The sequence below is a fragment of the Burkholderia sp. Bp9090 genome (assembly GCF_003857985.1).
GTDB lineage: Bacteria > Pseudomonadota > Gammaproteobacteria > Burkholderiales > Burkholderiaceae > Burkholderia.
Genome location: NZ_QTPV01000036.1, coordinates 1 through 57,671 on the forward strand (window position 1 = coordinate 1; position 57,671 = coordinate 57,671).

General features: G+C 68.1%; 49 protein-coding genes (1 of these 49 running past the window's edge). 10 read left to right on the top strand and 39 right to left on the bottom strand.

What is annotated here, in order from left to right; translation table 11 throughout:
• A partial coding sequence (locus tag DIE16_RS26510) for a TonB-dependent siderophore receptor (protein ID WP_185735517.1) occupies positions 1 to 809 on the bottom strand: 809 nt, incomplete at its 3' end.
• Positions 810 to 1,093: 284 nt separating this feature from the next.
• Here DIE16_RS26510 and DIE16_RS26515 point away from each other — a divergent pair.
• On the top strand, positions 1,094 to 1,966 hold the full coding sequence (locus DIE16_RS26515) for a LysR family transcriptional regulator (protein WP_124489452.1): 873 nt from the start codon (positions 1,094 to 1,096) through the stop codon (positions 1,964 to 1,966).
• A gap of 296 nt (positions 1,967 to 2,262) precedes the next feature.
• Here DIE16_RS26515 and DIE16_RS26520 read toward each other — a convergent pair whose 3' ends face one another.
• The 20 genes from DIE16_RS26520 to DIE16_RS26615 all read right to left on the bottom strand — a co-directional run bounded on the left by DIE16_RS26520 (position 2,263) and on the right by DIE16_RS26615 (position 25,823).
• Positions 2,263 to 3,606 carry an LLM class flavin-dependent oxidoreductase gene (locus DIE16_RS26520; protein WP_124489453.1) on the bottom strand — a complete coding sequence of 448 codons (1,344 nt, stop codon included), beginning with the start codon at positions 3,604 to 3,606 and terminating at the stop codon, positions 2,263 to 2,265.
• Positions 3,607 to 3,776: 170 nt separating this feature from the next.
• Complete coding sequence (locus DIE16_RS26525; RefSeq protein WP_044848623.1) at positions 3,777 to 4,208, bottom strand: biopolymer transporter ExbD; 432 nt, start codon at positions 4,206 to 4,208, stop codon at positions 3,777 to 3,779.
• Between the two features lie 12 nt (positions 4,209 to 4,220).
• Positions 4,221 to 4,643, bottom strand: a complete 423-nt coding sequence (locus tag DIE16_RS26530) for a biopolymer transporter ExbD (RefSeq protein WP_124489454.1) — start codon at positions 4,641 to 4,643, stop codon at positions 4,221 to 4,223.
• Between the two features lie 12 nt (positions 4,644 to 4,655).
• A complete protein-coding gene (locus tag DIE16_RS26535) occupies positions 4,656 to 5,594 on the bottom strand; it encodes a MotA/TolQ/ExbB proton channel family protein (protein WP_124489455.1) in 939 nt (312 codons plus the stop codon).
• Positions 5,595 to 5,664: 70 nt separating this feature from the next.
• Entirely contained in the window at positions 5,665 to 6,363 is a 699-nt protein-coding gene (locus DIE16_RS26540; RefSeq protein ID WP_124489477.1) for an energy transducer TonB, read from the bottom strand.
• A gap of 203 nt (positions 6,364 to 6,566) precedes the next feature.
• Entirely contained in the window at positions 6,567 to 7,625 is a 1,059-nt protein-coding gene (locus DIE16_RS26545) for an LLM class flavin-dependent oxidoreductase (RefSeq protein ID WP_185641371.1), read from the bottom strand.
• Between the two features lie 57 nt (positions 7,626 to 7,682).
• Positions 7,683 to 9,491: an amino acid ABC transporter permease/ATP-binding protein gene (locus DIE16_RS37455; protein WP_124893730.1), complete on the bottom strand. Its 1,809-nt coding sequence runs from the start codon at positions 9,489 to 9,491 to the stop codon at positions 7,683 to 7,685.
• A 32-nt stretch (positions 9,492 to 9,523) separates the two neighbouring features.
• Positions 9,524 to 10,846, bottom strand: a complete 1,323-nt coding sequence (locus DIE16_RS26555) for an LLM class flavin-dependent oxidoreductase (RefSeq protein ID WP_124523377.1) — start codon at positions 10,844 to 10,846, stop codon at positions 9,524 to 9,526.
• Positions 10,847 to 10,890: 44 nt separating this feature from the next.
• Positions 10,891 to 11,892, bottom strand: coding sequence for an LLM class flavin-dependent oxidoreductase (locus tag DIE16_RS26560; protein ID WP_124523379.1), 1,002 nt, complete (start codon positions 11,890 to 11,892; stop codon positions 10,891 to 10,893).
• A gap of 151 nt (positions 11,893 to 12,043) precedes the next feature.
• Positions 12,044 to 14,521: a TonB-dependent siderophore receptor gene (locus DIE16_RS26565; protein WP_124523382.1), complete on the bottom strand. Its 2,478-nt coding sequence runs from the start codon at positions 14,519 to 14,521 to the stop codon at positions 12,044 to 12,046.
• A 117-nt stretch (positions 14,522 to 14,638) separates the two neighbouring features.
• Positions 14,639 to 15,580: an ABC transporter substrate-binding protein gene (locus DIE16_RS26570; RefSeq protein ID WP_124523463.1), complete on the bottom strand. Its 942-nt coding sequence runs from the start codon at positions 15,578 to 15,580 to the stop codon at positions 14,639 to 14,641.
• A 30-nt stretch (positions 15,581 to 15,610) separates the two neighbouring features.
• Positions 15,611 to 16,168, bottom strand: coding sequence for a GNAT family N-acetyltransferase (locus DIE16_RS26575; RefSeq protein WP_185641372.1), 558 nt, complete (start codon positions 16,166 to 16,168; stop codon positions 15,611 to 15,613).
• 224 nt (positions 16,169 to 16,392) lie between these two features.
• Positions 16,393 to 17,931, bottom strand: coding sequence for an MFS transporter (locus DIE16_RS26580; RefSeq protein ID WP_124893712.1), 1,539 nt, complete (start codon positions 17,929 to 17,931; stop codon positions 16,393 to 16,395).
• A 4-nt stretch (positions 17,932 to 17,935) separates the two neighbouring features.
• Positions 17,936 to 18,475, bottom strand: a complete 540-nt coding sequence (locus DIE16_RS26585; protein WP_044848942.1) for a GNAT family N-acetyltransferase — start codon at positions 18,473 to 18,475, stop codon at positions 17,936 to 17,938.
• Positions 18,476 to 18,545: 70 nt separating this feature from the next.
• Positions 18,546 to 19,430, bottom strand: a complete 885-nt coding sequence (locus DIE16_RS26590; RefSeq protein WP_044848943.1) for an alpha/beta fold hydrolase — start codon at positions 19,428 to 19,430, stop codon at positions 18,546 to 18,548.
• Positions 19,427 to 21,124, bottom strand: a complete 1,698-nt coding sequence (locus DIE16_RS26595; RefSeq protein ID WP_124523384.1) for an ABC transporter ATP-binding protein — start codon at positions 21,122 to 21,124, stop codon at positions 19,427 to 19,429. Before DIE16_RS26595 ends, DIE16_RS26590 begins: the two co-directional genes overlap by 4 nt.
• Entirely contained in the window at positions 21,121 to 21,951 is an 831-nt protein-coding gene (locus tag DIE16_RS26600; protein ID WP_124523385.1) for an ABC transporter permease, read from the bottom strand. Before DIE16_RS26600 ends, DIE16_RS26595 begins: the two co-directional genes overlap by 4 nt.
• Positions 21,948 to 22,949, bottom strand: a complete 1,002-nt coding sequence (locus tag DIE16_RS26605; protein ID WP_124523387.1) for an ABC transporter permease — start codon at positions 22,947 to 22,949, stop codon at positions 21,948 to 21,950. The genes DIE16_RS26600 and DIE16_RS26605 overlap by 4 nt, the downstream gene beginning before the upstream one ends.
• 4 nt (positions 22,950 to 22,953) lie before the next feature.
• The gene (locus DIE16_RS26610) at positions 22,954 to 24,582 is read right to left on the bottom strand and encodes an ABC transporter substrate-binding protein (protein ID WP_260427921.1); all 1,629 of its coding nucleotides are present in this window, start codon (positions 24,580 to 24,582) and stop codon (positions 22,954 to 22,956) included.
• Entirely contained in the window at positions 24,582 to 25,823 is a 1,242-nt protein-coding gene (locus tag DIE16_RS26615; protein WP_124893713.1) for an SfnB family sulfur acquisition oxidoreductase, read from the bottom strand. Before DIE16_RS26615 ends, DIE16_RS26610 begins: the two co-directional genes overlap by 1 nt.
• Between DIE16_RS26615 and DIE16_RS36745 the strand changes: the two genes are divergently transcribed.
• The 7 genes from DIE16_RS36745 to DIE16_RS26650 are packed head-to-tail and all read left to right on the top strand — an operon-like array spanning position 25,822 to position 33,836.
• Positions 25,822 to 26,202, top strand: a complete 381-nt coding sequence (locus DIE16_RS36745) for a hypothetical protein (RefSeq protein ID WP_185735518.1) — start codon at positions 25,822 to 25,824, stop codon at positions 26,200 to 26,202. The two genes, DIE16_RS26615 and DIE16_RS36745, sit on opposite strands and share 2 nt — an antisense overlap.
• 8 nt (positions 26,203 to 26,210) lie before the next feature.
• Positions 26,211 to 28,544: a TonB-dependent receptor gene (locus DIE16_RS26625; protein ID WP_185735519.1), complete on the top strand. Its 2,334-nt coding sequence runs from the start codon at positions 26,211 to 26,213 to the stop codon at positions 28,542 to 28,544.
• A gap of 13 nt (positions 28,545 to 28,557) precedes the next feature.
• Positions 28,558 to 29,931 carry an LLM class flavin-dependent oxidoreductase gene (locus DIE16_RS26630; protein ID WP_124523390.1) on the top strand — a complete coding sequence of 458 codons (1,374 nt, stop codon included), beginning with the start codon at positions 28,558 to 28,560 and terminating at the stop codon, positions 29,929 to 29,931.
• Positions 29,928 to 30,950 (top strand): LLM class flavin-dependent oxidoreductase, encoded by a 1,023-nt coding sequence (locus tag DIE16_RS26635; protein ID WP_124523391.1) that lies wholly within the window; start codon positions 29,928 to 29,930, stop codon positions 30,948 to 30,950. The genes DIE16_RS26630 and DIE16_RS26635 overlap by 4 nt, the downstream gene beginning before the upstream one ends.
• Positions 30,947 to 32,005 (top strand): LLM class flavin-dependent oxidoreductase, encoded by a 1,059-nt coding sequence (locus DIE16_RS26640; protein ID WP_124523392.1) that lies wholly within the window; start codon positions 30,947 to 30,949, stop codon positions 32,003 to 32,005. The genes DIE16_RS26635 and DIE16_RS26640 overlap by 4 nt, the downstream gene beginning before the upstream one ends.
• A complete protein-coding gene (locus tag DIE16_RS26645; protein WP_124523393.1) occupies positions 32,002 to 32,730 on the top strand; it encodes an LLM class flavin-dependent oxidoreductase in 729 nt (242 codons plus the stop codon). The genes DIE16_RS26640 and DIE16_RS26645 overlap by 4 nt, the downstream gene beginning before the upstream one ends.
• Positions 32,727 to 33,836 (top strand): LLM class flavin-dependent oxidoreductase, encoded by a 1,110-nt coding sequence (locus DIE16_RS26650; RefSeq protein WP_124489471.1) that lies wholly within the window; start codon positions 32,727 to 32,729, stop codon positions 33,834 to 33,836. Before DIE16_RS26645 ends, DIE16_RS26650 begins: the two co-directional genes overlap by 4 nt.
• Positions 33,837 to 33,882: 46 nt before the next feature.
• Here DIE16_RS26650 and DIE16_RS26655 read toward each other — a convergent pair whose 3' ends face one another.
• The 4 genes from DIE16_RS26655 to DIE16_RS26670 form a co-directional block, all read right to left on the bottom strand.
• A complete protein-coding gene (locus tag DIE16_RS26655; RefSeq protein ID WP_124489472.1) occupies positions 33,883 to 34,971 on the bottom strand; it encodes a sigma-54-dependent Fis family transcriptional regulator in 1,089 nt (362 codons plus the stop codon).
• Between the two features lie 451 nt (positions 34,972 to 35,422).
• Positions 35,423 to 36,340, bottom strand: a complete 918-nt coding sequence (locus tag DIE16_RS26660; protein WP_124667816.1) for an AEC family transporter — start codon at positions 36,338 to 36,340, stop codon at positions 35,423 to 35,425.
• 14 nt (positions 36,341 to 36,354) lie between these two features.
• Positions 36,355 to 36,558 carry a hypothetical protein gene (locus DIE16_RS26665; RefSeq protein ID WP_124893716.1) on the bottom strand — a complete coding sequence of 68 codons (204 nt, stop codon included), beginning with the start codon at positions 36,556 to 36,558 and terminating at the stop codon, positions 36,355 to 36,357.
• Between the two features lie 178 nt (positions 36,559 to 36,736).
• The gene (locus tag DIE16_RS26670) at positions 36,737 to 37,477 is read right to left on the bottom strand and encodes a GntR family transcriptional regulator (RefSeq protein ID WP_124893717.1); all 741 of its coding nucleotides are present in this window, start codon (positions 37,475 to 37,477) and stop codon (positions 36,737 to 36,739) included.
• Between the two features lie 158 nt (positions 37,478 to 37,635).
• Between DIE16_RS26670 and DIE16_RS26675 the strand changes: the two genes are divergently transcribed.
• The gene (locus DIE16_RS26675) at positions 37,636 to 39,198 is read left to right on the top strand and encodes an anion permease (RefSeq protein ID WP_260427362.1); all 1,563 of its coding nucleotides are present in this window, start codon (positions 37,636 to 37,638) and stop codon (positions 39,196 to 39,198) included.
• Between the two features lie 38 nt (positions 39,199 to 39,236).
• A complete protein-coding gene (locus DIE16_RS26680; RefSeq protein ID WP_124893718.1) occupies positions 39,237 to 41,645 on the top strand; it encodes a hypothetical protein in 2,409 nt (802 codons plus the stop codon).
• A 160-nt stretch (positions 41,646 to 41,805) separates the two neighbouring features.
• Here the strand turns inward: DIE16_RS26680 and DIE16_RS26685 are convergent, their stop codons facing one another.
• The 14 genes from DIE16_RS26685 to DIE16_RS26750 all read right to left on the bottom strand — a co-directional run.
• Positions 41,806 to 42,804, bottom strand: a complete 999-nt coding sequence (locus DIE16_RS26685; RefSeq protein WP_124893719.1) for a transketolase family protein — start codon at positions 42,802 to 42,804, stop codon at positions 41,806 to 41,808.
• On the bottom strand, positions 42,801 to 43,646 hold the full coding sequence (locus tag DIE16_RS26690) for a transketolase (protein WP_124646504.1): 846 nt from the start codon (positions 43,644 to 43,646) through the stop codon (positions 42,801 to 42,803). Before DIE16_RS26690 ends, DIE16_RS26685 begins: the two co-directional genes overlap by 4 nt.
• A 50-nt stretch (positions 43,647 to 43,696) precedes the next feature.
• Positions 43,697 to 45,022 (bottom strand): MFS transporter, encoded by a 1,326-nt coding sequence (locus tag DIE16_RS26695; RefSeq protein WP_124522759.1) that lies wholly within the window; start codon positions 45,020 to 45,022, stop codon positions 43,697 to 43,699.
• A gap of 74 nt (positions 45,023 to 45,096) precedes the next feature.
• Positions 45,097 to 45,846 carry an SDR family NAD(P)-dependent oxidoreductase gene (locus DIE16_RS26700; protein WP_124488566.1) on the bottom strand — a complete coding sequence of 250 codons (750 nt, stop codon included), beginning with the start codon at positions 45,844 to 45,846 and terminating at the stop codon, positions 45,097 to 45,099.
• A 162-nt stretch (positions 45,847 to 46,008) separates the two neighbouring features.
• Entirely contained in the window at positions 46,009 to 46,908 is a 900-nt protein-coding gene (locus tag DIE16_RS26705) for a LysR substrate-binding domain-containing protein (RefSeq protein WP_044845498.1), read from the bottom strand.
• 265 nt (positions 46,909 to 47,173) lie between these two features.
• Positions 47,174 to 47,794, bottom strand: coding sequence for a hypothetical protein (locus tag DIE16_RS26710; protein ID WP_124646511.1), 621 nt, complete (start codon positions 47,792 to 47,794; stop codon positions 47,174 to 47,176).
• A 63-nt stretch (positions 47,795 to 47,857) separates the two neighbouring features.
• Entirely contained in the window at positions 47,858 to 48,907 is a 1,050-nt protein-coding gene (locus DIE16_RS26715; RefSeq protein ID WP_124893720.1) for a patatin-like phospholipase family protein, read from the bottom strand.
• 93 nt (positions 48,908 to 49,000) lie between these two features.
• Positions 49,001 to 52,504 carry an adenylate/guanylate cyclase domain-containing protein gene (locus tag DIE16_RS26720; protein WP_124523415.1) on the bottom strand — a complete coding sequence of 1,168 codons (3,504 nt, stop codon included), beginning with the start codon at positions 52,502 to 52,504 and terminating at the stop codon, positions 49,001 to 49,003.
• Positions 52,505 to 52,734: 230 nt separating this feature from the next.
• Positions 52,735 to 53,490, bottom strand: coding sequence for a histidine utilization repressor (gene hutC, locus DIE16_RS26725; protein ID WP_124489578.1), 756 nt, complete (start codon positions 53,488 to 53,490; stop codon positions 52,735 to 52,737).
• A 49-nt stretch (positions 53,491 to 53,539) separates the two neighbouring features.
• Entirely contained in the window at positions 53,540 to 55,033 is a 1,494-nt protein-coding gene (gene hutH / locus DIE16_RS26730; RefSeq protein ID WP_124522749.1) for a histidine ammonia-lyase, read from the bottom strand.
• A 7-nt stretch (positions 55,034 to 55,040) separates the two neighbouring features.
• Positions 55,041 to 55,832, bottom strand: a complete 792-nt coding sequence (locus DIE16_RS26735) for an ABC transporter ATP-binding protein (RefSeq protein WP_124489576.1) — start codon at positions 55,830 to 55,832, stop codon at positions 55,041 to 55,043.
• 28 nt (positions 55,833 to 55,860) lie between these two features.
• On the bottom strand, positions 55,861 to 56,607 hold the full coding sequence (locus tag DIE16_RS26740; RefSeq protein ID WP_124523418.1) for an ABC transporter permease: 747 nt from the start codon (positions 56,605 to 56,607) through the stop codon (positions 55,861 to 55,863).
• Positions 56,608 to 56,619: 12 nt separating this feature from the next.
• A complete protein-coding gene (locus tag DIE16_RS26745; protein WP_044845491.1) occupies positions 56,620 to 57,342 on the bottom strand; it encodes an ABC transporter permease in 723 nt (240 codons plus the stop codon).
• A gap of 85 nt (positions 57,343 to 57,427) precedes the next feature.
• Positions 57,428 to 57,671: the 3' end of a transporter substrate-binding domain-containing protein gene (locus DIE16_RS26750; protein WP_044845555.1), read on the bottom strand. The gene runs 617 nt beyond the window's last position; 244 of the gene's 861 nt are visible here — the last part of the coding sequence; its start codon lies beyond the right edge, outside the window; it ends in the stop codon at positions 57,428 to 57,430.

The following is a 57,671-nucleotide window of genomic DNA, read 5'->3' on the forward strand; positions in this document are numbered from 1 at the left end:
AGCAGCTGGTAGCCGGGCGCGGAACGCTGGATCCACTGCTGGAATTCCGCGTTGAACTGCAGGCTCGCGCGCGGGCTAATGTCCCAGTCGGCGGCGATCGAGCCGAACGTGCGCCGTCCGTTGGTGCCGTCGATATAGGAGTGCATGTTCTCCTTCGCGGCGTTGATCCGGAAACCGAACTGATTGTCGGGGCCGAACCGGCGACCGAGATCGACGGCCGCCGACGTCGAGCCGCGGCTGTCGACGCCGCCCGTCACGCTCGCGACGTTCGCCGAACGCTTCGTCACGAAGTTGATCACGCCGCCCGGCGCGACCACGCCGCTGTCGATGCCCGCCAGCCCCTTCAGGATCTCGACGCGCTCCTTGTTCTCGAGCGGCACGTTCTGCTCGCCGGACACCGTCAGCCCGTCGATCCGGATCGCGCTCGCGAGATCGACCGGAAAGCCGCGGATCGCGAAGCCTTCGAAATAACCGACCGGCGCGTAGTCGTTGACGACCGACGCATCGTTGCGCACGACGTCGCTCAGCCGCTTCGCCTGCTGATCGTCGATCAGCGCCCGCGTGACGACGTTGACCGAGGCCGGCGTGTCGCGCAGCGGCGCATCGTCGAGCCCCGCGACCGACGCCGTGCGTGCGCGCAGCGTGTTGCCGCGCTCGCCGCTCACCGTGATCGCCGGCAGCGTCGCGCTGCCGGTCGCACCGGTGTCCGGCGCCGGCGCGTCGCCCTGCGCCACGGCGGCCTGCGCCGCGAAAAGCGTGATGCCGAGACCGACGCCGAACCGTGCCGGCCGAACCAATCTGCGAGCCATGACGTGCGGCACGACTGCCGCGCGTGATCTCCCCGAATATCGTTTCATTTCTCTCCTGCAGGTTGATCTGCCCTTGAACAAAAAAACACGGAACGCTTGCATCGATACGCGTTCAACCATTTCCGCTTTCGCGCTTCCGGAATAACGAAAGCACCATTTTCAATATATGGATCGCATCGCACGCCGACGTAAAACGGCCGGCTATACTGCGCGAACCAGGATTCGAACATAGCCGCACAACGCGGTCCAATGACATGTTTTCCTGGCGGTGATAACTCGCGGATATGAACTTCCATCTACTCAAATCGTTCGTTACACTCGCGAACTCGCTGCACTTCGGCTCTGCCTCGCAAGCGCTCAACCTGTCGCAGCCTGCCCTCACGAAACAGATCAAGCGACTCGAAGACGACCTGGGCGCGCCGCTTTTTCGGCGTGACCGGCATGGCACGGAGTTGACGGAACTGGGACGCTATTTCCTCGCCGAAGCCCAACCGCTGGTGGATCAGGCCGAACGCGTCCTCTCGCTGGGAAAGCGAGCCGCGCGCGGCGAAGTCGGACGACTCGCCATTGGCTATAGCTTCTCGACGGTGGAGACGGTGTCGCGTGTGTTGCCGCGCTTTCGCGAGCGTTTTCCCGATGTCGAGGTCACGCTGCATGATCTGTCGTCGGCCGAGCAGATGGAGCGGCTGCTCGAAGGCAGCCTCCAGGCGGGCTTCGTCCGCCTGCCCGTTCGGACCGGTCTCGCGCATCGGCGTCTTCTCTCCGATCGACTCGCGCTCGTCGTACCGCGCACGCTCGCGGACACGATCACGGGTTTCGATTCGCCATTGCTGCGCACGCTGCCGTTTCTATTGCTGCAGCGCGCACGCGCACCGGGCCTGCATGATCACATCGCACGATTTTGCGAGTCGCGCAGCTTCGAGCCACGCTTCGTGCAGCGCGCGAACGAGTCGCTGACGATCATCTCTCTGGTCGGCGCGGGGCTTGGGGTGTCGATCATGCACGAATCGGCGCTGCACTCGCCGGGCGACAAGGTCGTGTGCCTGCCTATCCCCGATGCCGATGCGCGCTGGGATGTCGGACTGACGTGGCGGGACGCAGTGCCCGATTCCATCGTGGAGAACTTCGTCGCTTTGTTGCCGGAAGTCGATGCATAGAGCAGTCTTCCGATCGAACGTGACTCGTCCGTCACGTCACGGACAATCATTCATTTTTGTCATTCGTCGCTTTAAAGCCCGGGGCATTTTTGATGCAGCCCGATTGAGCAATCCATCCATATTCGCGCCAACAGGGCCGCCGATACGCTCGCGGCCACACTACCGCTCGCATTTGCCGGACAGGTGTCGAGACGAGCACCAGAGCGGCGCCGCCTTACCATGCCTGCCCGCGCAGCGAGTGCCGGTACGAACCGCCAGCTCGCCACCGCGCGACCGTCGGCGCGTTCCAGATGAATTTATGCCGCCGTGTAGCGATTGCGCGGATAACCCACGCCGAGATGGTCGCGCAAGGTCTCTCCCTGATACTCGGCACGGAACAGCCCGCGCTGTCGGAGAATCGGCACCACCTGTTCGACGAAATCGGTGAATGCCGAAGGCGTCCCGCCACCGACGATGAAACCGTCAGCCGCGCCGGCCTCGAACCATTCCTGCAAACCATCCGCGATCTGCTCCGGGGTCCCGATGAAACGCGGGCGCGGCGCAGCCGATTCGAGCGCGACCTCGCGCAGCGTCAGGCCGCGCTCGCGCGCATTGCGCTTGATCTCGTCCGTCCCGCTGCGGAAACTGTTGCTGCCGAGGTCGCCGATTTCCGGAAACGGCGCGTCGAGCGGATACTGGCCGAAATCGTGATGCTCGAAAAACCGGCCGAGATGGTCGAGCGCGCTTTCGATCGTGATCAGTGTCAGGCTCTCCTGGTATTGCCGTTCCGCGTCCTCGGCAGAAGCGCCCACGATCACGCCGATGCCCTGGAAGATCTTCAGGTCGTCGGGATGCCTGCCGTGCCCGCTCACCTGGCGCTTGAGATCGGCATAGAAATCGCGCGCCTGAGCCAGCGTGTCGTGATGCGTGAAGACCGCATCCGCATGCTTCGCCGCGAGCTGCTTGCCCGCATCCGACGCGCCGGCCTGGAACAGGACGGGACGCGCCTGCGGCGTACGCCCGACGTTCAGCGGCCCCTCGACGGAGAAATACTTGCCCTTGTGATCGAGCGTATGGAGCTTGGCCGGATCGAAGAACACGCCGCTCGCGCGGTCGCGCACGAACGCGTCGTCCTCCCAGGAATCCCAGAGCCCCTTCGTGACCTCGAGATATTCGTCGGCGATCCGGTAACGTTCGTCATGTTCGGGATGCGCGGTGCGCGAAAAATTCCGCGCGGAACCTTCGAGCGGCGACGTCACGACGTTCCAGCCCGCTCGCCCCCGGCTCAGGTGATCCAGGCTCGCGAACTGCCGGGCAACCGTGAACGGTTCGCTGTAGGACGTCGACAGGGTTCCCACCAGCCCCACCCGTTCCGTGACGGCCGACAGCGCCGACAACAGCGTGAGCGGCTCGAACCGGTTGAGGAAGTGCGGAATCGACTTCGCGTTGATATGCAGGCCGTCCGCCACGAATACGAAATCGAACTTGCCCGCCTCGGCCTGGCGGGCCACGTTCTTCGCGAAGTCCGGGTTGATGCTTGCGTCGATCACCGCGTCGGGGTGCCGCCATCCCGCGTAATGTCCACCGGGTCCGTGGATCGTCGCGCCAAGATGAATCCGCCTGGAACGCCCGTTCGCCCGCTCTGCCTGCGCTTCGCTCATGATGTCAATTTCATTGGTTTTACTGATGTTGTAGGAAACTACGCTTCCTCTCCCGCCTCATCCGCTTCGTCTTCATCGGCACGGCGGTGCGTGAAACGTCGCTTGCCTGAAGATCGGCACCCGGCCGCCCCGCTCCGGCACCCGAGCGCTCGACGAACCTTCCACGCGACTCATTGCATGTACTGTTCGTTGCCGATCAACCCGATCTTCGTCGCCCCTTCGCGCTGGGCCGACGCCAGCACTTCGGCCACCGCCCGGTAAGGCGCCGCCTTGTCCGGGCGCAACCGGATCTCGTCCTGGTCCGCCTCGGCCGCCACCTCGCGAAACTTCGCGTCCAGCGCCGCGCCGCCCCGCACGGCCGCGCCGTTCCAGTTGACCGAGCCGTCCGCGCCGATGTCGATCTGCACCACCTGAGGCGGATGCGGCGGGACGGGCGGATTCCCGACCGGCAAGTTCATCTTCACCGAATGCATCTGGATCGGGATCGTGATGATCAACATGATCAGCAGCACCAGCATCACGTCGATCAGCGGCGTGGTGTTGATGTCCACCATCACGTCCGGCTCGTCCCTGCCCGCGCCGGAACCTGCGTTCATACCCATCGTTCGAACTCCCTAGCCGCCCCGTGCGGGGGGCTGAGTAATGAAGGAAAGCTTGCCGATCCCGGCCCGCTCGCACGCCGTCACGACCTTGCCGATGTACCGATACGGCGTGGCCTGATCGCCGCGGACGTGCACGTCCGGCTGCGGCGTCTGCGCGGATACGTCCTTCAGCCGCGCCACCAGCGTCTGCAGGTCCACATGCTCGGTGCCCCAGAAGATGTCGCCCTGCCGGTTCACCGCGAGCTCGATGCTTTTCGGCTGCGTCTGCAGCGGCTGGACCCGCTCCTTCGGCAACTGCACCTGGATCGTATGGGTCACCACCGGGATCGTGATCAGGAAGATGATCAGCAGCACCAGCATCACGTCCACGAGCGGCGTCGTGTTGATCGCCGAGATGACCTCGTCGTTGTCGTCACCGCCGACACTGATCGCCATGACAGCCTCCGCTCACGACTGAACCGCCAGCGCCTGCGGCGCCGGTGCCGCGGGCGTCGCGCTGCTGCCGGCCGCGCGCCGGCCGCCCGCGAGCAATACCGTATGCAACTGCGCGCCGAAGTCGCGCACGCGCTCCATCACGGACTTGTTCCGGCGCACGAGGAAGTTGTAGCCGAGCACGGCCGGTACGGCCACGGCGAGGCCGATCGCGGTCATGATCAGCGCCTCGCCCACCGGGCCGGCGACCTTGTCGATCGATGCCTGGCCGGCGATGCCGATGGCCGTCAGCGCGTGATAGATGCCCCACACCGTGCCGAACAGCCCGACGAACGGCGCCGTGGATCCCACGGTGCCCAGAAACGCGAGGCCGTCCTGCAGCCGGTTCGACACGTTGGTGATCGAACGCTCGATGTTCAGGTCGATCCAGGTATTGCGATCGACCGAATCGAGCAGCGCCGTGTCGTGATGCTCCCCGGCCTCGATCGCGTTCTCGGCGATGAAACGGAACGGCGACGCATCATCGAGCTGGGCCGCGCCTTCGGCCAGCGTCGGCGCATTCCAGACCTGCTCGTCGGCCGATTTCGCGCGGCTGTTTGCCCGCACCTGCTCGAGGAACTTGGTGATCATGATGTACCAGCTCCCGAGCGACATGACCACGAGCAGCCCAAGGACGAAGCGGGCCACGAAGTCGCCGTTCGCCCACAGGGCACCGAGGCCATACGGGTTCTCGACGGTTGCCGACGTCGCGGGCGCGGGCGGCGGCGCCGAAAGATCGGCCGCACTGGCGGCAGCCGGTGCCGCCGCGGTCGGTGCCGCGCCGGATGCCGCCCGGCCGGGCGCCGATGCCGCTGCTTCCTGGGCGAGCACGGTGTGCGGTGCGACCAGGGTGCCGCCAATGCCGGCGGTGATCATCAGACTTGCCGCAAGTGCGGCGCGAAAGCGCTTTTTCATAAGGACTCCATCCGTATACGTCGTGTGTCGATTCGTGAAGCCGGCCAGCTCGAACGGCGTGTGGCCGGCATCAATTCAGATTGAAGGAAAACGGTACCCGCACCCGCACGGGCTGCCCCTGCGCAATGCAGCGAAAGCGCTTGACCGCACTGAGCGCCGCCCGATTGAGCACCGGGTCCGCCGGCTGCGCGAGCCTCAGGTTCGTGACGCGACCGTCCGGGTCCACCGTAAACTCGACCGTCACATCGCCCGTGATGTTGTTGTCCTGCGCCTCGGGCGGATAGACGATCGACGAGCGGACTTCGTCCGAGTTCGGGCAGACGACGCCGACCTCCTGGTTCACCGGCCTCGCGACCGGCGCCGGCGCAGGCACCGGCGCGGGCGGCGCCTCGTGCACGGGTGCGCTCGGGGCCGGCGCGGCCTGGTGCGTGATGGTCGGCTGCGGCGGCGCCTGCACGTGTACCTCGGGCGGCGGCACGAACGGCGGAGGCGGCGGCGCCACCCGCGGCTTCGACACGACCTTCTCGACCGGCTTCGGCGGCGGGGGCGGCGGCGGTTTCACCGGCACGATGATGCGAGTCTCGATCGGTTGCTGGACGATCTCGACGACCCGGGTCGCCAGGCCGTTCACCAGCGCCCAGATCAGGACGAGATGCAGGCCGATGGCGATCGCGATGCCGCCGAAGCGACGGACCGGATGGGTCCGCTTGTTGCCGAACTGGCGCGGACGGCCGATTGCCGCGAGTCGGGTTTGAGAGGCGCTAGTCATGTTCAGTCCAATTGCAATAAGGTCGGGCGTTCGGCGCCGCCTGACATCGGCGGGCCGGCGCACGGACGGCGGCGCAAGCGATTCGCCGGCGCGTGACCGCCCCGCGTGCGTGGCGGCGAGACGGTCCCGGCCCGCGCGGCCGTATCCGCCCCGTCGCCGATTCCGGTCACGCACGCCGCCCGACGCATGTCGTGTCGCTCCCGTCAGGCCGCGACCGGCTCTCGCCGGTCGGCCGGACGCCAGCCGAGTGCCGGGGCGATACGCGTGACGAAATCGTCGAGAATCTGCCGGTAACTTTCGAACGGCAGGTCGTAAGGCAATTCCAGGCGCAGTTCCCGCACTTGTCCGACCACGGGGTCGGCAAGCAGCCGCTCCACGATCTCGTCCGAGGTGCCGACGAGATCCGGTGCGAAGAGCGTGCGCCGTTCGCCCTGCGGCGCCAGCGTGCGGGCATGGCGCGCGTCGGCAAACGCCCGATAGCGTTCACGCTCCCGCGCATCTGCACTGTCGGTCGGGACGATCACCCGGCCCAGCGCGATACGGGGTGCGGCGGCTTCGCTCCAGTGACGGCGGTACAGCTCGAGCTGCCGAAGCTGGGCGTCGACATAACTGTCGGTCCCCTCGCCCGTGGTCAGATTGCCGATCAGCAAGTTGAAGCCGTTTCTGGCGGCCCACTCGATCGAGCGCCTGGAACCGCCCCCATACCAGAGCCGGTCCGTCAGACCGGGCGCATACGGGCTCACCCGCGGCCGCACCCGGCCGGCGGCCGATTCCACGAACGTGTCGTCGTCACCGAGCCAGTCGCCGGCGAGATTGCGACGCAGGCGTGCCACCCGTGCGTGCGAGAAGTCGACCAGGTCGGGATCGGTGTCGAACAGCCGCTCGCCCAGCAGCGCACCGTGATTCGGCGCGCCTGCGCTGAGCCCCACATTGAGCCGGCCGTTCGACAGCACGTCCACGGTCGCGAGATCCTCGGCGAGCCGGAACGGATTCTCGTAGCCCATCTGGATCACCGCCGTGCCGAGCCCGATCCGGCTCGTCCGCTGGCTCGCCGCCGCGAGAAACGTGGCGGCCGAGGACACGGCGCGCTCGAGATGACGCTGCCGCACCCAGGCGCTGTCGTAACCGAGCGCCTCGCCGACGCGAAACAGTTCGAGCGTCCGCTCGAATCCGGCGGCGGCGTCCTCGTCGGGATAATTTCCCGGTGTGAGGAATGCAATGTGATCGATTCGTCCGTTGCTCACTTTTTCATCCTTCGTCATTTGCCACGGTGTCGATGCGTTGTCGTGCCGGCCGCAAGCCGGGAGGCCCGCACATGACTACGACAGCACCCTGGACAGGAACTCGCGCGTACGCGGATGCGATGGCGCCGCCAGCACCGCCGACGGCGGCCCCGACTCCACGATGCGTCCGCAATCCATGAAAACGATCGTGTCGGCCACTTCGCGCGCAAAACCGATCTCGTGCGTGACGATGATCAGCGTCGTCCCGGAACGGGCAAGCTGACGAATCACGTCGAGCACTTCGTTGACGAGCTCCGGGTCGAGCGCGGAAGTCGGCTCGTCGAACAGCAACACCTTGGGCTTCAGCGCGAGCGCGCGGGCGATCGCCACGCGTTGCTGCTGCCCGCCGGACAGCTGACGCGGCCACGCATCGGCCTTGTCGGCCAGGCCCACGCGGGCGAGCAGCGCGCGTGCTTCCGCTTCCGCCCGTTCGCGCGGCAGGCCGGCCGCGACCGGCGCCTCGACGACGTTCTGGAGCACGGTCAAATGCGGGAACAGGTTGAAACTCTGGAACACCATGCCGACCTCGGCGCGGCGGCGCAGGATGTCCTTTTCCTTGAGTTCGTGGAGCGTGCGTCCGTCGCGGCGATAGCCGACCAGTTCGCCGTCGATGTCGATGAAGCCCTCGTCGACACGCTCGAGGTGGTTGACGGTTCGCAGCAGCGTCGACTTGCCGGAGCCCGACTGCCCCAGAATGACCGTCACGCTCCCGGACGGGATGGCCAGCGAAACGTCGTCGAGTACCTTCTGCGCCCCGAAGCGCTTCGATATGCGATGAATGCCGACGGCCGCCCCGACGCGCTGTTTCGCCCAGCCGGTCGTCTCGGCACCCGCCGCCGCGTCGTCCGGCTGGCTGCCCTCCACCGCGGCCGGGGAAAGCAGCGTCTCGAGCGAACGAAAACCTTTGCGCAGGAATGCGGAAACGGGCGACACGGCCACCGGGTCGCGCGTCGCACCGCGCGCATAGTGGCGCTCGATATGAACCTGGATCGCGGACAATACCGTCAGGATCACCAAATACCAGACGGTCGCGACCATCAGCATCGGAATCACTTCCAGGTTGCGGTGGTAGATGATCTGGACCGTGTAGAACAGATCCGGCATCGCGAGGATATAGACGACCGCGGTGCCCTTCGCCAGTCCGATCACGTCGTTGAACGCGGCAGGCAGGATCGCGCGCATCGCCTGAGGCAGCACGATGCGCCAGGTCTGCCGCGCGCGCGGCAGGCCGAGCGCCGCCGCGGCCTCGCGCTGCCCGTGGTCGACCGACAGGATGCCGCCGCGGATCGCCTCCGCCGCGAACGCGGCCTGGGTCAGCGTCAGCCCGAGGATCGCTGCCATGAACGGTGTGATCAGATCCGTGGTCGGGCCGTGCAGGAACACGATGTTCGTGAACGGAATCGCGAGCCTGACCGTGTCGTACAGATAGCCGAGATTGTTCAGCAACAGCAGCAGGACGATGGTCGGAATCGAACGGAACAGCCAGATGTAGGCCCACGCGCACGAGGACAACAGCGGCGAGCGCGAGAGTCGCGCCAGCGCGAGCGGAACGGCCAGCGCGAAGCCGAGCACCGCGCCGAGCGCCGTCAGCAGCAGCGTCTGCCCGAGCCCCGCGAGCACGGCTTCGGAGAAAAACCACTGCGCGAAGACTTTCCAGCCCCAGTGCGGGTTGTCGAGCACCGAATAGAGAACGGCAGCGATCAGCACGATCGCCGCGGCGGTCCCGAGCGTCCTTGCCGGATTGCGGGCAGGAACGACCCGGTATTGCGCGTAGTCGGGTGGCGCCGATGACGCGCCTTCGGCCACGAAGGGTGCATGACCGGCAATCCTGGAAATATCGTTCATCACGCTGCCTTTGCGCATGTCATGTCGATCCGTCACGCAGTCTCTGCGGTTGCGTAACGGCTCGCGCGGCGCGGCAGGCCGAGATGGTCCCGCAGCGTGGCGCCCGGTAGCGCACGGTGGTAGCGGCCCCGTGCCTCGAGTGCGGGAATCACGTAACGGACGAAATCCTCGAGCCCTTCGGTCTGCACCTGGAAGCCGAGAATGAAGCCGTCGGCCGCGCCCGCATCGAACCAGCGGATCAGTTCGTCCGCGACCGCCTCGCCGGTGCCGATGAACCCGGGCTTCGGCGTTGCCACGTCGAGCGCCACCTCCCTGAGCGTCGAACCGTTTCGCCTGGCCTCGTCCTTGATGCGATCGGTCGTGGAACGGAAACTGTTCCTGCCGAGCTCGCCCAGCTCAGGAAACGGCGCATCGAGCGGATACTGCGAAAAGTCATGATGCTCGAAAAAGCGGCCGAGATAAGCGAGCGCCTCGTCGATCGTGAGCAGATCGCGAATCGCGCGGTACTTCTCCTCGGCTTCTTCGCGCGTCGCGCCGACGATCGGCCCGATACCGGGGAAGATCTTCACGTCGGTGCGCGCGCGGCCGTGCGCCTCCGCGCTGTCGCGCACGCGCTCGGCAAATGCGCGCGTCTCGTCCAGCGACGGCGCGTGCGTGAACACGGCATCGGCATACTTGCCGGCCAGCGCGATACCGTCATCCGACGCTCCCGCCTGGAAAATCACCGGCTGCCCCTGCGGCGAACGCTGGATGTTGAGCGGCCCGGCCACCTCGAAAAAGCGGCCCTTGTGGTTCAGCGGGTGCAGCTTGTCGCGATCGAAGAAGCGGCCGCTCGCGCGGTCGCGCACGAACGCGTCGTCGTCCCAGCTGTCCCACAGGCCCTGCACCGCCTCCAGGTATTCATCGGCGATCTCGTAACGCAGTGCGTGATCCGGATGTGCGCCGCCGTAGTTCTTCGCCGAGCCTTCGAGCGGCGAGGTCACGACGTTCCACCCGGCGCGCCCGCCGCTGATCAGGTCGAGCGACGCGAACTGGCGGGCAACCGTGAACGGATGGCTGTACGACGTGGACAGCGTGCCCGCCAGCCCGATCTTCGATGTGGCCGTCGCAAGCGCGGACAGGATCGAGATCGGCTCGAAGCGGTTCAGGAAATGCGGGATCGACTTCTCGTTGATGTAAAGGCCATCCGCGACGAACACGAATGCCACGCCGTTGGCTTCGGCCTTCTGCGCGATGCCGGTGACGAAGTCGATGTTGACGCTCGCATCGGCAGGGCCGGCCGGATGCTTCCAGGAATTCATGTGGCCGCCTGCGCCATGCAGCATCAGGCCGAAAGTGAGGTTGCGTTGGGTCATGTTCGAATCCGCGGTCTGAAGAATGAAAAGGCAGCCAGGCGCCGTCACGCGCCGACCGGCTGCTCGAGACCTGCCAGCGCCTCGATCGAGGCGAGGCGCTTGGCATGGTCCGCCACCGGGTTGTCGATGACGAACTCCTCGATGCCGAAGCGCTCATGCAGCGCATCCAGTTCCCGACGCACCTCGTCCGGCGTGCCTGCCGCGACCTGCGGACGCAACTCGTCGATGCGATAGTCGGTGACACCGATCTGGCGCGCGAAATCGGCCGCCGCCTCCTGGCTCTGCAGGTTGACGCTCTGCCCGTTGCCGAATCGCAACTTGAAGATCCGCAACGCGCCGACCTGGCGTCTGGCGTCCTCCGACGATTGCGCGGCGACCGCGAACAGGGCGAGCAGCGGCACACGGCCCGTCGCGCTGCGATAGACGTCGAGCGACCTTTCGATATTGCCGATGTCGCCGTTGAAGTGGCCTGCGTAGCAGAACTGCCAGTCATGCCGGGCGGCCAGTTCGGCACTTTCCGGACTACCGCCCAGCAGGATGCGCTGCGGCGATTCCGGCGGCGCGGGCAAGGCGACCGCCCCGGCCAACGGGTGGTCCGGCGCGACGCCGTCGCCGAGAAACGCATCGAGTTCGGCGAGTTGCCCGGCAAAGTCGGGCTTCTTCGCCTTGTCGTGAAACCATTGCAATGCCCGCGTCGTGAGCGGCAGCCCGCCGGGCGCCTTGCCGACGCCCAGGTCGACACGTCCGGGCGCGAGCGAAGCCAGCGCACGGAACGATTCGGCGACCTTGTAGGGGCTGTAATGCTGAAGCATCACGCCACCCGAGCCGACGCGAATCCGCGACGTATGCGCAAGCAAATGCGACACGATGATCTCCGGTGCCGAGCTCGCGAGACCCGGCGCGCCATGGTGTTCCGCAATCCAGTAGCGCTTGTAGCCGAGCGCTTCGGCACGCTTCGCAAGCGCGATCGTGAAGTTCAGCGCGTCATGCGCGCTCGCCCCTTCTGCAATCGGGCTTTTGTCGAGAATCGAAAGGGAATAAGACATGAAGCTCAACCTTGTAAGTCGGTCGTCCCGCCGAAATGAAACGGCCTCGGACGGGCGCCGAAAAAGCGGAACATGCCGGACAGATCATTCATTATGGATAACGGCTCATCTGCCCGTTACGGTCATTTCTTCTATGAATATGGCCGATCGATCAGAACAGATAGCGTGCCCGCAGATAATAGAAACCGCCGTTGACGCCGATCGTGCTACCGCCGCTGTACTGGATGCCTTCCAGCTGCGCCTCGTACGGCAGCTTGCTCGGGCGGACGTCGAACAGGTTCTGCGCGCCGGCCGCGATCTGGAATTTCTTGGTCACGTCATAGCGCACCTCGACATCGGTGACATAGCGTGCGGCCTCCTCGAAGTGAACGAACTGGGAGGTCGAGAACGCGTTCGGTCCGACGATGTAGGTCGCTTCTCCCGAGGTCTTCCCGTAACGCGTCTCGTGGAGCGTCACGGCCCACTTGTCGAGACGCCAGGTGCCGCCGACGATGATCTTGTTCTTCGGCGTCGTGGTGGACAGCGACGCGATCTGCTGCGCGTTCAGCGACGGCCTGCCGTTCGACCCGTTCGCCACGTGCGTGACCGAGGTCGTATTCAGGTTCACCCCGAAGTCCCAGTCCACCTGCCCGTACCGGCCGAAACCGGTGTGGTAGGTACCCGCCAGATCGATCCCTCGCGTGCGCGTATTGGCGCCGTTGGTGAAATAGCTCGCGCTGACCGCCGACACCGGCACCGATCCCGGAACCGTCAGCCCCGCCCCTTCGAGCGCGGCGATGGCCGCCGCGCCCGACGCGGTTCCGCCGAGCACGATCCGGTTGCGGATGTTGATCTGGTAAGCGTCGATCGTCAGCTGCAGGTTGCGAACGGGATTGAGCACCAGACCGAAGTTGTAGCTGGTCGACTCTTCAGGCTTCAGCGCCTGCGCACCGATCAGGCGCGCGCCGGGCGAGGTCGTCGCGAGGATGCCGCCCACCGACGCCGGCGACGTGGTCACGCTGGTATAGGACTCCTGGGCCAGCGACGGCGCACGAAAGCCGGAGCTGACGCTGCCGCGAACCGCAATGGCCGGCGAAAACTGGTAGCGGGTGGCGATCTTGCCGTTGGTGGTGTCGCCGACGTCGTTGTAGTGCTCGTAGCGGCCCGCCAGATTCACCTGCCATTTCGGCGTCAGGTAAGTCGACAAATCGATGTACGTGCCGATCACGTTGCGCGAGATGTCGCTCGCGCTGACGGGCGCCAGGCCCGGCAACGCAGCCGAGCCGCCGTAGATCCAGGATGCCTGCTCGCCGTTGCGGATCGTATAGGTTTCGCGGCGCTGCTCGACGCCCACCGCGACATTCAGCGGCGCCGGCAGCAGCGGGACATTGAATGCCCGCGACAGGTCGAGGTTGTTGGTCAGCTGCGTATTGCTGACGGTCGACAGGTGGAAGGTGGTCGGCGTATAGCCCGATGCCGCGTACAACCCGGTGTTGGCGGAATTGCGCATGCCGAACACGCTGTAGTCCCCGCCGTAGGTCGTGCTGAAATCCCACGCCCAGCCGAACAGGTTCTTTCCCTTGATCCCCGCCGTCACCGAGTAGTCGTTCTCGTTGATCGTTTCGACCGGCACGAAGCCGTTCGGGTAGACCTGCGGCAGCACGAAAGGCGGACGAAAGTTCTGGTACGCATCGCCGTTCCGGTGTGCGTAAGTGCCGAACCCGTAGAGTTCGACCTCGTCGCCGAGGTAGTAGCCGGCATTGAAGCCGACCGTCTCGCGCGAACTGGCCGGGTCGCCCAGGATCGGGTTGTAGTAGCCCTGTCCTTGCGGAAAGCGTCCGAAATAATCGTCCGGCCCGGTGCGGATCGTATGGTTCTGCCGGTCGAACCCGGCGCTCAGGTCGAGGAAGCCCTTGTCGGCGAGATTCAGGCCGATCGTGGCCGACTCGCTCGTCTTGAAGCCGTCGCCGGAGTATGTCTGCCCGTTCGTCGTGGCAAGCTCGCCGCCGCGTGCATTGCGCTTCAGGATGATGTTGATCACGCCCGCGATCGCGTCCGAGCCGTACTGCGCGGACGCACCGTCGCGCAGCACTTCGATGTGGTCGATCAGGCCGACCGGAATGGTATCGATGTCCACGCCGGTCGAGCCCTGGTTCAGGCCCGGGTCGAGCGTGATGTTGGCCGTCGTATGGCGGCGCTTGCCATTCACCAGCACGAGCACGTGGTCGGGCGTGAGGCCATGAAGCGACAGCGTATCGGTCAACACGCCCGTGTCGCCGGAGTACGAGGTCCGGGTGATCGACGGCGAGAGTTTCACCAATGCGTCGCGCAGGTTGGTTTGCCCCGTCGCGCGCAATTGATCGCCTCCGATCACGTCGATCGGCGTCAGGCTCTTGCTCGCACGCGTCTCGGTGCGCGAACCCGTGATCACGACCCGGTCCTGAACCTGTACCTTGCCGTCCGGCGCGGCCGACGCCGACGATGCTGGCGCGACCGCACTACTGGCTGGCGCCGCGACCGCCGCCGCTCCGTCCCCCGCTCCCGCTTCCTGCGCCCAGGCCGCGCCATGAAAAACACCTGCCGCAACCGCCACCGATATCACCGTCCTGCGCGTCTTCGGCGAGACCCCCTCGCCCCGTGTGTGCCGCATGATTTCTCCGTTCTTTGCCGATTGAAGGCACGCTATACGCTGCCTTTTAGTAGTAGTCCGTATGATTACCCGAGGATTTTCCGCATGACGGCCGTCCTTCGGCCGCTCATGACCCGATCAGAGATCGGGGAGCCCCGGAGGATTCGTCGAGGCCTTCGTGATCGCCTCGCTGTCGAGATTCCAGCGGCCCAGCACCTGCTGGTACTTGCCGTTCCGGATCAGGTCGTTGATGGCGTAGGTAATGGGCACGGCCAGTCCGCTGCCCTTGCGGGTGGTGACGGCGACTTCCGCCGTGCGGGGCCACCCGCCGCTGACCGTGCCGACCTGCCGGATCTTCACACCCTGGCTCGCTTGATAGACCAGCGCGGCATTGACGCTGAAAATCGCGTCGGCGCGCCCCGATACCAGCGCCAGCGTCCGCACCGACGGATCCTCGTAATACAGCACGTGAATCGGCTTCAGCCCGTGTGCGACGTTTTCCTTGTCCCAGGCCAGCAGGATCTTTTCCTGGTTGGTTCCGGAGTCGCCGATGACGCGCAATCCGGCGATATCCCTGGGCTCGCGAATCTGCTTGATGGGGCTGTTCTGCTCGACGTAGAAACCGAGCACGTCGCGGCGATAGGTCGAGAAGTCGAATTTCTGTTTGCGCGCTTCCGTCACGGTCACGTTCGACAGCACCGCGTCCACCTTGCCGGACGCGACGGCAAGCGGCCAGTCCGCCCAGGCGAGCGGCACGAGCTTGAGCTTCAGTCCGAGTTCGTCCGCAACCAGTTGGGCGAGATCCGGATCGGCGCCGACGATCGTTTTCGCGTCCGTTGCGTATGCACTGATCGGGGGAAACGCCACCGCGATGCCGACGGTCAGCACGCCCTTCTCGGCAAAACGGAAGTTCTCCGGGATCAACTTGATCGCCTCCGCATCCGGCGTGACGCGCGGGCGATCATGCTGATCGGGGCTCAGGTTGAACGACGTCGCCGATTGCGCGATGCCGGCAACCCCCATTACCACCACCGCAAACGCACCGGACAAGGCCAGGCCGATTCCGCGACGACGATTCATTTTTCGGTATCCCGTGGAAGTGTTCATGCGTCATGCACCGAACGGCCGACCCAACGGCCTGTCCGGCTTCAGATCCTGCAAATGTTCGATACGACCGGGTTCGAGCAGATCCTTTGCGAAAGGCAGTCGCCAATGCACTTCCGGTGCGATCGCCGGATCGTATAGCGGTTCGTAGCCGGTGCCGAGATAGAGCGCCGAGGCCTCCGGTTGACGAAATCCGGTCGTGAGATAAACCCGCCGGTATCCCTGCTTCAACGCACGTGCTTCGAGCTCGGCCACCACGCGGCGTGCGACGCCCTGGCGACGAACGCCGGAATGCGCCCAGATGCGCTTGAGTTCCGCCGTCGTGTCGTCGTAGCGCTGAAATGCACCGCCGCCCACGACTTCGCCACCGCGTCGAATCAGGATGAAAGCGCCATCGGGTGGCGCGAACAGCGCCGCCGGGTAGGTCAGGAGTTCGTCACGCACGACTTCCGCGGGCACCGCGCGAAAGTCCTGGTAGCGCGTGGAATATTCGACCGACAACTCGTCGAACATGGGCAACGCGAGCAGGTCGAGCGGGGATGTGTCGATTACTTCGTCAGTCACTGATACGCCAGATGCTTCGAGTCATCTGCCTCTGATTTGCCGGGATCGGCGGATTCGTTCGACACGCTTCATGCCGCGCATCGCATCCTGCAATAGTGCGCGCGAACCGTGCGCGCTCAAACCAAGCATTTTCGAAAACGTTATTCACACAGATACACTTAATCAGGATTCCGTATCGTAAATTCGAAACCGCATGGCAAATGCGATTCGCCGCGCAATGCAATTCACCCGGCCGCGTCACGCGCGTGCCTGATCATCCAGTCCGCACACGCTGCCGCGAATGCGCCGGCCACCAGCAGCAATATCGGCACCGACACTTCGACGAACGCATCCCGGTATGCGGCCAGACCGGCCGAAGACGACGCCTGCACCAGGAATACGCCGGTTCCCCACGACATGCCGATCGAGCAGGCGAGCCGCTGCGACAACTGCAGAAACCCGGCAGCAAGCCCACGCCCCTGATCCTGGCCGATCTCCGCGAGCGTCATGGCCTGGTTCGGCGCATGGATCAGGCCGCTGGCGAACCCCTGCAGCAGGACGATCGCGGGATACGCGAACACGATCCAGCGAACCGCGAAGTACTCGGTCGCCAAACCTTGCGCGGCGACGGCGAGCGCATAACACGCGATTGCGCACACCGTCCCGGCACGGCCGAAGCGCCCGACGAATCGCCAGCTCCACATGGTCGCGGCGATCGAGGCCAGCGCGGCAGGAATCGACAGCGCGGCAAACAGCAGCGGATCGAGATGCAAGCCGTCGAGAAAGAACAAGGCACTGACCATCCCGAGGGTCACGCCCGCCGCGAACTGGCACATCGCCACGAGCGTGCCGAGGACGTACCCGCCCGACCCGAGCAGACCGCGCGACAGAATCGGCGTGCCGCCGCGCCGCTGATACGCCGCCTCCCACGCCAGAAACAGCGGCACCCCGGCCATCGCGACCACGAGACAAACGCGTCGCGGCGGTATGCCGGTGCCGCCGACCAGCGTGGCGAGCATCAGCGCGAGCGTGACCGCGGACAGCAGGGCCAGGCCGACCGGATCGATCGAAAACCGGGCGTCCGACAACCGGTGGCGCGGCAGATGCCGAAGCGCCAGATAGAACACGGCCATTCCGAACGGCGCATTGACGAGAAACAGCAGCCGCCAGCCGAGATCCGGCGGAACCGACGCAAGAATCAGCCCGCCGAGAATCGGACCGGCGAGCCCCGACAAACCGCCCGCCGACGCGTATCGCCCGAGTGCCCTGGCCTGCGCCGCGCCTTTGAACAGGTCCTGGATCAAGCCGAATATCTGCGTATTGATCATCCCCGCACCGAGCCCTTGCAGCACGCGCGCGACGATCACCGTGCGCGCGTCGTCCGCCAGTCCGCCCAGCACGCTGAAACCCGAAAACATCGCGAGCCCGACCAGAAACAGCAGGCGGCGCCCGATCACGTCGCCGAGCCGGCCTGCCGGGACGAGCGCGATGCCGAACGCAATGGAATAGACCGACGTGATCAGCTGTATTTCGGCTGTCGACGCATGCAGTTCACGCCTGAGCGTCGGCACCGCCAGCGTGAAGATCGCCTGATCGAGAAGCGTGGTGAAGCCCATCGCGACACAGATGCCCAGCACGATGTTCGCACGGGCGCCCGCGTCGGTCGGACCGCTTCCGGCAGCGCGCCGTCGCACCGCCCACCCGGTCGCGCCGGAGGGCCGGCCCAGGGTGACGGGTTTCGCCGGATCATCGCGCACGGACGCCTGCGGCTCGTCGTGAATCATCGATTCAGTCGGGGCTGGCCGGGTGCCGGGCCGGCAGCAGATATTTCTCGAACAACACGCCGGGCGGCGCGTCCTCGCCGAAATCGTGCGACGACAGCAGCGTATAGCCGGAGGACCGGTAAAGGCCCACCGCTTCGGGTTGCCGCGGCCCGGTGCCCAGATGCACGCGCGTGTAGCCTTGCCGGGCAGCCTGCGCCTCGAGCTCGGCCAGCACGCGCCGCGCGAGCCCCTGGCGGCGATGCGCGCGGCTGACCCAGATGCGCTTGAACTCCGCCGTCGCAGGGGTGTGATGGCGCATGAAGGCGCCGCCGGCGATGGCCTGCCCGTCCCTCAGCAGCAGCAGGAATGCGCCCTGCGGCGGCGCGAACGCTTCGCCCGGATAACGCACCAGCTCCTTGCCGAGTTCCTCTTCGGGAATATAGGCCGCGTAGCGGCTGCTGTACTCGTGCGCCAGCTCGTCGAAGAGCGGCCGGGTGAGCGGGTCCGTGGCGGACACGTAGACAAAACGATCATCCCGATCCAGCGAAGATCCGGTTTCAGACATCGACTGCCTCCTCACGAGCCGTTGCCCGGATGACGGGCCGGCTGCTGTTTCATGGTTCTTCGGCGGCCGCTCATCGCACGGGCGCCGCTTGCACGGTGCGCTCGAGCAGCGCACGCAATGCGGCGCCGACCGCATCCGGCCGCTCGAGCATCAGTTGATGGCCGCAGGCGGGCAGCACGCCGAACGACGCATTCGGCAATGCGTCGGCCAGCGCGCGCCCGCCGGCGGGCGGTGTCAGGCCGTCGCTGTCGCCTGCGAGCACGGCGACCGGCAAGTCGAGCGCGGCCAGCCGCGCCGCATCGGGCCACGGCGCGTCGCGCAGCACGGCCTGGAAGGTCGTCATCCGGTTGCGGCGCGCGACGCGCGACTCGTAAGCGACGAGCGCCGGGTCGGCCTGCGGATGCCATGCGAGCCGCCGGAAGCGCCGCGCGAACACCGGCTTGATCCATTCGAGCAGCCAGCCCGGCAACGCCGGCGGCCGCGTCACGGGGCGCGCGAGCTGCGTGCCGAGCAGCAGCGCACCGCTCGCTTCGTGCAGCCGCCCGAGGGCCGCCAGCCGCTCGAGCAAGGCGAGCGTGCTTCCCGTGCCGAGCGAATGGGCGACCAGCACGTTGTGCGCCCCCTTGTAGCGGTCGAACAGCGCGAGATAGTCGCGCAGGGTTTCGTCGCCGTGATAGGCGCCGCTTCGCGCGGGCGGCCGCGGACTGTCGCCGTGGCCGAGGAAATCCCATGCGACGAGTTCGTAGCCCGCATCGGCAAATGTGCGCCACTGCGCTCGCCACTGGTTTTTGTTGCCGCCGCCGCCGTGCGCGAAGAACAGCACCGTCCCCGCATGCGGCGAGCCGCGCGGCGCGGCGCGATGCGCGACGCTCAGCGTGCGCCCCGCGCGCACCTCGACCGGCACGCCGGCCACGACGGCGGAAGCCGCGACCGCGAAGTTCGAATCGGACGTCATGAGTGCTCCTCGTTGGTTCGATGGGCGTGCGCGCTGCCGTCCTGCGTGCCGGTCGCGCTCACGCGCGCCGGCAGCACCGGCATCGCGTCGAGCAACGCACGCGTGTACGAATGGCGCGCCGCGCCGAAAACCTGCGCGGTATCGCCCAGTTCGACGATGCGCCCGGCCTGCATCACCGCGATGCGGTCGCAGATCTGCGCGGCGACGCGCAAGTCGTGCGTGACGAACACGATCGCCATCGCGCGGCGTTTCTGCACCGACGCGAGCAGTTCGAGCACCTGCGCCTGCACCGACACGTCGAGCCCCGACACCATTTCGTCGGCCACGAGGATCGACGGATCGAGCGCCAGCGCACGTGCCAGGCTGATGCGCTGGCGCTGCCCGCCGGAGAATTCGTGCGGATACCGGTCGAGCGCATCCGGCGGCAAGCCGACCTGCGCGAGCAGCTCGGCCGCCCGCCGATACGCCGCGGCGCGTCCGACACCGTGCGCGAGCAGGCCGGTCGCGACGATCTGCGCGATCGTCTGACGCGTGTTCAGCGATGCGTACGGGTCCTGAAACACCATCTGGACGTCGCGACGCAGCGGCCGCAATGCGTGGTCGGCCAGGCGCGCGAGATCGTGCTCGCCGCGCAGCACGATGCGCCCCGCATCCACCCGCGCGAGCCGCACCAGTGCGCGCGCGAGCGTCGACTTCCCGGAACCCGATTCGCCGACGATGCCGAGCGTCTCGCCGGCATGCAGCGCGAAGCCGACGTCGACCAGCGCATCGACGCGGCGCCGGCCGCGCGCCGGCAGGAACGGCAACGCGCGGCGCGACGCGTAGTGCTTGCGCAGGCCCTGCACGTCCAGCAGCGGCACGCCGCCGCGGACGACGGCACGCGTTGCGACGCGACCGTGCGGCACGGCATCGAGCAGCGCGCGCGTATACGGATGGCGCGGCGCGCGCAGCACGTCGGCCGCGCGGCCGCTCTCGACCTGCTCGCCATCGCGCAACACCACGACGCGATCGGCGACGCGCGCGACCACGCCGAAGTCGTGCGTGATCAGCAGCACGCCGGTCCGTTTCGTACGGGCTGCCTGCTCGATCAGCGCCAGAATGCGCGCCTGCGTGGTGACGTCGAGCGCGGTGGTCGGCTCGTCCGCGATCAGCAGGGCCGGCTCGAGCGCGAGCGCCATCGCGATCAGCACGCGCTGACGCTGGCCGCCGGACAGCGCGTCGGGATACGCATGCCGCAGCCGCTCGGGCTCCGGCAGGCCGACGTCGCGCAACAGCGCCGTCACGCGTGCCGCGCGCGCCGCACCGTCGCCACGGCCGCTCAGCACGCGATGGACGCGCAGCACCTCGTCGACCTGCGCGCCGATCGTCATCAGCGGATTCAGCGCGGCGAGCGGTTCCTGGAAGATCATCGACACGTCGCGGCCGCGCACCGCGCGCCATTGCGCGTCGCTGCAGTGCGTGAGGTCCCGCCCGCGCAGCGCGATCCGCCCGGCCGCGTGCCGCACGCCGCGCGGCAGCAGGCCGGCGATCGCGGCCGCGAGCAGCGACTTGCCCGACCCGGACGCGCCGACCACGCACAGCACCTCGCCGGGCGCGACCGTCAGCGACACGTCGCGCACCGCGTCGCGTCGCTCCGCGCGGGCCGGCAACGCGAGCGTGAGCCGCTCGACCGACAACAGCGGCGCGCCGCTCATCGCCCCGGCTCCGCAAGCGCCGACGCGTGGCGCAACCCTTCGCCGACCCGGTTGATCGCGAGCGCGGTCGCGACGATCGCGAGCCCCGGCCAGATGCTCAGCCACCACGCGTCGCGCACCACGTTGCGCGCCGCGCCGATCATGAAGCCCCAGCTCATCTGCGACGGATCGCCGAGCCCGAGAAACGACAGCGCCGACTCGGTGAGGATCGCGGTCGCGACCATCAGCGCGGCCAGCACCGCGAGCGGCGGCCAGACGTGCGGCAGGATCTGGCGCCGCACGAGCGCGGCCGGCGACTCGCCGGCCAGCCGCGCCGCGAGGACGAACTCCCGTTGCGCGAGCCCGATGAATTCGCCGCGCACGAGCCGCGCGATCGCCGGCCACGACACGGCGGCGATCGCGACGATCGTCGATTCGAGCGACGCGCCGAGCACCGCCGCGATCGTGACCGCGACCGCGAATTGCGGCACGGTCTGGAACAGCGTCGTGAGCGCCATCAGCGCCCGGTCGACCCAGCCGCCGCACCAGCCCGCGAGCGCGCCGATCGATGCGCCGAGCACAAAGGTCGCGACGGTCGCCGCGAGCCCGACGAACAGCGACACGCGCGCACTCCACAGCAGCGCGACCAGCACGTCGCGCCCGAGCATGTCGGTGCCGAGCGGATGGCCGCCCTGCAGCGGCCGCAGCAACGGCTCGCCGGCCATGCGCCACGGCGACGGCAGCCACAGCGGCGCGCTCAGCGCGACGAGCGCGACGACGGCCAGAAACAGCGTGCCGGCCGCCGCGCCGCGCGCGCGCACGAAACGATGCACGAAGCGGCCCGTCATCGCGCGTCCCGCCAGCCGATGCGCGGATCGACGATCCCGTACAGCAGGTCGGTCAGCGCATTGAACAGCACCACGAGCGCCGCGACCACGGCGAGCAGCCCGAGCAGCACCGGATAGTCGCGCTGCAGCAGCGCGTCGTACATCAGCCCGCCGAGGCCGGGCCACGCGAACACGATTTCGGTCACGAGCGCGCCCCCCGCGAGCTGCCCGAGCTGCAGTCCGCCGAGCGTGACGACCGGCAACAGCGCGTTGCGCAGCACGTGGCGGATCATCACGCGCGGCTCGGACGCGCCCTTCGCGCGCGCGGTCCGCACGAACTCGCGTTCGATCACCTCGAGCATCGCGGCGCGCGTGAGCTGCACGTAGATCGCGCCGTACACGAGCCCGAGCGTCGTGGCCGGCAACACCAGGTGCGCGGCCACGTCGAGCGCGTGGCGCCCCCCCGTGTAGCCGGCGCCGACGCTTTCCATCCCGAACGACGGCAGCCAGCCGAGCACCACCGAGAACGCGATCACGCTCATCAGCGACAGCCAGAACAGCGGCGTCGCATAGACGATCACCGCGAGCGCGCCGATCGCGCGCGCGATGCGGCGCGCCCATGGGCCGCCGCGCGACTCGCCGTACGCGGCCACCGCACCCGCCGTCACGCCCGCGACGACCGACACGGCGAACGCGGCCGCCATCAGCAGCAGCGTCGCGGGCAGGCGCTCGGCGACGAGTTGCAGCACCGGCAGCTGGTTGCGGTACGAGAAGCCGAAGTCGACGTGCGCAAGATCGCGCAGATACAGCGCGAACTGCTCGACGAGCGGCCGGCTCAAGCCGAGCTGCGCGCGCAGCCGCTCGACGTACGCGGCATCGCCCGAGCCCGCGTCGCCGGCGAGCATCAGCGCGGGGTCGCCCGGCGCGAGCCGGACCAGGAAGAAGTTCACGACGAGCACGCCCAGCACGACCGCCAGGCCCCGGAGCACCGTCGACGTCAAACGCAGCGCCGTGTTCATCGCGTCATCCGATCCACGTGTCCTCGAGGCTGTCGTTCACGCTGGTGGCCGTGCGCAGCAGGTTGTGGACGTTGCGCCGGTACAGCGTCGGGTTGACCATCTCGAAGATGTTCGCGATCGCCGCGTCGTTCGCGAGCGTGGTCTGGAGCTGCGCGTAGCGCGCGCGGCGCGCGGCCGGATCGGTGTCCAGCGCGGCCGCGTCCCACAGCGCGTCGGCCTGCGGATTGCGGTAGCCCGCGACGTTGCCGAACGGCGAGCCCTTCGAGATGCCGTCGATCCGGTACAGCGGCGCGACGCCGAAATCCGGATCCGCGTTCTGGAACAGGAAGTTGTAGCTCAGGTCGAAATCCCAGTTCGCGACGCGCGCATACCAGCCGGCCGCATCGGTCGTCTGCACGCGCAGCCGGAAGCCGGCCTGGCCGAGCGCCTGCTGCGTGTATTCGGCCACGCGCTCCCACGCGCCGCCCTTCTCGCCGTTGACCAGCACGAGCGGAAACTTGCCGACGTCGACGCCCGACTGCCGGATCAGCGCGCGCGCCCGCTCCGGGTCGTACGCGAAGCGCGGCACGTTCGGATCGTAGAACGGCGACGACGACACGAACGGCCCGTTCGCGACCTTCCCGTAGCCGAAGAAGATCCGGTCGACGATGAACTGGCGATCGAGCGCGTGCAGCACGGCCTGACGCACGAGCACGTTGTCGAACGGCGGCTTGCGCTGGTTCAGTTCGAGAAAGGCCATCCCGGTGAACAGCTCCCAGCCCTGCGTCGTGATCGCGACGCCCGGCAGCTTCGCGAGCCGCGCGATGTCCGCGTAGTCGACGTCGCCCGCGCGCAGCGCGTGGATCTGCCCGCGCTCGAACGCGATCGAGCGCGCGGCCGCGTCGGGCACGACGTTGAATACGATCCCGTCGAGATACGGCAGCCCCTTCTTCCAGTAATCCGGATTGCGCGCGACGCGGATGTACGCGCCGCGCTTCCATTCGCGGAACACGAACGGGCCGGTGCCGACCGGATGCTGGTTCGCGGGATTGCTGCGCGGGTCCTTGCCCTGGTACAGATGGGCCGGCAGGATCGGCAGCAGTCCGCTGCCGAGCAGGTTGATCAGCCCCGCATACGGCTTCTTCAGGCGGATCGTCACCTGCAGCGGGCCGCTCGCGTCGATCGACGCGACGTACTTGTCGAACGTCACCTTCGTGCGCGGCAGCGCCTGCGGCGCGATTTCCTTCAGCGTGACCACCACGTCCTGCGCGCCGAACGGCTGCCCGTCGTGCCAGCGCACGCCCGGCTGCAGATCGAACGTCCAGGTCAGCGCGTCGGCCGACGCGCGCCAGCTGCGCGCGAGCACGGGCACCGCGCGCAGTTGCGGGTCGAAGCCGAGCAACCCCTGGAAGATCTTGCCGCCGACGTATTGCGACGCGACGTGCGGCGTCAGCGCGTTGACGAGCGACGGCGGCTCCGGCTGCGCGAACAGCGACAGCGTGCCGCCGCGCACCGGCGCCGCCGCGGCGTCGGCCGCGAACACGCGCGCCGCACCGCCGAGCCCGGCCGCGGCCCACGCGGCGGCGAGCGCATAGCGGCGCCGCGCCGGATCCTTCGGCACCCACGGCGATGGAGTCGAGAGCGTGTCGGTCATCACAGGTAACCGTGGCGCGGCGGGTTGACGTGGTTGAGCACGTAGTTGCCGATCGCGTGGTATTTCCAGCGCACCGGATCGTGCAGCGTATGGGTGCGCGCATTGCGCCAATGACGGTCGAGGTTGTATTCGCTCAGCACCGAGCGCGTGCCCGACAGTTCGAACAGCTTGTTGGTGGCGAGGATCGCGAGCTCGGTGCTCAGCACTTTCGCGGCTGCAACCTGCACCGATGCGTGCGCGACCTGCGCGTCGTCGAGTTCGGCCGGCAACGCGTCGAGCGCCGCGGCCGCACGGTCGAGCAGCGCTTCGGTCGCGAGCAGGCGGATCTGCACGTCGGCGACGTCGCGGATCACGTACGGATCATCCGACGCGCGCGCGATCCCGCTGTCGGCCCACGGCCGACTGCGCGTGCGCACGAACTCGAGCGTGTCGGCCAGCGCCGCGCGCGCGATGCCGACGTCGATGTTCGCGTGCAGGTACTGCGACACGGGGCCCGCGAGCGTCGGCCGCTCGAACGCGGCCTGGATCGACACCACGTCCTGCTCGTCGACCTCCACGCCCGCCAGCGTCAGCGTGCCGCTCGCCGTCGTGCGCTGCCCGAAGCCGCTCCAGTCGTCGACGATCTCGAGCCCCGGCCGGTCGCGCCCGACCAGCGCCTGCACGTAGCGGCCGTCGTCGTCGAGCGCGAGCACCGCGATCCAGTCGGCGAACAGCGCGCCCGTCGAATAGAACTTCTGGCCGTCGAGCACGAGCCGCCCGCCGCGCCGCGAGAGCCGCGTGCCGATCTCGAGCGCGTTCTTCGTCCCGCGCTCGGACGCCGCATGGCCGATCCGCGCACCGTCGAGCACGAGGCCGAAGAACTTGCGGCGCTGCGCGTCGTCGCCCGTCAGCCGGATCACGTCGAGCGCGTGGAAGTGATTCTTCGGCAGCTGGCCGATCGACGGGTCCGCCTGCGCGATGGTTCGCACGACCTCGCCGAGCGTCGCGAGCGACACGTCCGCGCCGCCGAACGCGCGCGGCACCGTGATGCCCCACAGCCCGCTGCCCGAGAACAGGTCGAGCTCCGCGAACGGCAGGCGCCGCTCGCGGTCGCGCAGCGCCGCGTCGCGCGACAGTTCGTCGGCGAGCCGGCGCGCGGTTTCGAGCGCGTGCGCGTCGTCGACGATGCGGCTCGCGGGTGGACGGGAGGACAGCGGGGACGGCGCGCTGGCCGGCGTGTCGGCGGACGTGAATGCGTTCATGAAGATCCTCGTGGACGGGTGCATGGCCTCCGTCGACAGCAAGCACCATGCCAATGCGGTCCCGTCGGCCTGTGCGGCCATCGCGCCGCCCGCGGCGCGCTGGATTTCCAGCGAGATGCCGCAAATGCAGCACGCCGCGCGATGCGCGACGGCGCTGCTGGAATTCCAGCAAAACGACTGGAACGCATGCGCGCGCGCTGCGTTGTCCGGCCGCTGCTTTCGGCCCCCATCCGTTGCGGGGCGTGCCCGAGCGCCCATTGGCACGCCTGTTGCAAAGCCCCGCTCACGCACTGCCGAGCCGCGGCGCCATCGACTCGATGCGCGGCACCGCGCCGGACCACACGCACAACAACGCTTCGATTTGGGGATAGACGGATGAAATACACGATGTTGAGCGCCTCCCTCGGCGCGTCGGCGCTGCTGGCCGCCGCGCCGGCGCTGCATGCGCAGCAGCAGCCGGCGGCCACCGCGGCGCCGATCGCCGCTTCGGCGGCCGCGGCGGCCCCGCTTGCACCGGCGGCATCGGCTGCACCGGCTGCATCCGGCGCGACGCACGCGAGCGGCAGCGCGCCGGTCGCGGAGGCCCAGCTGAAGGACGTGATCGTCACGGCCCAGCGGCGGCGGCAATCGGCGCAGCGCGTCGGCACGTCGATGTCGGTCATCTCGGGCAGCGACCTCAAGACGCTGAACGTCGAGACCGTCAACGACCTGCAGCATGCGACCGCGAGCGTCGAAGTCGAGCCCGCGTTCGGCGGCGGCCAGCCGCAGTTCCGGATTCGCGGCGTCGGCTTCAACGACTACACGTCGAACAACGCGTCGACGGTCGGCATCAACGTCGACGACGTCGCGTACGCGCTGCCGATCCAGACCCAGGGGCAACTGTTCGACATCGCGCGCGTCGAGGTGCTGCGCGGCCCGCAGGGCACGCTGTACGGCCGCAATACGACCGGCGGCACGGTGAACTTCATTACGAACCAGCCGACCCGCGATTTCGAAGCCGGCGCGAGCGTCGAATACGGCACGCACAACCTGCTGACGACCGAAGGCTACGTGTCCGGGCCGCTGAGCGACCGCGTGCGCGGCCGTTTCGCGTTCACGACACAGGACTTCGGCGCATGGCAGAACAACCGCGCGACCAACCAGACGCTCGGCAACCACGACAGCGCCGCCGCGCGCGCGCAGCTCGACTGGGACGTCGCGCGCGATTTCAAGCTGCACTTCGGCGCGCACGGCGGATTCGACAAGTCCGACAACACGGGGCTCTACCTGTTCTCGCCTTACACGTCGACCAAGACCGGCGAAGTGATCCCGGCCGACGCCGACCACACGAAGACGGGCTGGGGCGTGAGCCCCGCGTTTTCGCGCGTGACGGGCCTGTCGACCGACGCGAAGCCGGGGCGCGACAACGTGAACGGCGGCGTCGACCTGACCGCGACGTGGAACCTCGGCCCGGTCGAGCTGAAGAGCATCACCGCGTACAACTACCTGCACCGTCGCGAGTATTCGGACTGGGACGCGACGCGATACCACGATTCCGACGAATACTTCGACGACACCGTCAACGAAGTCACGCAGGAACTGCGCGCGTCGTCGCGCGGCGACACGCGGCTGCGCTGGGTCTCCGGCCTGTTCTACTCGCACGACGATCTCGACGAGAAGTTCTATTCCGACTTCAGCGACCGGCTCGGCTTCATCGCGCTCACGCGCTACCGGCAGTCGGTCGACACGCTCGGCGTCTACGGCCAGGCGACCTACGACATCACGAAACGCCTGCGCGGCATCGTCGGCTTGCGGCAGGAACACGAGAAGCGCGAACTGCGCGGCTTCGCGTCGGGCATGCTGACGCCGTCGTTCGTGCCGTTCGCGGGCTTCCGGGGCGGCGACGCGAACCAGTCGCTGACGTCGAACGGCACGTCGGGCAAGGTCGGCCTCGAATTCGACCTCGCACCGGCGACGATGCTTTACGCGACCGTCAGCCGCGGCTACAAGTCGGGCGGCTTCACCGCGCACAACACCGGCAATTCGAACGCGCTCGCGCCGTTCAAGCCCGAATCGCTGACCGCGTACGAGGTGGGCTTCAAGAGCGACCTCACGCGCTCGCTGCGCTGGAACGCGTCGGCGTTCCATTACGACTATCGCGACCAGCAGGTGCTGTCGGCCACCTTCGACCCGAACTCGCAATCGCTGATCGGCACGTTCGTCAACGCGCCGAAATCGCGCATCGACGGCTTCGAGACCGACCTGAAATGGCAGCCGGTGCGCGGGCTGGAAATCTCGCAGTACGTCGGCTACAAGAGCGGCAAGTACACGTCGCCGTTCGTCACGTACAACACGCAGGCGTCGGCGGCGAGCGGCCACAACGTGTTCACCGACTACAACGGCAGCGCGCTCAGCTTCCCGCGCCTGAGCTACGGCGGACAGGTCGCGTACAGCTGGCTCGCGGGCGGCTACCGGCTGCGCGCGGAGACGAATTACAGCTACCGCGACGCCTATTCGCAATTGCTGCTGCTCGGCCCGAACTACACGGTCGACAGTTACTGGCTCGTCAACGCGAGCCTGACCGTCACCTCGCCCGACCGGCACTGGGACGTCGCGCTGTGGGCGCGCAACCTGTTCAACCGCCAGTACGACCTGACGAAGAACTTCTTCCTGCCCGGCACGAACGTCGCCGCCGCGGGGCCGCCGCGCACCGTCGGCGTACGCGTGACCTACACGTATTGAGGAGTCCATCCGGATGACGCGCCGCACCGACACCCTGAAACTCAACGCGATGCTGAACGGCGGCGGCAGCCATGTGGTCGGCTGGCGCCATCCGCTCGCGCAGCCGAACGGCAACCGCGACTTCGCGCATTTCCGCCGGATGGCGCAGACGGCCGAGCGCGGCAAGCTCGATGCGCTGTTCGTCGCGGACGTGGTCGCGACGCAGGGCAGCCACATCGATTCCCTGCGCCGCAGCGCGCGCGCCGACACCTTCGAGCCGCTCACGCTGCTCGCCGCGCTGGCGGCCGTCACGCAACGTATCGGCCTGATCGCGACCGCGACGACGACCTACAACGCGCCGTACCACATCGCCCGCAAGTTCGCGTCGCTCGACCACCTGAGCGGCGGGCGCGCGGGGTGGAATCTCGTCACGTCGGTCGTGCCCGACGAAGCGGCGAACTTCGGCGCGACGCCGCACCTCGCGCACGCCGATCGCTACGCGCGCGCCGACGAATTCCAGCGCGTCGTGGCGGGGCTGTGGGACAGCTGGGAAGACGACGCGTTCATCGAGGACAAGGCCGCCGGCCTGCATTTCGATCACCGCAAGCTGCATGTGCTGGATCATCACGGGCCGAACTTCAGCGTGCGCGGCCCGCTGAACGTCGCGCGCGCGCCGCAGGGCCATCCGGTGCTCGTGCAGGCCGGTTCGTCGGAGGCGGGCCGCGAACTCGCGGCACGCTGCGCGGAAGTGATCTTCACCGCGCAGCACCGGCTCGACGACGCCCAGGCTTTCTATGCGGACGTCAAGGGCCGCCTCGCGCGTCACGGCCGCCGGCCGGAGCACCTGAAGATCCTGCCCGGCGTGATGCCGATCGTCGGCGCGACCGAGGCCGAAGCACGCGACAAGCTGCGCGCGTTGCAGGACCTGATCGATCCGGTGCTCGGGCTGCGGCTGCTCGCCGACAACGCGGGCGATTTCGACCTGTCCGGTTATCCGCTCGACGGACCGTTGCCCGAGCTGCCGCCGAGCAATCGCAGCAAGAGCCGGCAGCAGTTGATCGTCGATCTCGCGCGCCGCGAGAACCTGACGATCCGCCAGCTCTACGAGCGCTTTGCCAGCGCCGGTGTCGTCACCGGCACGCCGAAGACCATCGCCGATCGCTTCGAGGAATGGTTCCTGTCGTACGGCGCCGACGGGTTCAACGTCGCGTTCGCGTGGGTGCCCGGCGGCCTCGACGATTTCGTCGATCTCGTCGTGCCCGAACTGCAGCGGCGCCGGCTGTTCCGCACCGAGTACGAAGGCCCGACGCTGCGCGATCAGCTCGGCCTGCCGCGCCCGCCCTTCTTTCGGCGCCCGTCGTCGCTGCGCGGCGATACGGTCGAACCGGTCCGCGGTGGTGCCGCATGACGCGCCCGTTCCGACTCGGCGTGCTGACGCGCGTCTACGCGCCCGATTCGTCGCCGCGCGTGCTGCACGACACGCTCGCGCTGATCGAAGCGGCGGAAGCGCTCGGCTTCGACAGCGCGTGGGTGGCCCAGCACCATTTCGGCAGCGAAACGGGCCGGCTGCCGTCGCCGCTCGTGCTGCTGGCGGCCGCCGCGCGCCGCACGCGGCGCATCGCGCTCGGCACCGGCGTGATCGTGCTGCCGCTCGAAGCGGCGCTGCGCGTCGCGGAAGATGCGGCCGTGCTCGACGCGTTGGCCGACGGCCGCCTTCAGCTCGGTGTCGGCGCCGGCTTCGAGGCGGACGTGTTCGCCGCGTTCGGCCGCGATTTCGGTGCGCGCGCGGCGCTGCAGGCCGACGCGCTCGCGGCGTTGCGCCGGGCGCTGGATGGCGCGCCGCTCACCCCGGCCGGGGCGACGCTGCAACCGCCCGCGCCCACGTTGGCCGCGCGTGTCTGGCAAGCGACCGGCGATGCCGAAGCGGTCGCGCGCAACGGTCACGGGCTGATCGTCGCGCGCACGCGTCCGGAACAGGACGGCGAAGCAGTGCTCGTGGCGCGCTATCGCCGCGCGTGGTCCCATCCGGGCGCGCCCCGTGTCGCACTCGTGCGGGCGGTCGTGCCGGGCGCGGATGCGGCCGCCGTCGAAGCGACGATCGGCCCCGACATCCTGCGGTACGCCGCGCGGCTCGCCGCGGCCGGCGGCGCACCGGCGCCCGGGCCCGCCGACCTCCCCGCGCTGCTCGATCGCTTCGGTGTACTACGCGGTGCGCCTGCCGACATCGCGGCCGCGCTTCAGATCGATCCCGCGCTGGCCGGCGCAACCGAGCTGGTCGTGCAGGTGCAGACGGCCGGCACCTCGCAGCGCGACGCGCTGCACCGGCTCGAGACCGTCGCCGGCGCGATCGCGCCGGCGCTCGGCTGGAGGCCGGCCTCGGCAGGCCCCGAAGCCGCTTCGCTCACTTCCGATCCGATCCCGACATGACTCGATCGTCCAGACCCGCACCGGCCGAGCGCCGGCCGTTCAAGCTCGGTTTCCTCACGCACGTCCACGGCAGCGGCGACGCGCGCCGCGTCTACGCGGATCTCGAAACGCTGTTCGTCGCGGCCGAACAGCTCGGCTTCGACGGCGGATTCGTCGCGCAGCATCATTTCCGCGCGGAATACGGCCGGCTGCCGTCGCCGCTCGTGCTGCTGGCCGCCGTCGCGCAACGCACGCGCCGCATCGAACTCGGCACGGGAATCGTCACGCTGTCGCTCGAGGATCCGCTGCGGCTCGCCGAAGACGCGGCGGTGCTCGACGCGCTGGCGGGCGGCCGGCTGCAACTCGGTCTGGGCAGCGGCGGCGCGAATCTCGACGCGTTCGCCGCGTTCGGGCTCGACGTCGACACGCGGCAGGCGCGCTTCGCGACCGCGCTCGAACGTCTGCAGGATGCGCTCGCGGGCCGCCCGCTCGCGCACCCGGCCGCCGCCGACGCGCCGCCGCTCGTGCTGCAGCCCGCGGCGCCCGGCGTGCGCGCGCGCCTGTGGCATTCGCACGCGTCGCCCGACGGCGCGCGGTTCGCCGCACGGCACGGCAACGGCCTGCTGCTCGGCACCGCCGTGCACGATCCGCGCACCGTCCAGCTGCCGCTCGCGCACGCGTATCTCGACGCCTGGCGCGAACACGCACACGCCGGCGCGCCGGCACCGCGCATCGGCGTGGTGCGCGCGGTGTTTCCCGCACGCGACCGGCGCACCGCGCTCGCCGCGCTGGCGCCCGACGTCGTGCGCCATATTCCGTGGCTCGCCGCGAGCGGCCATCCCGACGTGACCGATCCCGAGCAGATCGTGCGGCTGCTGAACGTCCACTACGGGCATCCGGACGACGTGATCGAAAGCCTGCGCGGCGACCCGGCGCTGTTCCCGTTCGCCGACTATTTCCTGCCGGTCGTGCAATCGGAAAGCTCGTCGCTCGACGACGCGCTGGCGCGGCTGCGCGCGCTCGCGGAAACGATTGCGCCGGCGCTCGGCTGGCGGCCGGCGCACGCACCCGCATGAGCGCGCCGCGTCTGCTGCTGCGGCTCGACATCGGCTGCGACGACACACGCGCCGACCCGGCCGCCGACTGGATCGCGCTTGCCGAGGCCGGCGTCGCGGCCGGCTGCGACGCCGTGCTGCTGCCCGCGCGGGCCGGCGGACCCGACCCGTGGATGGCGGCCGCGGCGCTCGTCGATGCGCTGCCGGCGCTGCGCGTGATGGTCACGCTGCAGGCCGGTGCGATGCTGCCCGTCGCCGCTGCCCATCTCGCGCAAAGCCTGCAGTCGCTGAGCCGCGGCCGCGCGCTGCTCGCATGCGAAGCCGACGCGCAGGACGTCGACGCGACCGACCGGGCCATGCATCTGAACCGCGACCAGCGGCTCGCGCGCAGCGCCGAATTCCTGTCGCTCCTGCGCGCACTGTGGGCAACCGATTCGCCGCTGCAGTATCGCGGGGTCTACTATCGCGTCGAGCATGCCCGTTTGCCCGATCTCGCGGCGCAGCGGCCTGCCGTCTACTGGTCGGTCGCCGAGCGGCGCGAAATCGCGTTCGCCGCGTCGTGGTGCGACGGGCTGCTCGTACCCGCCAGCGCGCCGCCGGTGGCGGCGGCCGTCGAACGCGCGTATCGCGCGCGCGGCCTCGCGCCACCGCCGGCCGATGCGCTGCTCCGGCGCACGGTCGGGTTCGACGACGTGCGACGCGCGCGCGTCGCGCGTCGGGCAAGCCGCCGGCGAGGCGACGCATGAGCGTCGATTTCGCGTGGTTCCTGCCGACCAACGGCGACGGTCCGCATCTCGCCAACAGCGGCCTGCCGCGCCCGCCGAACTACATGCAGGACTATCGGCCGGCCACGCCCGAATACCTGCGCGGCGTCGCCTGCGCGGCGGAGGCCGCCGGCTTCGACAGCCTGCTGTTGCCGATGGCCGCGGGCTTCGAGGATCCGTGGCTCGTCAGTGCGCAGCTCGCGCGTGCAACGCACCGCATCGCGTTGATCGTGACATTCCGCCCGGGCCTCGAGCAGCCCGAACAGATCGCGCGCAAGGCGGCCACCCTGCAGCGCATGAGCGGCGCCCGCCTGCGCCTGTTCGCGGTCAACGGCTCGAGCGCTTACGACCAGCGTGCGCTCGGCGACTTTCTCGATCACGACGCGCGCTACCAGCGCACGTCCGAATGCCTGCGGATCCTGCGGCGTCTGTGGCAGGGCGCCGGCCACTCCGTCGCCGGGCGTTACTACATGCTGAACCCCGCGCATGCAGGCGTGCCGCTCGCGACCCCGCCGGCGCTCTACCTCGGCGGGGCGTCGACGCTTGCCGAACAGGTGGCCGCGAGCCAGGCCGATACGTACCTGCTGTGGGGCGAGCCGCCCGACGCCGTGCGCGAACGCATCGCGCGGCTGCGTGCACTGGCCGCGATGCACGGCCGCCGGCTGCGCTTCGGGCTGCGCGTGCACGTGATCGCGCGCCCGACCGAACGCGCCGCATGGGCGCGCGCCGACGAGTTGCTGAGCGAGATTTCCGACCAGACCTATGTCGACGCGCAGCGCAAGCTCGCCGCCTACGAATCGGTCGGCCAGCAACGCCAGACCGCGCTGAGCCGCGGCGCGCTGCGCTCGCTGCGCGAGCTGGAGGTATCTCCGAACCTGTGGGCCGGCGTCGGCCTGATTCGCGGCGGCGCCGGCACCGCGATCGTCGGCAGCTACGACCAGGTTGCCGCGCGCGTCCACGAATACCGGCAACTCGGCATCGATACCTTCCTGCTGTCGTCCTATCCGAACCTGGAGGAAGCGGCACGCGTGGGCGAGCACGTATTGCCGCGCGTGCGCACGCGGCTGGCACGCGCCAGCCTCTCTTGACGCGCCGGACGGCGAGCCGGCGACACCGCCCGACCGCCGCGACGCGTCAGTCGTCGAATGCGGATTCCGGGCGCGGCTCGCTGAGCAGCCCGTGGCGCGCGAGCAGCGTGCGCATCGTGTTGCGCGTGACACCGAGCAGCGCTGCCGTGCGCACCTGGCTGAACCGGCAATGCTCGAACGCCTCGCCGACGACCAGTTCCTCGATGTCGCGCAGCAGGCTTTCGCCGGGCGCGCGGAACAGGCGGCGCACGCCCGCGCGGATGTCGTCCTGCGGCAACGTCGCCGCGCCGGCGTCGGCTTGCGCATAGCCTGCGAGTGCCTCGGAGAACTTCAGGTGCTCCGGGCGGATCAGGTTGCCGTTCGACACGAGCAACGCCAGATGCATGACGTTTTCCAGCTCGCGGATATTGCCGGGCCACGGATACGCGTGCAGCGCCTGCACCGTGGCCTCGGACAGCATCGGCTGCGGCCGCTTCAGCTGCGCGCAATAGCGCCCGCGGAAATGCTCGGCGAGCGGCAGGATGTCCTGCGGCCGCTCGCGCAACGGCGGCAGCCGCACCCGGGCGAGATTGATCCGGTAGAACAGGTCCATCCGGAAATTGCCGGCCAGCACGGCCTGCTCGAGGTCGACGTTGGTCGCCGCGACGACGCGGACGTCGACCGGCCGCGCACGGGTCGCGCCCACGCGCGTCACCTCGCCCTCCTGCAGCACGCGCAGCAGCTTCGCCTGCAGCGGCGGCGCGAGATCGCCGATTTCGTCGAGAAAGATCGTGCCGCCGTTCGCTTCCTCGAAATAGCCGACGCGGCGCCCCTGCGCCCCCGTGAACGCGCCGGCCTCGTGGCCGAACAGTTCGCTCTCCGCGAGCTGCTGGCTGATCGCGCCGCAGTTGACCGCGATGAATGCGCCGGTGCGGCCGCTGACATGGTGGATATGGCGCGCGACCAACTCCTTGCCGGTGCCCGTCTCGCCGAGGATCAGCGCCGGCGCGGCGCTGGGTCCGATCTGCTCGACGAAGCGCAGGACCGCGCGCGAGGCGGGATCCGCGAACACGAGCGCCTTCGCGCGCACCGAGAGAGGGCGATGCTCGCTTTCCGGCAGCGAGATGAGCGGTGGAGAATCTGTAGGGTTGTTCATGATCCGGGCACGGGCGGACCGGTTGACGATACTGGCGTCCGCCTGAGGGTTTGATCTTAGTCAACCTCGGGCGCGCGCAAAATACCGATTGCTGTGATGCTTCGCTGCCGCGCGCAGATAACGAATCCCGTGCGGGTCGCGCAGCATGCTGTCCGATGCGTCTGGACATCGCCGGCCGGCTACCCCGCGTCCCTTCTGCCGACGAACCCCGCCTTCTCGCCGCTTCGCGCGGCGAGGCCGAACACGGAGCAAGGCCGATTCGCGCGTGCGGCCTGCCGACGCGCAACGCCCGCCGATTCGGAGGCGCTCCAGCTACGCTGCACTGAAGTGCCGTTCGAGCGGCCCGCGCGACCGGGCCGCAGCAAGTAGGCTCACCGGAAATGCGGAAGGCCGGTCAGGTTGAGCTGACCGGCCTTCCGCATTTCACCCCGCCACCGCGCGCGAATCCGGCTCAACCGTGAAACACGAGCAGCACCAACGGCATCGTGACGGCTGCTAGCGCCGTCTGTACCGTAATGATGCCGGCGGACAACCGGTGATCGCCGCCGAGCAGCTTCGCCATGATGTACGCAGACGGCGTGCACGGCAGTGAATTGAACAGCACGATCGTCGTGAGTGCCGGGCCGCGGATGCCCAGGCTGAAACCGATCCAGAAAGTCAGCAGCGGCACGAGCAGCAACTTGATCACCGACGACTGGAACACGGGGCCACGCGCCGCCTTCGCGGCCTTCACGTCGAGGCCCGCTCCCACCGCGAGCAACCCGAGCGGCAGCGACGCGGCGCCGAGAATCGACAGCACGCTCGATATCACCGCCGGCAGACCCAGCCCGCCGAGATTGAACGCGGCGCCGAGGACGACCGACATGATGACCGGATTCCTCAGCAGCGCGCCGCCGATCTGCCATGCCGACGGCGCGCCGCCACGACCGTGGCGCATCAGGACAATGATCGACGCGACGTTCAGCAGCGGTATCGCGACCGCGATGCTGATCGACGTGAGCGTCAGTCCGACGCTCCCGTACAACGCCGCGGCCGCGGCAACACCCACATACGTATTCGGCCGTAATGCCCCCTGGATCACCGACGAGAACACGGCCCCCGGCTGCCGGCTCCACGCTCGCCACGCATACAGCAGCATCGCGCTCGCGCCCACCGCACCGAGGATCGCGGTCGCGATCGGCCGCACCGGAAACTGCGTCAGATTGGCTTTCGCGACCTGGCTGAACATCAGCGCGGGAAACATGTAGTAGTAGTTCAGCGTTTCGCACGGCAGCCAGAATTCGTCCGGCAGCAGGCGACGCTGCCGCAGCACGAATCCCGCCAGGATCAGCACGAAGATCGGCGCCAGCGCGCCCAGGACGTTCTGCATCGGCTGCGCTCCCGTCACGCGAAGACCGGCGTCTTCGCATGCGCGCGCGCGCCACGGACGCCGACGAACGCGGTCATTGCGCGTCCATTCAGCGGCGCGCGGGCTCGCGTGAACAACAGGTGGCGCGCGACGGTCATGCCCGAACGACGCGATGCAAGAAGCCTTTCAGCGGGATTCCACAGCGTTCCGAGCGTCGCGATGATGGTGGTCTTCGACATTTTTCTGGTCCGATGAATTCGGTGCACAGAAATATGACAGAGCCGTGAAATTCCCAGAAAGAATAAAAAATTTGAAATCTAGATCGAAAGGTAATTTATAAAAGCCGTATGGGCACCTTGTCCGGTTCGGTCGACTGCGCGCCGGAGCGGCGTCGCAAGCCGTGACCGACGGCACGCGTCAACCGACGAACCGTGCCTCGACACCGCTTCGGACCACCAGATCGAAGCGCTCGGGCCGAATGTGAAACACCGTGGATTCGCACGTGCGGCCGTCCGCGAGGCGCGACGTGCGCCGCAGCACGAGCAGCGGCGCGTGTTTGTCGGCGTTGAGCCGGGCCGCGATATCGTCCGGCGCGGCCATGGCCGTCACCGACATGTCGGCATCCGTAATGCGCCAGCCGAGCAGGCTCTCCAGCACCTCGTAGGTCGACATGCGCTCGACCTGCTCGAACGTGACGGCGCCGGCGTCGGGCAGCAGGCAGGTCTGCGCGAGCGCGACGGGTTCGTCGTCGACCCAGTGCAGGCGTTCGAGATAGATGCAGCGCGTGACGTCGGCGGCAAATGCGTGCCGCAAGCCCGGCGGCACGTCACACGCTTCCATGCGCAGCAATTCCATGCGCGCCCGCGCGCCCTGCGCGGCGATCGAATCGTGCAGCCCGCGCAGCACATCGAGTCGATGCCGCAGCCGCTGCTTGGCGGCGAACGTCCCTTTGCCCTGCTTGCGCTCGACGATGCGCGCATCGCTCAGCCGATCGAGTGCGAGCCTGACGGTCACGCGGCTCACCTGAAAACGCTCGCTCAACTGCGCCTCGGACGGCAGCTTGCCGGTCGGCTCGTACACACCGCGCTCGATCTCGTCGCGCAGCGTCGTCGCAAGCTGCTCGTAAAGCGATGTCGTGTCGTCACGCACCAGCGTCATCGATCCTTCCTCGTCGTGCTGGGTTCGCGCTATGCGCGTTTCCCGATATCGATATGAAAAGCAATTGGAATGCTCAACTTGTATTAATACGTATTATTACATCTCGACAGACGGTCGGGGCCGCGATTCGGGGTCCCGATGCCCCGGGGAGCATACCAGTGACTGAAAACGCAATCGGCACGCCGCCGCTCGATGGCGTGCAGGGCAGCCGGCCGACACGGGCCGAAGCGGCCACGGCGCCACGCACCGATCCGCACGCGGCGGGACGATCGCGCGGCGCGCAGCGGCGTGCCGCGATCGGTTTTGCCGCCGCGTGGCTGGCATTCTTCGCGATCGCCTGGTGGTTGCCCGCGCCCGCGCATCTTTCCGCCGAGGGCCGGGCGACGCTCGCGGTCGTCGCGTGGGTCGCGATCGTCTGGATCACCGAGGCGATTCCCGTCGGCGTGAGCGGCATCCTGCTGCCGATGCTGCTCGTGCTGTCGCATGCGAGCCCGTCGTTTCCGAAGGCGGCCAGCGGCTTCGCCGCGCCCGTCGTGTTCCTGTGCCTCGCCGCGTTCCTGTTCTCCGCGATCATGCAGGCGAGCGGGCTCGACCGGCGCATCGCCCTGCTGCTGCTCGATCGCCTGAAGGTGCGCACGGCCAACGGCGTGATCTGGGCGATGTTCGCCGTGAACTGCGTGATGGCGCTCGTCGTGCCGGCCGCGAACGCGCGTGCCGCCACGCTGCTGCCGGTCACCAACGGCATCGTCCGGCTGTTCGGCGAATCGCCGCGCGAACGCGCCGCGCGCAAGGCGATCGTGATCCAGACGCTCGTGTACGGCGCGATGATCAGCGGCATGTGCATCCTCACCGCGCATCTGCCGAACATGGTCGTGTCCGGCCTGCTCGAGAAGCAGCTCGGCATCCGGATCTCCTACCTGACGTGGCTGAAGCTGCAGTGGCCGTATCTCGGGATGTTCGCGATCACGCAGGGCTGGGTGCAGTTCCATTTCCGCTCGCGCGCCGTCGCGCTTCCCGGCGGCCCCGGCGCGATCGCGGCGATGCGCCGTACGCAACCGCCCGCCGCCCGCAACGACTGGGCCGTGCTCGCGCTGTTCGCGGCCGTCGCCGTGCTGTGGGCGACCGAGCCGCTCCATCACCTGCCGTCGGAAATCGTCGCGCTGATCGCGCTGGCGCTGTTGTTCGCACCCGGCGTGCTGCGCTTCGGCTGGGCCGAGGTCGAGCAGCGGACGATCTGGGGCACGCTGTTCCTGCTGGCCGGTGCGCTGTCGCTGTCGTCGGCGATCAGTGCGTCCGGGCTCGCGAACTGGGCCGCCGATCACATCTACGTCGCCGCGCGCGGGCACGGCTGGTGGCTCGCGATCGCGATCGTGATGCTCGGCACGCACGTGATCCGCATCGGCATGCTGTCCAACGTCGCGGCCGTCACGATGATCGCGCCGATCGCGCTCGCGCTGGCGCCGCGCCTCGGGCTGCATCCGGTCGCGTTCACGATGCTCGTCAGCGATACCGACAGCTTCGCCTATCTGCTGCCCACGCAGATCACCGCCGGCGTCATCGCGTACAGCAGCGGCGCGTTCTCGACGGCCGACTACGCGAAGGTCGGCGCGGTATCGGTGCTGATCGCGATCGTCTATGGCCTCTGCGTGATCGCGCCGTGGTACGCGTACATGGGCATCCCCGTCTGGGACGCGAGCGCGCCCTGGCCGTTCGCGCATTGAAGCGCGCCGCTTTCCAACGACATCATTTTGCATCCCTCATGAACGAATCCACGGACGTCCCCGATTCCGTCGCAGCCCGCGCCGCCGCGCTGCGCGACCGCCTGGGCCCGCACGTCGCACCCGCGGGCCTGTACGAACGCCACAAGCGCCTGCCGTTCGCCGGGCGCGTGCATTGCAACGTCACGCGCCTCGAAGCCGGCGAGTGGAGCGAGATCGTGCTCGACTACGAGGTCGGCTCGTCCGGCATCGCCGACGGCGGCTGGCTGAAGGCCACCTTCAAGTTCTATTCCGACTGGGCGCTGTTCCAGACGAGCGACCCGGCCGCGGCGAACTACATCAGCGCCGAATACCATGCGGCGCCGCTCGTGCCGGGGCAGAGCCCGGCCACCGTGCAGGCGCTGAACGTGCGCTTCGACCAGAAGGGGCACGAGCGGCCGTTCCAGAAGGCGGTGATCGTCGACGTCGTCGACGGCTACGTGAACGCCGGCGACCGGATCGTGATCCGTCTCGGCGATCGCCGTCGCGGCCCCGGCACGCGCGTGCAGACCTTCGCCGAGGACAACTTCCGGTTCCGGCTCTACGTCGATCCGTTGGGCACGTCGCGTTTCGTCGCGGTGCCCGGCGACGTCTCGATCGACATCCGCGCCGGCGCGCCGTCCGACGTACTGCTGAACGGCCCGCGCTTCGTGCGGCCGGGCACCCGCGCGCCATTCCGGCTGTCGCTGCAGGATCGCTGGGGCAATGCGTGCCGCGACGTCGGCGGCACCGCGCGCGTCGTTGCATATGACGCGCAAGGCGAAGCCGTCTACCGGCGCGAACATGCGCTGCCCGAGGCGGGATTCGCGAGTTGCGCGGTCGACGACCTGCCGGTCGACGCCGGCACGCTGCGCATCGTGGCCGACGTGCCCGCGCGGCCGGACGTGCGTGCGGCCGAAGCGTGGCTGACGCTCGACGCGTCGTTGCCGGTATCGCGCGCACTGTATGCGGATCTCCATGTGCATGCGCACGACACGGTCGGCACCAACAGCCCCGAGTACAACGCACGCTACGCACGCGACATCGGCGGCATCGACGTGCTCGGCTATACCGCGAACGATTTCCAGATCACCGACGAGAACTGGCAGCTCGGCGTCGACGCGGTCGAACGCTTCAACGAGCCGGGCCGCTTCGTCGTGTATCCGGTGCAGGAATGGTGCGGCAGCTCGACCGCGGGCGGCGACCATAACGTGGTGTTCCTCGGCGATGCGCGGCCGGATTTTCCGTACAACGCGCGCGGCGAACACAACCGTACGCTGGTCTGGAACGAGGACATGAAAGGTCATGCGGTCGAGCTCGGCCGCTGGCCCGTCGAGGAACTGTGGGATGCGTATGCCGACGCTGCCGCGCAGCATCTGGTGATGCCGCACGTGGGCGGCCGCCGCTACATTCCCGACTGGCACCATCCCGAGCTCGAACGGCTGGTCGAGATCGCGTCGTCGTGGGGGCACTTCGGCTGGCTGTACCAGGACGTGATCGCACGCGGCTACCGGCTCGGCGTCGCGGCCAGCGGCGACGAACATCGCGGCCGGCCGGGTGGCGGCGCGCCCGGCGTGCAGGTGTTCGGTGTGCACGGCGGGCTGACGGGTGTGCTCGCCGACGTGCTCGATCGCAAGCACGTCGGCGAGGCGCTGCGCGCGCGCCGCACATGGGCGACCACCGGCGAGCACAGTGCGCTGCTCGTGCGTTGCGGCGATCACTGGCAAGGCGATGCGTTCGCGCATCGCGGGCCGGCGCGGCTCGACTACCGGCTGCTCGGCCAGTCCGGATGGGAATACGTGGCCGCGTACGATCACGAAGGACGGGTGTGGGAACGCAACCTGCATGCGGAACTCGGCTACGCGGATCGCCTGATCCGCGTGCGCTGGGGCGGCGCCCGCATCCGGGACCGCTATCGCTGGGCCGCGTGGCGCGGCCGGATCCGCGTCGTCAACGGCACGATCCACCGCTTCGGCTCGAACGGCTTCGAGCATGTCGAGGAGTCGGCATGGCGTACCGGCGCGACCGACGTCGAGTTCCGCAGCGACACCTATGGTGATGCGGACAGCATCGAGCTCGACATCGGCAATCTTGCCGACGCGACGATCGTGGTCGAAGGCACGATCGACAGCTTCGCGAAGGTCGGCGATCCGCTGCAGCGCAATCCGTTCGTGCACGCGCCCGCGTTCCGCTTCGAGATCAGCGGCGCGGACCTGCTCGCGCAAGGAACGGCCACGCATGCGCTCGGCGGCACCGAGTTATTCGTCGCGGTCGAACGGTTGACGGACCAACTGCTGCCCGTCGATCTCGCGGGCAGCATCGAAGTCGCGGCGGAAAATGCGTCGTTCGGATTCCGCCCCGTCTATTTCTTCGGGCGGCAGCGCAACGACAGCAAGGTGTGGTCGTCTGCCCAGTTCATCACGTTCGAGTGACGCGCATGCGCGATCCGGGCGCCGTGCCGGCGGCGTTGCCGACGGGTCGGCCCCCGGCCGCGCATGGCCGGGCGGCAGGTACGCTACCCTGAAGCCGGCCCGCCCGGCTTGCGGAGGGAATGCCTCCCCCCGCCGAGCGGGCCGCGGTGCTTTGAAACGATCAACCGAGCCACGTCCTGATATTGGTCCGCATCGCGCCGGCGGAGATCCCGTAACGGTCGTGCAGCGTCGGCAACGCGCCGGCAGCGAGGTACGCATCGGGCAGCGCGATCTGCCGGAACGGCGCCGCGACGCCAGCCGCAAGCAAGGCAGTCGCCACCGCTTCGCCGAGTCCGCCGATCACCGTATGGTTCTCGGCGACGATCACCATGCGCCCCTTGCGCGACGCCTCCCGAACGATGGTCGCCGTATCGAGCGGCTTGATCGTCGGGACGTGCAGCACGGCTGCATCGATGCGGTCGGCTTCAAGCGCCTTCGCGACCTCGAGCGAACGCATCGTCATGATCCCGGACGAGATCAGCAGTACGTCGTTGCCGTCGCGCAGCAGCTTCGCCTTGCCGAGTTCGAAACGGTAATCGTATTCGTCGAGCACGGCCGGCACGTTGCCGCGCAGCAGGCGCGCGTATACCGGTCCCTTGTGCGCGGCAATCGCCGGCACCATCTGCTCGATGTCCAGCGCGTCGCACGGATCGATCACGGTCATGTTCGGCATCGCGCGCATCAGCGCCAGATCCTCGGCCGCCTGATGGCTCGGCCCGTAACCGGTCGTGAGGCCCGGCAATGCACACACCAGCTTCACGTCGAGATTGTCCTCGGCGATCGCCTGATGGATGAAGTCGTACGCGCGGCGCGTCGCGAATACCGCATAGGTCGTGACGAACGGCTGCGCGCCTTCGTGCGCGAAGCCGGCGGCGGCGCCCATCAGCAGTTGCTCGGCCATGCCCATCTGGTAGTAACGCTCGGGAAATTCCTTCGCGAAAATGTGCAGGTCGGTGTACTTGCCAAGATCGGCCGTCATGCCGATCACGTTGCCGTTCGTGCGCGCGAGCTTCGCGAGCGCATGGCCGAACGGCGCGGCGCGGGTCGCCTGCCCCTCGGCCGCGATGGACGCGATCATCGCGGAAGTCTTCAGGCGCGGCTTGTTGTCGACGGTGCTCATGCGTGTCTCCCTGCTTCGAGTGCGTCGAGCGCGAGCTTCCACTCGTGCGCATCGACGCGGATGAAATGGCTCTTCTCGCGTGCTTCGAGGAACGGCACGCCGCACCCCATCTTCGTGTCGCAGACGATGATCCGCGGCTGCGGCCTGTCATGTCGGCGCGCGTTGTCGAACGCGCGCTTTACCGCGTCGATATCGTTGCCGTCGACTCGCTGCGTATACCAGCCGAATGCTTCGAGCTTGTCGACCAGAGGCTCGAACGCCATGACTTGCGTCGACGGGCCATCGGCCTGCTGGTTGTTCACGTCGACGATCGCGATCAGGTTGTCGAGCTTCCAGTGCGCGGCCGACATCAGCCCTTCCCAGATCGCGCCTTCGTCGAGCTCGCCATCCGAAAAGAGCGTATAGACGAACGCGTCCGAGCCGTTGCGCTTGAGCCCGAGACAACGGCCGACCGCGATCGTCAGGCCCTGGCCGAGCGAACCGCCGGACATCTCCATGCCGGGCGTGTAGCTCGCCATCCCCGACATCGGCAAACGGCTGTCGTCGCTGCCGTAGGTTTCGAGCTCCTCGGCCGGCAGGATGCCGGCTTCGAACAGCGCCGCGTACAGCGCGATCGCATAGTGGCCGTTCGACAGCAGGAAGCGGTCGCGCCCTTCCCACTCGGGATCGTCGGGGCGATAGCGCATCGCGCCGAAATACGCGACGGCCAGCACGTCGGCGATGTCGAGCGCCTGGCCGACATAACCCTGCCCCTGGACTTCGCCCATCAGCACGGCGTTTCTGCGGATGCGGTACGCGCGCTCGGCGAGCGTGACCGCTTCATGAATGGTTTCGGTATCCATCGTTGGCTCCAGTATTGGATCGGAAAGCATGCAGGTCGAATCGGCGGTGATCAGCGATTGACGGAGCGCGGCACGAGGAACACCAGCAGCGCGCCGAACGTAATCGCGACGGAGATGAAGAGGAGTCCGGCGGTGGACTTGCCGGTCAGGTCGTTCAGCCAGCCGACGATCGCCGGCGAGAAGAAGCCCGCGAGGTTCGCAAAGCAGTTGACCGCGGCGATGCCCGCCGCCGCCGACATCCCGCCGAGCAGCGCCGTGGGCAGCGACCAGAATTGCGACGACGACGCGAGAATGCCGGCGGACGCAATGCTCAGGCACACGATCGACGCGCCGACACTGCCGAGCATCGGCAACGTCGCGAAGCCCGCCGCCGCGATCAGCATCGGCACCGCGAGATGGAAGCGGCGCTCGCGGCGGCGATCCGCGCTCATGCCGATCAGCGGCAGCGCGACGATCGCGCACGCATACGGAATCGCGGTGAACAGGCCGACCCACAGCGGATCAGCGACGCCGGCCTTGCGAATGATCGTGGGCAGCCAGAACGTGAGCCCGTACTGCCCGAGCACGACGCAGAAGTAGATCGCGGCCATCAACCACAGGCGGCGGTCGGCGACGAACGCCCGAATCGACAGGTGGGCGGTCGTGTGCTCGGCGTCGGCCGACACGTTGCGCGCCAGCAAGGCTTTTTCGGCATCGGTCAGCCATTTCGCGCCGGCAATGCCGTCATCGAGATACAGCAGGATCGCGAAGCCCAGCACGAACGAAGGCAACGCTTCGAGCAGGAACAACCACTTCCAGCCCGCCATCGACATCGCGCCGTGCAGCGAATGCATGATCGCGCCCGACAGCGGGCCGCCGATGATCCCCGCCAGCGGAATCGCCATGAAGAACAACGACAGTGCCTTGGCACGACGCGCCGACGGGAACCAGTAGGTGAGGTACAGGATCACGCCCGGCGCGAAGCCCGCTTCGGCGACGCCGAGCAGGAACCGCAGCACGTAGAACGCGGCGGGCGACTTCACGAACACGAAGCTCGCGGAAATCACGGCCCACGTCAGCATGATGCGCGCGAGCCAGCGGCGCGCGCCGACGCGATGCAGGATCAGGTTGCTCGGTACTTCGAACAGAAAGTAGCCGAGAAAGAAAATGCCTGCGCCCATCCCGTACACGGTCTCGCTGAAACGCAGGTCGTTGAGCATCTGCAGTTTCGCGAAGCCGACGTTGACGCGGTCGAGATACGCACCGAGATAGCACAACATCAGGAACGGGATCAGCCGTCGCGCGACCTTCGCATAGGTCGCCGCTTCGAACGTCTGCGCGTCGTCCCGTTGCAGCAGCTCGCCCTGAACCGGCGAGGCGGGGTACTTTGCTCTCATCTTTGTCTCCTGCCATGGCCCCGGGTTGTCCCGGGTGCATGATGGTCGGCGCCGCGCGTGTCGCGGCGCCGTTCTCAGTGAATCAGCATCCCGCCGTTGACGTCCAGCGTGATGCCCGTCAGGTAGCTCGACAGGTCGCTCAGCAGGAACAGGCACGCATTGGCGACATCGGCGGCATCGCCGAGGCGGCCGAGCGGAATGCCCTTGACGATCTCCTCGCGCATGTCGGGCGTCAGCTTGTCGCCGGTGATGTCGGTCTGGATCAGGCCCGGCGTGATCGAATTGATGCGGATACGGTCGGCGCCGAACTCGCGCGCCATCGCCTTCGCGAGGCCGAGCACGCCGGCCTTCGCGGCGCTGTAGTGCGGGCCGCCGAAGATGCCGCCGCCGCGCTGCGCGGACACCGACGACATGCACACGATGCTGCCGCCGCGCTGCTCCTTCATCGCCGGCAGCACCGCCTGCGACATGTACAGCGTGCCGCGCAGGTTCACGTCGACGATCGCATCGAAGTCGCGCCCGGAAATGTCCAGCGTGCGCACCGGCTGCGTGATGCCGGCGTTGTTCACGAGGCCGTCGATACGGCCATAACGCGCCAGCGTCGCGCGAGCCGCGGCCACGCACGCGTCGCGATCGGTCACGTCGCAGGCCAGGCCGAGGTGGTCGGGCCCGAGCTCGGCGGCGGCCGCTTCGGCGTCCTCGCGACGCAGGTCGAGAATCGCCACGCGCGCGCCCTGGGCGGCCAGCGTGCGGGCCGTGGCCTTGCCGATACCGCGCGGTGATGCCGCGCCGGTCACGATGATGGTCCTGTTGTCGAGCAACATCGTTCGTCTCCTGTGTTGATGTGTGTGCAGAGTGTCGGCTCGCCGGACACCCGCATCAACGCGGAAACGCTCAGGCATGGTTGAGAAAATTTCAGATGACGCCGCGCGGGCCGTCACGGCGTGCTGCAACGCAATATTGCACGCGGCCCGGACGCGCGACGCTCAGTTCGCGCGGCGCTGCGCCGCGACTTCCCGCTCGATCCACGCAAGGAAGCGTTTCACGCGAGGCAGTTCCGCGTTCTGCCGCGGGTAAACGAGATGATGCGCACCGACTTCCACCGCATGCGTCTCGTCGAACACGGGCACCAGCGCGCCTTCGCGAATCTTCACCGACGCGAGCATCAGGCTTTCGAGCGCGATGCCGAGGCCGAGCGCGGCGGTTTCGAGCGACATGTACGACCGGTCGAATGAAAAGTCGAAGGTCTTGCGGGCCGCGAGCGATACGCCGGCCCGGCCGAACCACTGTTTCCACTGCACGAGCGGCGTTTCGGAATAGATCAGCCGATGCGCGAGGAGGTCTTCCGGCGCGTTCACCGGATGCCGTTCGAGGTACTGCGGCGACGCGAGCGGCGCGATGAACTCGCCGCGCATCGTCTTCACCTCGAGGTTGTCCCAGTTGCCGTAGCCGTGGCGGACGTCGATATCGTAGAAGCCGTTCGAGAACGATACGTTTTCGTAAGAACACGCCAGGTTCAGCTGGATATCGCCGTTCGCTTCCTGAAACGACGACAGCCGCGGCAACAGCCACATCAGCCCGAAGCTCGGGCTCGAATGCACGCGCAGGATATCGACCTCGGCGCGGCTCGACGCGCGCTCGGTGGCGCGGCTCAGGTCGGCCAGCGAGCCGGTGACGTCCGCCAGATAGCGCTCGCCGGTCGGCGTGAGGACGAGCCCGCGCCCTGATCGCTGGAACAGCGGCTGGCCGATCTGCGATTCGAGGTTGCTGAGCTGGTGACTCACGGCGGACGCGGTCAGGCCCAGTTCTTCCGCGGCACGATTGACGCTTTTGGTCCGGGCGACACTTTCGAACGCGATGATTGCCTTGAGCGGCGGGATGCGCATGTTGGTATCCGTTGGAATGAGCAGATCGGCTGGCAAAGCGATATCGAAACGACACCTGGAACATTGTCCGGGCCAGGCCACTGCAATACGTTACATGCCAATTCTAGAGTGCCCGAGGGCCGCCGTTCGCCGCAACGTGGTCCCGACCGGCGGGCGCGCACCGGTTCCCTTGGCGCGCGACGCACGCGCGGCGGCCCTGTCGGGTCAGGTTGCCCTGGCGCCCGGGCACCGCTTCGATCGATCATCGCGTCGGCGCAACGGTTCGTCATTCCGATGCAGGAACCGGCAACCCCAGCCGCCAGCTCAGGTTCCTGCGCGCCTGCCTCTCGCAGCGCGCGTAGAAGAATTCCGTCAGATAGATGCGCGGACGCACGAGCAGCCCGCGCAGAATGGTCCGCTCATGAAAATCGTAGGCCCGGTCGTCGAGATCGGGACGCTCTGCCCGCAAACGCCGGCCGTCTTCGCGAAACCGGCTGCGGGAAGCGCCGAGCGCGGCCAGGTCGATGTCGCACGTGAAGCGGGTATCCGGTTGCGCGGCAATGCCCGCGTGGGTCGTCGCGAGGATCATCGCGCAGACGGGGTCGCACGCGCGGATTCGCCCCCCGGCCTGGTGCCGGAACCAGTCCGCGCTACGCTGCTCGTTGTCCTTCGCGCCGGGCACGAAGATCACGTCATGGAACCAGAGCGCGAGTTCGACGGCGTCCGGCGCGGGAATCGCGTCGCGCGCCAGGTCGAGATGACGCAGGCATCGCCGGACATGCACGAGCGTATGGTAATGGCGCACCGGCTCCGCGTAGCATTGCGCGAGCCTGCGATAGACCTCCTCGGCATGGGTCCCGCCGCTGCACGACCACAACGCGACGAACCGCGCCTGCATCCGGTTCACGTTCGCTCCTTGGACCGGGGCGTCCGTGCGGAATCGCCCCATGCCGACATGACTGCGATGCGCTCAGAGAAATTCCCTGCGGATGTCGATGCTCGAGCGCTGCCCGATGTTTCCGTAGTGATGCGCGAGCCACACATCCGCCTCGCGTCGCCCGTGGTCATGCAGTTCGCTCAGGAATCCCCAATCCGCGTTGTACTTGCTCGATACGCTCAGCGCGGACAGCGCATCGTCGGCGCGAATGGAATGAATCAGCATTTCCTTCATCTCGCCGCGTTGTATCGTGCCTTGCTGGATCAAGTCGGTGACGAACGCGATCGCCCGCATCTCGCGCATCAGCGACGAATTGAAACTGATCTCGCTGATCCGGTTGAGGATTTCCGCGGCGGTGATCGGCACGCCGCGACGCACGAGCGGATTGATGTGCACGATCACGACGTCGCGCGTCGCGCAGTTGTAGATGAGCGGATAGATGGCCGGATTGCCCATGTACCCGCCATCCCAGTAGTACTCGCCGTCGATCGAGACCGCCTGGAACAGGGTCGGCACGCATGCCGATGCCAGCACCGCGTCGGCACTGAGGTCCGCTCCGGTGAACAGGCGGATCTTCCCCGTCTCGACGTTGGTCGCGCACACGTACAGCCGGATCGGACAGTGCTTGCGCAGCGCGTCGAAATCGACCTGGCTTTCGAGCACCTCGCGCAGCGGATTCAGGTTGTTCGGATTGAACTGATAGGGTGAAAAGACCCGCAGCATCATGTCGGCGAACGCATACAGCGGCGAATGATCGAGCCCGAAGCTGTGCGTGCCCTTCAGCCAGGGCATCCAGCGCAGCGGGTTGTAGCGCTCCGCCGATTGCGCGACCGCGTGCCAGAAGTCGTGGAGTGCCTGACGCGCGCCGTCTTCGCCGCCCTTGTGCAGCCCGTATGCGAGTACCGCGGCGTTCATCGCGCCGGCGCTGGTTGCACTGACGCCTTCGATGTCGAGCCGGCCGTCTTCGAGCATGCGGTCGAGCACGCCCCAGGTGAAGGCGCCGTGCATTCCGCCGCCCTGCAACGCGAGCGCGATCGGTTTGCGCGGGCCATCGTTGCCGCGTCTTGCGTGCGTGGTTGCCATGCCCGTCTCCTCGGCGCTCCGCGCAGGCGGAGCAGCGGCAGGTCATCGAGCGCACGTCGTCACGCGATCCGTCGCCGTGCGCCGTTGTTCCATTCATCCTGCGCGCGCGTCCAATGCATCCAGCAGCGCTTTCGCGTCGCGCAGGTCGCTCGTATCGAAACCTTCCGTGAAGCAGGCGAGCACCTCGGACAGCGCTCGCCTCGCCTCCACGGTTTTCCCCTGCCGCTGCAACAGCCGCGCAAGGTCCGACGCCGCCCGCAATTCCAGCGCTCGGGCACCCTGGCGGCGCGCGCGCTCGATCGCCCGGTGAAAGCAGCCGGCGATCTTGTCGTCGCGCGCCGCGACCGCCCCTTCGTCGCTCGCCGCGACGGCCCCCTCTTCGCTCGCCGCGACGGCCCCCTGCTCGCTCGCCCCGCCGGCCAGATAGACGCCCGTGAGCCGGTACAGCTCGGCCTCGAAGCAGTGCTCACCGGTTTGCTCGACGAGCGTCGTCGCCTCTTCCAGCAGGTCCAGCGCTGCCCGCCGGTCGCCCGCGCGCCAGTAACTGTCGGCGAGCAGCGCGAGGGAATAGGGCCGCTGGTCTTCGCCGCCGGCGGCCCGCTGCGCATCGAGGCCCAGCCGCATCTGCGCGATGCCGTCCCGGATGTTGCCTTGCGCGCTCATCGCCCAGCCCCGCAGGAGCGTCCCCCATGCGAGCCAGTACGGCAAGCCGTGCTCGGTCGATACGGCAATGACCGCTTCCGCGCGCTCGGCGGCAAGCGTCGGCTCGCGCCGCAGCTGATGCAGGTGTGCCGTGTAGGTCAGGCTGAACGCCAGGGACGGCCCATAGGAAAGGTGCCGTGCGAGCGCCAGTGCTTCGACGCTGCGCCTGAGCGCCTGGTCGGGATACCCCTGGATCCACAGGGTCAACACCAGGAAACTGAGCGCCCGGATGCCCGGATCGACCCCGTGCGCGAACACGTGGGCCTGATGCTGCTCCGGATCGTAGATCGCGATCGCCTGTTCCAGGTGGGTGCGGGCGGCCGTGAAATCGCCCTGCAGGAAGAAGCACGAACCCAGCGCGCTATGGGCCTCGATGAGAAAGCCGGGGTCGTTCGCATCGCGGGCCGTACCGAGCATCTGCCGGCCCAGGCCGGTCGCGAGCGCATACTCGCCGCGCACCACGTGGTGCATCCGCAATCCCAGCTGCGTCGCGAAGCGTTGCGATACCTCGCCCGTGCGCTCGCACAACTCGAGCGCGCGCGTATAGGTGGCGCCCACCTCCGTCGCGCCATACCCGCGCACATCCATCAGGACCGGCCCGAGGGACAGCAGCAGCGTCAGCTCCCAATGCGCGCGCATCGGTGTGTCCGGCAAGCCCTTCAGCAACGCAAGCGCCGCGCCGAGGTGATTCATCGCATCGTGATGGGCCGCATGGCGCAGCGCCTGCTGGGCCGCACGATGCAGGTATTCGACCGCCTTCGGAATGTTGCCGCTCTGACCGTAGTGATGCGCGAGTTCGCTGCAGTAATCGGCGATGCGCGTCGGGAACAGCACCTCGATCGCCTGCGCGGTGCGCTCGTGCAGCGCGGTGCGCCGCTCCGTGAGCAACGAGCGCCCGGCCACTTCCTGGGTCAGTGCGTGCTTGAACGAATAATTGACCTCGGGAAAGGCGGGCCGCTCGTAGATGAACTCCGCGGCTTCCAGATGCGCGAGCAGGCGACGCAGTTCGTCGTCTCGCGCCGCCACCTCGCCGCAGATGCGCCGGATCAGGCTGAACGGAAACTCGTGGCCGATCACGGCAAGCGCCTGCAGCAGTTCCTTTTCCTCGACGGGAAGCCGATCGATACGGGCAGCCAGCACGCCCTGCACGGTGGTCGGGATATGCAGCGTCGCCGGCGTCTCCACGATGCGATAGCGCCCGGCCTCGCCGAGCAGCGACTTCTCTTCGACGAGCGTCTGGACCACTTCCTCCATGAAGAACGGATTGCCCTCCGTCTTCTCCAGAATGAGCTGCTTCAGCGGCACGAGCGTGCGATCCTCGCCGAGCAGCGCCGTGAGCAGCCCCTGCGCATCGGACGGGCCGAGCGGCTCGAGCCGGATCCTGCTGCAATGAACCGCGCCGGCCCACGCCGGCCGATACTCGGGCCGGTAGTTCACCAACAGCAGGATGCGTGCGTCCGGCACATGGTCGATCAGATAACTCAGGAATGCTTCCGTTTCACGATCCAGCCATTGCAGATCCTCGAACAGCAAATGAACCGGCTGATTCTGGCTCTCGCGCACGAGCAGCTGCCTGATCGCGTCGAAGGTGCGCTCGCGCCGGATCTGCGGGTCCATCTCGACCAGCACCGAGCCGCCCTCGCCGATGCCGAGCAGATAGAGAACGTACGGCACGAGGTCCTCGAAACCGCGCTCCAGCGCGAGCGCCTTGCCGATCACCTTTTCCCGGCAGCGCCGCTCGTCGTCCTGCGGCGTGATCTGGAAATAGTTCTTCAGGAGTTCGATCAGCGGCAAATTGGAAAACGCCTTGCCGTGCGATACCGAAAACGTCTCCAGCACCAGCGCGCCGCGCCGTGAACGCTCCTTGAACTCGTGGAACAGGCGAGACTTGCCGACGCCGGCCTCGCCCACCACGCCGACCACGCGCCCGTGCCCGGCCCGCATGGTCTCCAGGGCCCGGTTCAGGTGTTCCAGTTCCGTTTCGCGCCCGACGAACCGCGCGAGACCACGGTGCGCCGCCAGCTGCAGGCGCGTGCGCAACGCACCCAGCCCCAGCACTTCGTAGACGCATAGCGGCGCGGGAATGCCCTTGAGTTGCGTGGCCCCGAGCGCCTTGAACTCGAAATAGCCTTCGGCCAGCTTGTGGGTGGATTCGCTGACGAGAATCGACGTGGGCGCGGCGATGCCCTCGATCCGCGACGCGATGTGGATCGTATGCCCGAGCGGGTCGTATTCGGTGTGCAAGTCGTCGGTGCGGATCGAACGGACGACGACCTCGCCCGTATGCACGCCGACGCGAATCTGCAGAGGAATGCCTTCCTGCAGCCGAATCCGGTCGCCGTGCTGGCGCATCGCCTGCTGCATGCGCAATGCGGCGAAGAGCGCGCGCTGCGCGTGGTCCTCGTGGGCGATCGGTGCGCCGAACAGCGCGAGGATACCGTCGCCGAGCGATTTGGCGACGTACCCTTCGTAGTAGTGGACCGCCTCCATCATCAGCTCGACCACCGGCACGATCAGGCGATGCGCCACTTCGGGATCGAGATCGTGGATCAGCGCGGTCGACCCGGCCATGTCGGCAAACAGCGCGGTAACGGTCTTGCGCTCGCCGGCGGGCTCGCCGCGCGCTTCCATCGCCGCGTGTTCGGCACGGATGCGCTCGGCCAGATGATCGGGCGTGTAGTGAATCGGGGTGGGCGACGGCGCTTGAGCCGACGGTCGGGACGATGGCGGCATGGCGGCAGGTGTCGCCAGCGGCGCACCGCAATGGCTGCAGAAGCGGGCTGCCGGCGCTGCGTCATGCCCGCACTGCGGGCAGGTGCGGGACAGCACGGCGCCACATTCCTGGCAGAACCCCGCACCGGGAGGATTCTCCGATCCGCAAATTGTGCAGCGCATAAAACCCTCTTCCAGCCAAGGGTCGACCTCGAAACATTATGCGCCACTCTCTGCCGGTATTCAGGTCGGTGAATGCGCGTACGCATGCCGACGGGCGAAGGAACGAACGGTTCGATGGGCGCTCTTCGCGATTGTCACGCGCCGGGTCGAGTCAGCGGCCGCATTATTCGCCGACGCGCAGGACATCCATGTCGATTGCCTCGGCTCGATCCGCGCCGCTCGCCGCGTCCCTACATTTTCCCCGCCAGGTGAAACCGCGACGCCGGATGCCACAGCCTGACCGACGTCGCGACGTGCTCGCCGACCCAGGTGCGGCGCTTCAACACCAGGCACGGCTCGCCGATTTCCATCACGAGATGCCGGCGCACCTGCGCATTGGGCTTCTCCGCATAGATCCGGAACTCGGCGCGCTGGATCGGCGCGAGCCGCACCATGTAGTGGTTCGGCGTCTCGATCGTGAAATCCTGCTCCAGGTAGTCGGGAAACAACGCCGGATTGACGTAGCGATCCTCGAACTGGATCGGCTCGTCTTCCTCGAAATGCACGATGCGCGAATGAAACACCGGCCCCGAGCGAAGCCCGAGCGCATCGATCGCGTCCGGGTCGACGCTGCGCTCGATCAGCACGACGCGCGCGCTGTGCCGATGCCCCCGTTCCGCAATCTCGTCCGCGATGTTGCGGATCTCCAGGACCGTCGATTCGTAATGCCGGCGCTCGACGAACGTGCCGGCACCCTGGATGCGGGTCAGCACGCGTTCGTTCGTCAGTTCGCGCAGCGCGCGCGACACCGTCATCCGGGCCACGCCGAATTCCTTGACCAGCTCGGCCTCGGTCGGGATCGCGCCGCCGGGTTTCCAGTCGCCCTTCGCGATCCGCTCGACGACGTAGCGCTTGATCTGTTGATAGGCCGGCAGTGCGCGCGCCGGCACGGCCTCGCCCGATGCCCTCGCCGGTCGTGCGGAAAGTTGTCGCTCCGTCTCGTTCATGCACCCTCGACCGAATGAATAATGATGATCCGCCCGTCGTCGCCGGTCGTCACTGCAACGGCGGCGGCGCCCCCCCGACGATGCCGGCCGCGATCGCGATGTCGTCCGCGAGCGGCCGGTCGTCGCGATACGCCGGTACGCGTTCGCGCACGTGCCGCCACAGCGCGTCGGTCGACGCGGCCCGCCCGGTTTCGTTCGCTTGCAAGTCGTATGCCTGCGCGGCGGCGAGCAGCTCGATCGCGAGCACGCGCGTCGCGTTCTCGATGATGTCGAGCGCCTTCAGCGCGGCCGGCGTCGCATGACACAAGTGATCTTCCTGCAGCCCCGACGTAATGCCGCCGTCGAGGCTCGCCGGCGCCGCGAGCCGCTGATTCTGCGCGACCAGCGCGACCGCCGTGTACTGCGCGATCATGAAGCCCGAACACGTGCCGCCCGGCGCCGCGAGAAACGCCGGCAGGCCGCTCACGAGCGGATTGACGAGACGGTCCAGCCGCCGCTCGGCGATGGCCGCCACCTGCGCCATCGCGGCCGCGAGGCTGTCCATCGCCAGCGCGATGCCCGCGCCGACCGCATGCGCCTGCGAATGAACGGCCGGCGCATCGCGCGTACCGGCGACGATCGGATTGTCGGTGACGGACGCGAGCTCGCGATCGACGACGTCCGCCGTGACCGCGAACACGTCGCGCGCCGCGCCGTGCACGTGCGGAATCGTGCGCAGGCTCAACGGATCCTGCGTATGCCGCCCGCTCGCCGCGGCGAGCATCGGGCTGTCGGCCAGCATCGTCCGCAAGCGCGCGCCGACGTGCCCGATGCCGGGCGAGATCCGCAACGCGAGCGAGGCCGGGTCGAACGCGGCGAGCTGCCCGCCGAGATTCTCGAAGCTCGCCGCCGCGATCCAGTCGGCCCAATCGAGCAGCCGTTCCGCCCGGGCCAGCGCGAGCGCGGCGAGCCCCGTGACGCACGGCGTGCCGTTGACCAGGCTCAACCCTTCCTTCGCACCGAGCACGAGCGGTTCGCGGCCGATGCGGCGCAGCGCCTCGGCGCCGCCGATGCGTTCGCCGCGATGGCGCGCATGGCCGTGTCCGATGCAGACGAGCGCGACGTGCGCCATGTGGGTCAGATAGCCGACCGAGCCGTGCGCCGGCACCTCCGGCAGGCAATCGTGCTCGAGCAGCGCGACGAGCTGGTCGACGACGTCGGCATGGACGCCCGAATGCCCGTGCGCGAAATTGTTGATCGCGGCCGCGATGATCGCGCGCGTTTCGGCCGCGCCGAGCGGCATGCCGACGCCGACCGCGTGACTCATCAGGATGTTGCGCGACAGCGTGCTCTGCTGTGCCGGCGACACGATCACGTCGCACAGCGCGCCCACGCCGGTATTGACGCCGTAAGCGCGAATCCCGCGCGCGACGATCTCGTCGACGAGTTCGCGCGCGGCAACGACGCGCGCGCGTGCCTCGTCGGCCAGCGCCAGCGGCTCGCCGGCCGCCACCGCAGCAACCTGTCGCCAGTCGAGCGGCCGGGCCGCACGGAATACGGTCATGGCAGCCTCAGTTGGTGGTGCGGTCGTGGTGGCTCGACACGAATTGCCGGAAGCGCTCCGAGCACTGGCCGCCGAACAGCGCGTCGGGCGGCCCGTCCGAGTCGACCTCGCCCTGATGCAGGAACAGCACGCGATTCGACACGTGCCGCGCGAAGCCCATTTCATGCGTGACGACCAGCATCGTGCGCCCCTCTTCCGCCAGCGAGCGCATCACGCGCAGCACTTCGCCGACCAGCTCCGGATCGAGCGCCGACGTCGGTTCGTCGAACAGCATCACTTTCGGATGCATCGCGAGCGCGCGGGCGATCGCGACGCGCTGCTGCTGGCCGCCCGACAGGTGCGCCGGATAGTAGCCGCGCTTGTCGGCGAGACCGACGCGCGCCAGCAGCGCCTCGGCCTCCTCGACCGCTTCGGCGCGGCTGCGCTTTTGCACGCGCAGCGGCCCCTCGACGAGGTTGTCGAGCACCGTCATGTGGGACCACAGGTTGAAGTTCTGAAAGACCATGCCGAGCTGGGAGCGGATCCGGTCGACCTGGCGCCGGTCGCTCGGATGCAGCTTGCCGTCGCGCGCGCGCTTCATCGCGAGCGTTTCCCCGGCGAGCGCGACGGAGCCGTCGTCGGGTGTCTCGAGCAGGTTCAGGCAGCGCAGGAACGTGCTCTTGCCCGAGCCGCTCGCGCCGAGGATCGAGATGACGTCGCCCTCATGCGCGTCGAGCGAAATGCCCTTCAGCACATGATGGTCGCCGAACGACTTGTGGATGTTCTTGACCGACAGCGCAACGGGAGCAGCGGTGTTCATCGGATTCTCCTGGAAAGGACGGGGACGCTCAGGGCGCGACGCGTTGAGGATTGCGCGTCGCCGCGGCGGGCGCACCGGTGGGCTTCGGCGCACGCAGGTGCCCGGAAAGCCGCCATTCGAGCGCGCCGAGCAGGCGCACGACGATGAAGTTCAGGCCCAGATAGATCACGGCGGCGCAGACGAACACCTCGGTCGTCCGATAGGTTTGCTGGATGATCTGCTGCGCGACGCCCGTCACTTCCCATACCGTGACGAGGCTCGCCAGCGCGGTCGACTTGACGAGCAGCACCGCTTCGGTCGAATACGCGGGCAGACACTGGCGCAACGCGATCGGGCCGATCACGCGCCGCAGCAGCGCGAAGCCCGACAGGCCGATCGAATAGCCGGCCTCGATCTGCCCGACCGGCACGGCCATCAGCCCGCCGCGCAGGATCTCGGCCGTGTAGCCCGCCGTGCACAGCGCGAGCGACAGCACCGCGCAGACGTACGGCTCGCGCAGCAGCGGCCACATGAAGCTTTCGCGGATCACGCCGAACTGGCCGAGCCCGTAATACACGAGGAACATCTGGATCAGCAGCGGCGAGCCGCGAAACACGAGGATATAGGCCCGCGCGAAGCGGTTCGGCAGCCAGCGCGGCGACACGCGCATCGTGACGATCACGAGCGACAGCAGGCCGCCGAGCACGAGCGAGGCGAAGAACAGGCCGAGCGTGGTCGGTACGGCCGCGAGCAGCTGGCGCAGCGTATCGAAGAGAAAAGCGAAATCGAAGGACATGCACGTTCTCCGTCAGTTGCGCGCGAAATTGCGGCGGAACGACCGGCCGACGATCGCTTCCGCGCGGTTGAACACGCGGTTCGACACGCCCGTCATCAGCAGATACAACGCCCCGCCCGCGACGAAGAACACGAAGTACTGGTGGGTCGAGTTGGCGGCGATCTGGCTCGTGCGCAACAGCTCGGCGAGCCCGGTGACCGAGATCAGTGCCGAGTCCTTGAGGCTCAGCTGCCACACGTTGCCGATCCCGGGTAGCGCGAAGCGCAGCACCTGCGGAACCAGGATGCGCCGCAGCACCATGCTGCGCGGCATGCCGATCGCGCGCGCGGCTTCGAGCTCGCCCTTCGACACCGCGAGCACCGCCGCGCGATACACCTCCGCCTGGTAGGCGCCCGAGATCATGCCGACCGCAAGCGCGCCGATCACGAACGGCGGCACGCCGATGAAGCCTTCCGCGCCGAACCACTGGCCGACGGCCGTGACGAGCGTCGAGCCGCCGAAGTAGAACAGATAGATGACGAGCAGTTCGGGCACGCCGCGAAATACCGTCGTGTACAGGTCGCCGAGCAGGCGGGCGCTGCGGTAGCGCGACAGCTTCGCCGCCGCGATCGCCGCGCCGATCACCGCGCCGACCGCGAGCGCGGCGAGCGTCAGCGCGACCGTCATCAGTGCGGCGAGCAGCAGCACACCGCCCCAGCCTTCGGTTCCGAAGCCGAGCATTTCGAGAATCGCCATGCGTGCCTCCCGGCAAGCGTTGAGTGAATCGGCAGGATGCCTGCCGCCGCGCGTCGTTCGGGTCGCTCGCGCGGCGGCGGCGTGCTTACGGCGTGACGTCGGTCTTGAACCACTTGTCGGCCAGCTTCTTCACCGTGCCGTCCGCGAGTGCCGCGCCGATCGCCGTATCGAACTTCGTCTTCAGGTCGGCATCCTGCTTGCGGAACGCGAGCCCTTCGCCCGGCCCCCAGATCGGCCCGCCGAGCTTCGGCCCCGCGAGCACGATCGACGCGGTGTCCTTCTTCGTGTTGTTCGCCGCGTAGTACGTGACGTCGTCGAACGACGCATCG

Excerpts from the sequence above, each read along its gene's own strand:
- DIE16_RS26515 (WP_124489452.1), top strand. The coding sequence starts at position 1,094 with ATGAACTTCCATCTACTCAAATCGTTCGTTACACTCGCGAACTCGCTG.
- DIE16_RS26520 (WP_124489453.1), bottom strand. The coding sequence starts at position 3,606 with ATGAGCGAAGCGCAGGCAGAGCGGGCGAACGGGCGTTCCAGGCGGATT.
- DIE16_RS26525 (WP_044848623.1), bottom strand. The coding sequence starts at position 4,208 with ATGGGTATGAACGCAGGTTCCGGCGCGGGCAGGGACGAGCCGGACGTG.
- DIE16_RS26530 (WP_124489454.1), bottom strand. The coding sequence starts at position 4,643 with ATGGCGATCAGTGTCGGCGGTGACGACAACGACGAGGTCATCTCGGCG.
- DIE16_RS26535 (WP_124489455.1), bottom strand. The coding sequence starts at position 5,594 with ATGAAAAAGCGCTTTCGCGCCGCACTTGCGGCAAGTCTGATGATCACC.
- DIE16_RS26540 (WP_124489477.1), bottom strand. The coding sequence starts at position 6,363 with ATGACTAGCGCCTCTCAAACCCGACTCGCGGCAATCGGCCGTCCGCGC.
- DIE16_RS26545 (WP_185641371.1), bottom strand. The coding sequence starts at position 7,625 with ATGACGAAGGATGAAAAAGTGAGCAACGGACGAATCGATCACATTGCA.
- DIE16_RS37455 (WP_124893730.1), bottom strand. The coding sequence starts at position 9,491 with ATGAACGATATTTCCAGGATTGCCGGTCATGCACCCTTCGTGGCCGAA.
- DIE16_RS26555 (WP_124523377.1), bottom strand. The coding sequence starts at position 10,846 with ATGACCCAACGCAACCTCACTTTCGGCCTGATGCTGCATGGCGCAGGC.
- DIE16_RS26560 (WP_124523379.1), bottom strand. The coding sequence starts at position 11,892 with ATGTCTTATTCCCTTTCGATTCTCGACAAAAGCCCGATTGCAGAAGGG.
- DIE16_RS26565 (WP_124523382.1), bottom strand. The coding sequence starts at position 14,521 with ATGCGGCACACACGGGGCGAGGGGGTCTCGCCGAAGACGCGCAGGACG.
- DIE16_RS26570 (WP_124523463.1), bottom strand. The coding sequence starts at position 15,580 with ATGAATCGTCGTCGCGGAATCGGCCTGGCCTTGTCCGGTGCGTTTGCG.
- DIE16_RS26580 (WP_124893712.1), bottom strand. The coding sequence starts at position 17,931 with ATGATTCACGACGAGCCGCAGGCGTCCGTGCGCGATGATCCGGCGAAA.
- DIE16_RS26585 (WP_044848942.1), bottom strand. The coding sequence starts at position 18,475 with ATGTCTGAAACCGGATCTTCGCTGGATCGGGATGATCGTTTTGTCTAC.
- DIE16_RS26590 (WP_044848943.1), bottom strand. The coding sequence starts at position 19,430 with ATGACGTCCGATTCGAACTTCGCGGTCGCGGCTTCCGCCGTCGTGGCC.
- DIE16_RS26595 (WP_124523384.1), bottom strand. The coding sequence starts at position 21,124 with ATGAGCGGCGCGCCGCTGTTGTCGGTCGAGCGGCTCACGCTCGCGTTG.
- DIE16_RS26600 (WP_124523385.1), bottom strand. The coding sequence starts at position 21,951 with ATGACGGGCCGCTTCGTGCATCGTTTCGTGCGCGCGCGCGGCGCGGCG.
- DIE16_RS26605 (WP_124523387.1), bottom strand. The coding sequence starts at position 22,949 with ATGAACACGGCGCTGCGTTTGACGTCGACGGTGCTCCGGGGCCTGGCG.
- DIE16_RS26610 (WP_260427921.1), bottom strand. The coding sequence starts at position 24,582 with ATGACCGACACGCTCTCGACTCCATCGCCGTGGGTGCCGAAGGATCCG.
- DIE16_RS36745 (WP_185735518.1), top strand. The coding sequence starts at position 25,822 with ATGAAGATCCTCGTGGACGGGTGCATGGCCTCCGTCGACAGCAAGCAC.
- DIE16_RS26615 (WP_124893713.1), bottom strand. The coding sequence starts at position 25,823 with ATGAACGCATTCACGTCCGCCGACACGCCGGCCAGCGCGCCGTCCCCG.
- DIE16_RS26625 (WP_185735519.1), top strand. The coding sequence starts at position 26,211 with ATGTTGAGCGCCTCCCTCGGCGCGTCGGCGCTGCTGGCCGCCGCGCCG.
- DIE16_RS26630 (WP_124523390.1), top strand. The coding sequence starts at position 28,558 with ATGACGCGCCGCACCGACACCCTGAAACTCAACGCGATGCTGAACGGC.
- DIE16_RS26635 (WP_124523391.1), top strand. The coding sequence starts at position 29,928 with ATGACGCGCCCGTTCCGACTCGGCGTGCTGACGCGCGTCTACGCGCCC.
- DIE16_RS26640 (WP_124523392.1), top strand. The coding sequence starts at position 30,947 with ATGACTCGATCGTCCAGACCCGCACCGGCCGAGCGCCGGCCGTTCAAG.
- DIE16_RS26645 (WP_124523393.1), top strand. The coding sequence starts at position 32,002 with ATGAGCGCGCCGCGTCTGCTGCTGCGGCTCGACATCGGCTGCGACGAC.
- DIE16_RS26650 (WP_124489471.1), top strand. The coding sequence starts at position 32,727 with ATGAGCGTCGATTTCGCGTGGTTCCTGCCGACCAACGGCGACGGTCCG.
- DIE16_RS26655 (WP_124489472.1), bottom strand. The coding sequence starts at position 34,971 with ATGAACAACCCTACAGATTCTCCACCGCTCATCTCGCTGCCGGAAAGC.
- DIE16_RS26660 (WP_124667816.1), bottom strand. The coding sequence starts at position 36,340 with ATGCAGAACGTCCTGGGCGCGCTGGCGCCGATCTTCGTGCTGATCCTG.
- DIE16_RS26665 (WP_124893716.1), bottom strand. The coding sequence starts at position 36,558 with ATGTCGAAGACCACCATCATCGCGACGCTCGGAACGCTGTGGAATCCC.
- DIE16_RS26670 (WP_124893717.1), bottom strand. The coding sequence starts at position 37,477 with ATGACGCTGGTGCGTGACGACACGACATCGCTTTACGAGCAGCTTGCG.
- DIE16_RS26680 (WP_124893718.1), top strand. The coding sequence starts at position 39,237 with ATGAACGAATCCACGGACGTCCCCGATTCCGTCGCAGCCCGCGCCGCC.
- DIE16_RS26685 (WP_124893719.1), bottom strand. The coding sequence starts at position 42,804 with ATGAGCACCGTCGACAACAAGCCGCGCCTGAAGACTTCCGCGATGATC.
- DIE16_RS26690 (WP_124646504.1), bottom strand. The coding sequence starts at position 43,646 with ATGGATACCGAAACCATTCATGAAGCGGTCACGCTCGCCGAGCGCGCG.
- DIE16_RS26695 (WP_124522759.1), bottom strand. The coding sequence starts at position 45,022 with ATGAGAGCAAAGTACCCCGCCTCGCCGGTTCAGGGCGAGCTGCTGCAA.
- DIE16_RS26700 (WP_124488566.1), bottom strand. The coding sequence starts at position 45,846 with ATGTTGCTCGACAACAGGACCATCATCGTGACCGGCGCGGCATCACCG.
- DIE16_RS26705 (WP_044845498.1), bottom strand. The coding sequence starts at position 46,908 with ATGCGCATCCCGCCGCTCAAGGCAATCATCGCGTTCGAAAGTGTCGCC.
- DIE16_RS26715 (WP_124893720.1), bottom strand. The coding sequence starts at position 48,907 with ATGGCAACCACGCACGCAAGACGCGGCAACGATGGCCCGCGCAAACCG.
- DIE16_RS26720 (WP_124523415.1), bottom strand. The coding sequence starts at position 52,504 with ATGCGCTGCACAATTTGCGGATCGGAGAATCCTCCCGGTGCGGGGTTC.
- hutC (WP_124489578.1), bottom strand. The coding sequence starts at position 53,490 with ATGAACGAGACGGAGCGACAACTTTCCGCACGACCGGCGAGGGCATCG.
- hutH (WP_124522749.1), bottom strand. The coding sequence starts at position 55,033 with ATGACCGTATTCCGTGCGGCCCGGCCGCTCGACTGGCGACAGGTTGCT.
- DIE16_RS26735 (WP_124489576.1), bottom strand. The coding sequence starts at position 55,832 with ATGAACACCGCTGCTCCCGTTGCGCTGTCGGTCAAGAACATCCACAAG.
- DIE16_RS26740 (WP_124523418.1), bottom strand. The coding sequence starts at position 56,607 with ATGTCCTTCGATTTCGCTTTTCTCTTCGATACGCTGCGCCAGCTGCTC.
- DIE16_RS26745 (WP_044845491.1), bottom strand. The coding sequence starts at position 57,342 with ATGGCGATTCTCGAAATGCTCGGCTTCGGAACCGAAGGCTGGGGCGGT.